The 49961-nt window shown below is 43.0% G+C and carries 48 protein-coding genes and 1 pseudogene; 16 read left to right on the forward strand and 33 right to left on the reverse strand.

From position 1 onward, the window contains the following. Nucleotides 1-153: 153 nt before the first annotated feature. Both AACT52_RS34430 and AACT52_RS34435 read right to left on the reverse strand, forming a co-directional pair. The gene (locus AACT52_RS34430) at nt 154-1254 is read right to left on the reverse strand and encodes a hypothetical protein (RefSeq protein ID WP_233154139.1); all 1101 of its coding nucleotides are present in this window, start codon (nt 1252-1254) and stop codon (nt 154-156) included. 486 nt (nt 1255-1740) lie between these two features. Next, a complete protein-coding gene (locus AACT52_RS34435) occupies nt 1741-2835 on the reverse strand; it encodes a hypothetical protein (protein WP_073634936.1) in 1095 nt (364 codons plus the stop codon). Nucleotides 2836-3581: 746 nt separating this feature from the next. On the opposite strand from AACT52_RS34435, the gene AACT52_RS34440 reads away from it, so the two are divergent. The 3 genes from AACT52_RS34440 to AACT52_RS34450 all read left to right on the forward strand — a co-directional run bounded on the left by AACT52_RS34440 (nt 3582) and on the right by AACT52_RS34450 (nt 6833). Then, nucleotides 3582-5279, forward strand: coding sequence for an ABC1 kinase family protein (locus AACT52_RS34440; protein WP_073634937.1), 1698 nt, complete (start codon nt 3582-3584; stop codon nt 5277-5279). 88 nt (nt 5280-5367) lie between these two features. Beyond that, nucleotides 5368-5736, forward strand: coding sequence for a hypothetical protein (locus AACT52_RS34445; RefSeq protein ID WP_073634938.1), 369 nt, complete (start codon nt 5368-5370; stop codon nt 5734-5736). A gap of 212 nt (nt 5737-5948) precedes the next feature. Beyond that, nucleotides 5949-6833, forward strand: coding sequence for a hypothetical protein (locus AACT52_RS34450; protein ID WP_073634939.1), 885 nt, complete (start codon nt 5949-5951; stop codon nt 6831-6833). Nucleotides 6834-6868: 35 nt separating this feature from the next. Here the strand turns inward: AACT52_RS34450 and AACT52_RS34455 are convergent, their stop codons facing one another. Then, complete coding sequence (locus AACT52_RS34455; RefSeq protein ID WP_073634940.1) at nt 6869-7642, reverse strand: hypothetical protein; 774 nt, start codon at nt 7640-7642, stop codon at nt 6869-6871. Nucleotides 7643-7946: 304 nt separating this feature from the next. On the opposite strand from AACT52_RS34455, the gene AACT52_RS34460 reads away from it, so the two are divergent. After that, entirely contained in the window at nt 7947-8363 is a 417-nt protein-coding gene (locus tag AACT52_RS34460) for an NUDIX hydrolase (RefSeq protein WP_073634941.1), read from the forward strand. 388 nt (nt 8364-8751) lie between these two features. On the opposite strand, the gene AACT52_RS34465 is transcribed toward AACT52_RS34460, so the two are convergent. The 8 genes from AACT52_RS34465 to AACT52_RS34500 form a co-directional block, all read right to left on the reverse strand. After that, entirely contained in the window at nt 8752-9684 is a 933-nt protein-coding gene (locus AACT52_RS34465) for an Npun_R2821/Npun_R2822 family protein (RefSeq protein WP_073634942.1), read from the reverse strand. A 10-nt stretch (nt 9685-9694) separates the two neighbouring features. Next, the gene (locus AACT52_RS34470) at nt 9695-10690 is read right to left on the reverse strand and encodes an Npun_R2821/Npun_R2822 family protein (RefSeq protein WP_073634943.1); all 996 of its coding nucleotides are present in this window, start codon (nt 10688-10690) and stop codon (nt 9695-9697) included. 147 nt (nt 10691-10837) lie between these two features. Then, a complete protein-coding gene (locus AACT52_RS34475) occupies nt 10838-11797 on the reverse strand; it encodes a glycosyltransferase family 10 domain-containing protein (protein WP_073634944.1) in 960 nt (319 codons plus the stop codon). Nucleotides 11798-11872: 75 nt separating this feature from the next. Continuing rightward, nucleotides 11873-13081 (reverse strand): glycosyltransferase family 4 protein, encoded by a 1209-nt coding sequence (locus AACT52_RS34480; protein ID WP_073634945.1) that lies wholly within the window; start codon nt 13079-13081, stop codon nt 11873-11875. Next, nucleotides 13078-15330, reverse strand: coding sequence for an ABC transporter ATP-binding protein (locus tag AACT52_RS34485; protein WP_073634946.1), 2253 nt, complete (start codon nt 15328-15330; stop codon nt 13078-13080). The genes AACT52_RS34480 and AACT52_RS34485 overlap by 4 nt, the downstream gene beginning before the upstream one ends. A 196-nt stretch (nt 15331-15526) precedes the next feature. Beyond that, complete coding sequence (locus AACT52_RS34490; protein WP_073634947.1) at nt 15527-16678, reverse strand: glycosyltransferase family 4 protein; 1152 nt, start codon at nt 16676-16678, stop codon at nt 15527-15529. 93 nt (nt 16679-16771) lie between these two features. Then, a complete protein-coding gene (locus AACT52_RS34495) occupies nt 16772-17824 on the reverse strand; it encodes a glycosyltransferase (protein WP_073634948.1) in 1053 nt (350 codons plus the stop codon). A gap of 44 nt (nt 17825-17868) precedes the next feature. Then, complete coding sequence (locus AACT52_RS34500; RefSeq protein ID WP_073634949.1) at nt 17869-18915, reverse strand: glycosyltransferase family 2 protein; 1047 nt, start codon at nt 18913-18915, stop codon at nt 17869-17871. 355 nt (nt 18916-19270) lie between these two features. Here AACT52_RS34500 and gloB point away from each other — a divergent pair, with 355 nt between their 5' ends. Next, a complete protein-coding gene (gloB, locus tag AACT52_RS34505) occupies nt 19271-20044 on the forward strand; it encodes a hydroxyacylglutathione hydrolase (RefSeq protein ID WP_073634950.1) in 774 nt (257 codons plus the stop codon). A gap of 388 nt (nt 20045-20432) precedes the next feature. Beyond that, nucleotides 20433-20891, forward strand: coding sequence for a 50S ribosomal protein L9 (rplI, locus tag AACT52_RS34510; RefSeq protein WP_073634951.1), 459 nt, complete (start codon nt 20433-20435; stop codon nt 20889-20891). Nucleotides 20892-21230: 339 nt separating this feature from the next. Here rplI and AACT52_RS34515 read toward each other — a convergent pair whose 3' ends face one another. Beyond that, nucleotides 21231-22199, reverse strand: a complete 969-nt coding sequence (locus tag AACT52_RS34515; protein WP_073634952.1) for an RsmB/NOP family class I SAM-dependent RNA methyltransferase — start codon at nt 22197-22199, stop codon at nt 21231-21233. A gap of 315 nt (nt 22200-22514) precedes the next feature. Between AACT52_RS34515 and AACT52_RS34520 the strand changes: the two genes are divergently transcribed. Beyond that, entirely contained in the window at nt 22515-22847 is a 333-nt protein-coding gene (locus AACT52_RS34520) for a hypothetical protein (RefSeq protein WP_143172942.1), read from the forward strand. Between the two features lie 339 nt (nt 22848-23186). Here AACT52_RS34520 and AACT52_RS34525 read toward each other — a convergent pair whose 3' ends face one another. The 5 genes from AACT52_RS34525 to AACT52_RS34545 all read right to left on the reverse strand — a co-directional run bounded on the left by AACT52_RS34525 (nt 23187) and on the right by AACT52_RS34545 (nt 29254). Continuing rightward, nucleotides 23187-23438 carry a hypothetical protein gene (locus tag AACT52_RS34525; RefSeq protein ID WP_073634954.1) on the reverse strand — a complete coding sequence of 84 codons (252 nt, stop codon included), beginning with the start codon at nt 23436-23438 and terminating at the stop codon, nt 23187-23189. A gap of 189 nt (nt 23439-23627) precedes the next feature. After that, nucleotides 23628-25463, reverse strand: a complete 1836-nt coding sequence (gene sppA, locus AACT52_RS34530; RefSeq protein WP_073634955.1) for a signal peptide peptidase SppA — start codon at nt 25461-25463, stop codon at nt 23628-23630. A 221-nt stretch (nt 25464-25684) separates the two neighbouring features. Continuing rightward, nucleotides 25685-27040 (reverse strand): RNA-guided endonuclease IscB, encoded by a 1356-nt coding sequence (gene iscB, locus AACT52_RS34535; protein ID WP_073634956.1) that lies wholly within the window; start codon nt 27038-27040, stop codon nt 25685-25687. Between the two features lie 258 nt (nt 27041-27298). Next, a complete protein-coding gene (fni, locus tag AACT52_RS34540) occupies nt 27299-28342 on the reverse strand; it encodes a type 2 isopentenyl-diphosphate Delta-isomerase (RefSeq protein ID WP_073634957.1) in 1044 nt (347 codons plus the stop codon). A gap of 402 nt (nt 28343-28744) precedes the next feature. Then, a complete protein-coding gene (locus tag AACT52_RS34545; protein ID WP_083630715.1) occupies nt 28745-29254 on the reverse strand; it encodes an MgtC/SapB family protein in 510 nt (169 codons plus the stop codon). Between the two features lie 435 nt (nt 29255-29689). Here AACT52_RS34545 and AACT52_RS34550 point away from each other — a divergent pair, with 435 nt between their 5' ends. Beyond that, nucleotides 29690-29962, forward strand: a complete 273-nt coding sequence (locus tag AACT52_RS34550) for a DUF7219 family protein (RefSeq protein ID WP_073634959.1) — start codon at nt 29690-29692, stop codon at nt 29960-29962. Here the strand turns inward: AACT52_RS34550 and AACT52_RS34555 are convergent. From AACT52_RS34555 to AACT52_RS34570, 4 genes are all read right to left on the reverse strand, one after another. Continuing rightward, nucleotides 29959-30138, reverse strand: coding sequence for a hypothetical protein (locus tag AACT52_RS34555; RefSeq protein WP_339375019.1), 180 nt, complete (start codon nt 30136-30138; stop codon nt 29959-29961). The genes AACT52_RS34550 and AACT52_RS34555 overlap by 4 nt on opposite strands. 266 nt (nt 30139-30404) lie before the next feature. Then, nucleotides 30405-31049, reverse strand: coding sequence for a response regulator transcription factor (locus tag AACT52_RS34560; RefSeq protein WP_073634978.1), 645 nt, complete (start codon nt 31047-31049; stop codon nt 30405-30407). Then, a complete protein-coding gene (locus AACT52_RS34565) occupies nt 31049-31933 on the reverse strand; it encodes a S1C family serine protease (protein WP_233154140.1) in 885 nt (294 codons plus the stop codon). Before AACT52_RS34565 ends, AACT52_RS34560 begins: the two co-directional genes overlap by 1 nt. A gap of 65 nt (nt 31934-31998) precedes the next feature. Next, entirely contained in the window at nt 31999-32928 is a 930-nt protein-coding gene (locus AACT52_RS34570; RefSeq protein ID WP_073634962.1) for a S1C family serine protease, read from the reverse strand. A 286-nt stretch (nt 32929-33214) separates the two neighbouring features. Between AACT52_RS34570 and AACT52_RS34575 the strand changes: the two genes are divergently transcribed. Then, complete coding sequence (locus AACT52_RS34575) at nt 33215-33814, forward strand: HdeD family acid-resistance protein (protein WP_073634963.1); 600 nt, start codon at nt 33215-33217, stop codon at nt 33812-33814. Between the two features lie 192 nt (nt 33815-34006). Here the strand turns inward: AACT52_RS34575 and AACT52_RS34580 are convergent, their stop codons facing one another. Together AACT52_RS34580 and AACT52_RS34585 are read right to left on the reverse strand one after the other, a co-directional pair. Further along, nucleotides 34007-34447, reverse strand: coding sequence for a response regulator (locus AACT52_RS34580; protein WP_073634964.1), 441 nt, complete (start codon nt 34445-34447; stop codon nt 34007-34009). A 216-nt stretch (nt 34448-34663) separates the two neighbouring features. Beyond that, nucleotides 34664-34912 (reverse strand): hypothetical protein, encoded by a 249-nt coding sequence (locus AACT52_RS34585; RefSeq protein WP_073634965.1) that lies wholly within the window; start codon nt 34910-34912, stop codon nt 34664-34666. A 264-nt stretch (nt 34913-35176) separates the two neighbouring features. Between AACT52_RS34585 and AACT52_RS34590 the strand changes: the two genes are divergently transcribed. From AACT52_RS34590 to AACT52_RS34600, 3 genes are all read left to right on the forward strand, one after another. Beyond that, nucleotides 35177-35779 carry an NIL domain-containing protein gene (locus AACT52_RS34590; RefSeq protein WP_073634966.1) on the forward strand — a complete coding sequence of 201 codons (603 nt, stop codon included), beginning with the start codon at nt 35177-35179 and terminating at the stop codon, nt 35777-35779. 158 nt (nt 35780-35937) lie between these two features. Further along, nucleotides 35938-37290: a selenium-binding family protein gene (locus AACT52_RS34595; protein WP_073634967.1), complete on the forward strand. Its 1353-nt coding sequence runs from the start codon at nt 35938-35940 to the stop codon at nt 37288-37290. 42 nt (nt 37291-37332) lie between these two features. Then, nucleotides 37333-37653, forward strand: a complete 321-nt coding sequence (locus AACT52_RS34600) for a 2Fe-2S iron-sulfur cluster-binding protein (protein WP_073634968.1) — start codon at nt 37333-37335, stop codon at nt 37651-37653. Between the two features lie 33 nt (nt 37654-37686). Here AACT52_RS34600 and AACT52_RS34605 read toward each other — a convergent pair whose 3' ends face one another. The 4 genes from AACT52_RS34605 to AACT52_RS34620 all read right to left on the reverse strand — a co-directional run bounded on the left by AACT52_RS34605 (nt 37687) and on the right by AACT52_RS34620 (nt 40807). Continuing rightward, a complete protein-coding gene (locus tag AACT52_RS34605; RefSeq protein ID WP_158054890.1) occupies nt 37687-37983 on the reverse strand; it encodes a hypothetical protein in 297 nt (98 codons plus the stop codon). 259 nt (nt 37984-38242) lie between these two features. Continuing rightward, nucleotides 38243-38953 (reverse strand): Crp/Fnr family transcriptional regulator, encoded by a 711-nt coding sequence (locus AACT52_RS34610; RefSeq protein ID WP_073634979.1) that lies wholly within the window; start codon nt 38951-38953, stop codon nt 38243-38245. A 239-nt stretch (nt 38954-39192) separates the two neighbouring features. Next, entirely contained in the window at nt 39193-40359 is a 1167-nt protein-coding gene (locus tag AACT52_RS34615) for a PAS domain-containing protein (protein WP_233154141.1), read from the reverse strand. A 34-nt stretch (nt 40360-40393) separates the two neighbouring features. After that, nucleotides 40394-40807, reverse strand: a complete 414-nt coding sequence (locus AACT52_RS34620; RefSeq protein WP_073634970.1) for a response regulator — start codon at nt 40805-40807, stop codon at nt 40394-40396. A 169-nt stretch (nt 40808-40976) separates the two neighbouring features. Here AACT52_RS34620 and AACT52_RS34625 point away from each other — a divergent pair, with 169 nt between their 5' ends. Further along, nucleotides 40977-41123, forward strand: coding sequence for a hypothetical protein (locus tag AACT52_RS34625; RefSeq protein ID WP_158054892.1), 147 nt, complete (start codon nt 40977-40979; stop codon nt 41121-41123). Nucleotides 41124-41205: 82 nt separating this feature from the next. Beyond that, nucleotides 41206-41940: a glutathione peroxidase gene (locus tag AACT52_RS34630; RefSeq protein ID WP_073634981.1), complete on the forward strand. Its 735-nt coding sequence runs from the start codon at nt 41206-41208 to the stop codon at nt 41938-41940. A 227-nt stretch (nt 41941-42167) separates the two neighbouring features. Here the strand turns inward: AACT52_RS34630 and AACT52_RS34635 are convergent, their stop codons facing one another. The 5 genes from AACT52_RS34635 to AACT52_RS34655 form a co-directional block, all read right to left on the reverse strand. Then, nucleotides 42168-43934, reverse strand: a complete 1767-nt coding sequence (locus AACT52_RS34635; RefSeq protein WP_073634971.1) for a PhnE/PtxC family ABC transporter permease — start codon at nt 43932-43934, stop codon at nt 42168-42170. An 86-nt stretch (nt 43935-44020) separates the two neighbouring features. Continuing rightward, the gene (locus AACT52_RS34640) at nt 44021-44770 is read right to left on the reverse strand and encodes a phosphonate ABC transporter ATP-binding protein (protein ID WP_073634972.1); all 750 of its coding nucleotides are present in this window, start codon (nt 44768-44770) and stop codon (nt 44021-44023) included. A gap of 76 nt (nt 44771-44846) precedes the next feature. After that, on the reverse strand, nt 44847-45299 hold the full coding sequence (locus tag AACT52_RS34645) for a GNAT family N-acetyltransferase (protein WP_073634973.1): 453 nt from the start codon (nt 45297-45299) through the stop codon (nt 44847-44849). A gap of 21 nt (nt 45300-45320) precedes the next feature. Next, on the reverse strand, nt 45321-46235 hold the full coding sequence (locus AACT52_RS34650) for a putative selenate ABC transporter substrate-binding protein (protein ID WP_073634974.1): 915 nt from the start codon (nt 46233-46235) through the stop codon (nt 45321-45323). 270 nt (nt 46236-46505) lie between these two features. Next, complete coding sequence (locus AACT52_RS34655) at nt 46506-46898, reverse strand: endonuclease domain-containing protein (RefSeq protein ID WP_073634975.1); 393 nt, start codon at nt 46896-46898, stop codon at nt 46506-46508. Between the two features lie 158 nt (nt 46899-47056). Here AACT52_RS34655 and AACT52_RS34660 point away from each other — a divergent pair. Together AACT52_RS34660 and AACT52_RS34665 are read left to right on the forward strand one after the other, a co-directional pair. Then, nucleotides 47057-47572 (forward strand): annotated as a pseudogene (locus AACT52_RS34660) (RNA-guided endonuclease TnpB family protein); the annotation flags it as partial. A gap of 232 nt (nt 47573-47804) precedes the next feature. After that, nucleotides 47805-49565: a Rieske (2Fe-2S) protein gene (locus tag AACT52_RS34665; RefSeq protein WP_073634976.1), complete on the forward strand. Its 1761-nt coding sequence runs from the start codon at nt 47805-47807 to the stop codon at nt 49563-49565. Between the two features lie 150 nt (nt 49566-49715). Here the strand turns inward: AACT52_RS34665 and AACT52_RS34670 are convergent, their stop codons facing one another. Further along, a complete protein-coding gene (locus tag AACT52_RS34670) occupies nt 49716-49850 on the reverse strand; it encodes a hypothetical protein (protein WP_272937130.1) in 135 nt (44 codons plus the stop codon). Nucleotides 49851-49961 lie beyond the last annotated feature (111 nt).

Below are 49961 nucleotides of genomic sequence, written 5' to 3' on the forward strand. Positions count from 1 at the left end.
CCATAGTTATCGATTCAGATAGAAATGTTTGATTTGTTTAGCTTAAATGTTGCACTTGATTGGTTAACTCAAATGATCATCCGGATGCGTGTTAGTTGTAGCATTTTTAGGGTGGGCATGACCCACTCCTGATTGATTTGTCTTTCTCGCTAATTAGTTTCCAATAGGCGGAGCAAGAGCGACACGGGGAGTTCCACCACCACCGACGCTTTTTGGTCCGTTGTTATCAACAATGGAAAATGCTTGAAACAGCTTCATAAAATCTTCATAAAACGGACCACTTGAACCCTCAAAATCGTAGCCGAAGGAGTTGCGAAACTCTTCTGTCACTCCTTTCTCGACTGCAAAGTAGTGAGCATCCCAGCCTGCGTCGTCAACGACGTAAGCACCATAATCTTGCAAGGCATGAAACAACTTTTTCGCAGCAGGTGTTTGTAAGTTGAGGCTTTCTTCGGTTAGGTACGGGGGAATTGCCAATAGTGTCCCCTGTACAAGAGATGGGTTTTGACCGTGGTATTGGTTGGCAGCATTTCCATCTGCCCGGTCTGCGGGCCAGCGATACCCAGGATTAGGACTAGAGTGAGAATAGTGGAGGTATTTTTCCCCCCAAATCACAACTTTTAAGGCGTGACGAATTGGTTGGTCGCTGGTGAGTTCACCTTTGCGAATAGAACCACCAATCGAAGAAAGACCAGAACCAAAATGTGCTCCGCCTATCCCATCGCCGTAAATATCAACATTTGGATAACGCCAACCATAGATTGAACCTGCATGTTGACAGCGAGCAAGAGGTTCAAGCTGTATTAGGGTTTTCCCATCAGGCATCAGAAAGGCTGATGGGTTGTTAGGGGTGTGATATGGATAGTTCGTAGCGTCTGGAATGATCATGTCGTCTGGAACTGGCAGCCAGATGTCCATAGGTTTCGTGCCTGTACAGCGTCCTTCACCCCAAGCACCAGGACCATAAACTGGACGCCACGGATCTCCATCCTTAAGTTTAAAGAAGTATTCGTTATCTGCCCCAGCATAGTGTGCTTTTCCAATGTTTGCGCTTATGTAAAGCGCATCCGAGCCAATTGGCATATTCCAAGGCGATGTCGATGCAAATGGCCAAAGAAATTTGTCGCGTGGAGAGGTTTCGCTTAGGCTAGGGGTTGCAAAACAACCAATAAGTAGAGCGGCAATGACACCAGCTACAAATGCAACTGTATAAGACAGGCGCTTACGGCTTGTCAAAGGTTGAATAATGCTCATGAAAAAGCCACTCCTCAACTATTTACCGTGGTAGTGCTTATTTTTGGCATGGCTCATTATAGATAATGTGCCTGCCAATCAATCCGTAACATCGTACACAAGCTAGTGCGAATTTGTAAATATTTGTAGTTGAGTGGGTTATGAACTTTCACTACAGCACCAGGGATGAAAATGCTTATTTTTTCTGCCTTCTGGCTTATTTTCAGAGTCGTTTAGTAAAGAGAAATTTATAGAATTATAAAGTTTTGACCTGGTTAAACTAGCTAAATCTTTGGAAGTCTTTAGGTAAAACATTATACTATAAACAATTCTGTTTTAGATCGTTTTCAAAATCTTGATAGTACTCAAGGTCGTTATATTTTCGGTGGACTCAAAGACAAATTTGATTTTTCAGGAAAATGATTGGATAACAATCCAGATTTGTGTTGGTTGTAGCATTTTTAGGGTGGCCATGACCCACCCCTTATGGATTTGTCCACTCGCTGATTAGTTCCCAATAGGCGGAGCAAGAGCGACACGGAGAGTTCCACCACCACCAATGCTCTTTGGTCTATTATTATCAACAATGGAAAGTGCTTGAAATAGCTTCATAAAGTCTTCATAAAACGGACCACTTGAGCCCTCAAAATCGTAGCCGAAGGTGTTGCGAAACTCTTGTGTCGCTCCTTTTTCGACTGCAAAGTAGTGAGCATCCCAGCCTGCGTCATCAACAACATAAGCACCATAATCTTGCAAGGCACGAAACAATTTTTTCGCAGCAGGTGTTTGCAAGTTGAGATTTTTTTCGGTAACGTTCGGAGGAATTGCGAGTAGTGTCCCCTGTACTAAAGAGGGGTTTTTACCGTGGTATTGCTTGGCGGCATTTCCATCTGCCCGGTCTGCGGGCCAGCGGTATCCAGGATTAGACGCAGAGTAGTAGAGGTATTTTTTCCCCCAAATGACAACTTTTAAGGCGTGACGAATTGGTTGGTTGCTGGTCAGTTCACCTTTGCGAATAGAACCACCAATCGAAGAAAGACCAGAACCAAAATGTGCTCCGCCTATGCCATCGCCGTAAATATCAACATCTGGAAAACGCCAACCGTAGATAGAACCTCCTTTTTGACAGCGTGCGAGAGGTTCAAGCTGCACTAGGGTTCTTCCATTAGGCATCAGAAAAGCTGATGCGTTGTTAGGGGTGCTATATGGCTTGCTCGTGGCGTCTGGAACGATGAGGTCGTCTGGAATTGGTAGCTTGGTATCCAAATATTTCTTACCTGTACAGCGTCCTTCACCCCAAGTACCAGGAGCATAAACTGGACGCAACGGGTCTCCATCTTTGAGTTTGAAGAAATATTCCCTATCTGCCCCAGCGTAGCCCGCTTTTCCAATGTTTGCGGGAATGTAACGTGCCTTCGAGCCAATTGGCATATTCCAAGGTGATGTGGATGCAAATGGCCAAAGAAATTTGTCGCGTGTAGGGGTTTGGCTAGGACTAGGGGTTGCAAACAAGCTAATAAGTAGAGTGGCAATGACACTAATGACAAATGCAACTCCGTAAAGCTGCCGCTTACGGCTTGTCAGATGTTGAATAATGCTCATGAAAAAGCCATTCCTCAATGATTTACTGCAATAGTGCTAGCTCTTGGCATGGCTCATCAAATAATATGTCTGTCAATTAGTCCGTAACATCGTACACAACGTAATGCAAATTTTTCAAATTTATATTCCTATAAAGAAAAATTTACACAAAAAAGAAAACTTTTAGTTTGAGGTGGTTTACAACAAAGAGTGCAACTACACAAACCAATTCCACCTCCACAAGTTTCATGGATGTGTACTTATTTTCTCTATTTGCAACGGACACATTGCCTGTTTAAAAGATGAATAGAGATGCCAAGATTTTAGTGATTGGGTACTTTTGCTTTATTTTTTCTGTTGTTACGTACCCTTGGGGCAACCTCACTCCAGGTAAAGATTATCTGAGTGTAAAAGTATACTACCTTTCAACGTTATTATTGTTCTAACAGAGACGGTAATTTCTGTCAATAGAATTCAAGTTAGGTTTTCTATAGCTTTTGATAGTCAGAATTTAAGATAAAAAGCGCACATTTATATGATTATCTTACTGAAATAAACATTTTTTTCTATCTATAAGGTAAGATAAGTATTTATACTTTTATGTACTAATATAAAATAAAAGATAAAAAGTAACGTTAAGTAAAGATTAGCCGAATGACAAGGGACAACACAGGAAATGCCTACAAAGCAATTGTTTAGCTTGAAGGATGCCCTTGTTCGGCTCAAAAAAAGCAAAACCTTTTTCAATATAAGAGGAAGATAAGGGAGTGAATGAAAAGACCCTTACACAACAAGAGAATCGACGCTACGACCCCAAGGCGATCGCCCGTTACTACGGCTACCGTCCCTGGCTCGCTTGGGCGCGGGCAATCAAGATAGTTTGGTTTTTTGCGGTATTTATTCTTAGTCTCAAGTGGGATGAATGGCGAAATCAAGAGGAGCAAAACAAGTTAAAACGAGCTATCCAATTGCGGCAGTTGCTAACCCGCCTCGGTCCGACCTTCATTAAAGTTGGTCAAGCCCTGTCAACGCGACCAGACCTGATCCGCAAAGATTACCTAGACGAACTGGTGAAGCTGCAAGACCAGTTACCACCTTTTGATAATGTACTCGCCTACAAAATTATCGAAACCGAACTAGAACGTTCAATTGACGAAATTTTTAGCGAGTTATCGCCATCTCCCGTGGCTGCGGCTAGCTTAGGTCAAGTTTATCGCGGTCGTTTGATCACCGGCGAAGAAGTGGCGGTGAAGGTACAACGCCCCAACTTACGCCCAACTCTCACACTTGACCTTTATCTCCTGCGGTGGGCGGCTGGTTGGTTAGGTCCTTGGTTGCCCTTAAACTTAGGTCATGACCTGACAATGATTGTGGACGAGTTTGGCACCAAGTTATTTGAGGAAATAGATTACATCAACGAAGCCCGCAATGCGGAAAAATTTGCCAATGACTTCCGCGACGACCTTCAGGTTAAAGTACCAGGTATATATTGGCGTTACACCAATACCCACGTTTTAACCCTAGAGTGGATTAACGGCTTCAAACTTACCCAAACAAACAGTATCCGCGAAGCAGGTTTAGATCCAGAGAGAATCATCCAAATTGGCGTGACCGCAGGTTTGCAACAGCTTTTAGAACACGGTTTCTTCCATGCTGACCCCCATCCAGGCAATTTATTTGCTATGCCCGACGGTCGTATGGCTTACATAGACTTCGGCATGATGGATCAGTTGCATGAAATCACAAAAGAAACTTTGGTAGATGCACTCGTACACGTAGTCAATAAAGAATACGACGAATTAGCCAAAGATTTTGTCAAGCTAGGTTTTCTGACTCCAGATACGGATATTCGCCCGATTATACCAGCATTAGAAACAGTTCTGGATAATGCTATTGGCAAAAACGTAGGGGATTTTAACCTCAAAACCATCACCGATCATTTCTCGGAACTGATGTATGAATATCCTTTCCGAATCCCAGCACAGTTTGCTTTGATTATTCGTTCTGTGGTGACGCAGGAAGGAATTGCTCTTAGCCTCAATCCAAAATTCAAGCTTGTTGAAGTGGCGTATCCTTATGTGGCAAGGCGCTTGCTAACAGGAGAATCTCCAGAACTGCGACGACGGTTGCTCAATGTGCTGTTCAAAGATGGGAAATTCCAGTGGCATCGGTTAGAGAATTTGATTGCGATCGCCCGTACTGATAGTAACTTTGACGTATTACCCACGGCTCAATTGGGATTGCAATATCTACTGTCTGATGAAGGCAAGTTTCTCCAGAAACAGTTGGTGCTTGCGCTGACTGAAGACGATCGCCTTCATACAGAAGAAGTCCAACGCTTGTGGAATCTGGTTAAAGATGACTTAAAACCGACTCGCTTGTTAAACGTAGCGATTGGAGTTTTAACAGGGTTCTCCAGAGAGGGAGTCGCTGCTATTTTACCGAAAACCTTGAAAAATTTATGAATTATCAGTCATGAATTATGAAAAAATTTCTTTATCATTCATAATTCAGAATTCATAATTCTTTACCCAATACCTATCAGGAGTTTTCATGTACTATTACCCTGAACAACCGCCTTATGTTCTGTTAGTTGTTGGATTGTTTGCAGCATTAGCCTCGGGTGCAGCGTTAGCCGGAACACTTAAATCAATTGTGCAGAAATGGCAAAACGATGGTGCACAAAGTTCTGGCTCTCGTATAGCAAGTAGAAATTTATCTGTGCCATTTTTAGGAATTACTGCTGGTGTTGGTCTATTTCTCTGTTCAGGTTTTGAAATATTTGGCTTTCCGCCCTTACTTGCCTATGCAGTTGGTGTACCAGTCGCTCTTCTCACTTGCTTGCTCGTTTGGTTACAGTTGGGAAGTATGCTGGCTTTCGTAGAACGCCAAGGAATACAAGCTCTAGATTTAGATTCTTAGTAGAATGACTATCTACATATAGGGTGGGCGCTGCTAACCAGTTGATTTCTGGGTGGACAGTGCCTACCCTGTTTATATTTAAAAATATTTTTATATCATGATTATTTTATTACTAAAAATGAAAAATACCTAATTAGATAGGTGTTTTCTATATAAATAAAGAATATAGTTAGATAATTTTTTCAAAATTTTACTTTTTTTAAATAAAAATTATGACTCAAGCAGAACCAAAATTTTGCTTTTGTACCTTAGCATTAGGTACAAAATATCGTGGTCTTGCATTGTTATTAGCAAAAGATATAGAGAAATACTCACCTCATACTTCTTTTGTCGTTTTAACTGATCATCCCCATGACTTTAGCGAGCAATCTAATGTTCTTGCCTTCAAACATAGACAACAAGGTGTTAAATGTTATCACGATAAAAGATTTGTCATAGAAAAATCTTTGTCTATGTTTAATTCCTGCATATTTCTAGATGCAGATATGAGAATTTTAGCACCAGTTGTTCCACAAGAAATGAAATGGCTTCAATTACCAGGAATAACGGCAAGAGGGTGTGACAGTATGCCCAAAAAGTATGCCACAGTTCTTGCTGGAACTGCTAATGCCAAACTTGGTAAAGAATTTCAAGTGACTCAGAAAGCTGCAAACAAGTTAAATTTACAACTAGAAAGTGAAGAAGTTAAATTTGTTTACGAGTATTTATTTGCCGTTACAAAGGATTCTGGAAGGGAGATAGAGTTTCTTAGGGAATGGGAAAAAATTGCACCATATTACGAATTCAATGGAGTTTATGATGGAGAAGGAAATGCAATAGGTTTGGCTGCTGCTAAGGCAGGTTTGCCAGTAAGATGGAGTGCGATGGAGGGCATTACCTTTTTTAAGGATAGAACCGAATTAACGAAAATTCAAAAGGGACAGTCGAAGATGGAACAAATGTCGATCTATTTTGAGCAGCAGCAAATGCTGGAACACCCAAATCGCTCTTTTTTTAAACGAATTGTAGAGAAAATCGTTAAAAGTATGAAATTTTCTTATAACATTTTGAATTTAAGAATTCAAACATTAAAGAATTTTGATTTCTACTACCGATAGCTAGTCATAAAGAAAGATGGTGATTAATTTTGTATCTATTTATAGAAAAAGTCGTAATCCTTCAATGCCGCTAGCCTAGCTAAATTGAGTCGGTAGTGATAACCAAGCCTCATTTTCCATTTATCCCAATATGTTTCCTGCGTGTAGGCCATAGAAGCCCCTATATGGTTAACAGCTTGTTTGATGACTTGCCAACCTTCTTGTTTAACAGTCCATCCTACCTGAGCAGCAGCTAATCCCATAGCATTGCCTTCACCAGAGTGAACACCTTTCAATTCCAAATACCTGCCAATCATCCCCCATTGCTCAAAAAATTTGCTTTCTCTTCCCTCATCTCGAGCAATAACAAATAAAGATTCTCCGATATATTTAGTATTTTCTAAAGGGAAATTTAACTTTGATGCTACCTTCTTTAAAGGTTCTAATCTCTCAGGGCTATATTTGCTGATATGTTCAATTAAATTCTCCCAATGACCTGCCGTGATTCCAGGTTGCCAGTCTACATTATCCGAAACTCTAGATAATATTCTAGTATCTGCATCAATATAAATAGCTGCATGAAAAATTGATAAAGCTTTGGCTAGAACAAAACGTTTATCATGATAACAAAGAAGAATGCCTTGTTGTTGATGTTTATACGCTAAAGTATTACCGTAACTTTTAAAATCTTCGGGTTCGTCTGTGTAAATTACGATGGAAGTGCCTGGTGAATTTTCTTCTAAATCCTTAGCTAACTGTTGAGCAAGCAGGCGATACTTTTTGCCCAAGGCTAATGTACAGAAGCAAAAATCTTTTTGCTCTTGACTCATAAGATAGCGCCTCTATTATTCTTGTTGGCGTTAGGTTCTATAAAATGTAGCTAAAAGAATTGGGTAAAAAAAACTACCCTCTGGTAGATATTTGCTGAGTGAAGTTGGTAGTTTTAGCAGTTATCTTAAGCATATATGAAAAATTAGTTGAGTGACATCAGGTAAGTATAAAATATTCAGGCTTGTATTTCTGTTTACAAAAAAACTTAACATTAAATTCTTCTTTTGATAGAAAGTCAAGGACATTCACAAAAAGGTACTTTCTCAATAAAAATAATATTGATATCAAAGGAATCAGAATTACATGAGCCAGAAAGATAGCAAAATACTTAAGCAATCAGGGGTAATTCCATATCGAGTCAGAAACGGAAAAATCGAAGTTTTGCTGATTACAACCCGTAACCGTCAAGACTGGGTCGTGCCGAAAGGGGGTATCTCCAATGGAATGAGTCCACCCGAATCCGCAGCAAAAGAGGCGTGGGAAGAAGCCGGAGTTATCGGTCAGGTGGAAACTCAGGAAATTGGCATCTATAAGTATCGTAAACGGGGCAATATTTACCAAGTTAGAATGTTTTTGTTGCCAGTCGAAAATGTTTTGGAAGATTATCCAGAAGCAAATCAAAGAAAACGCCAGTGGCTAGATGTCCCTCAAGCAATCAGGTGCGTTAGGAAAAGCTCACTTAAAAGAATGCTTAAGACTTTGAAAAACCAAGCTATGTAGGGATTTTAGCAATCTATCATAAGATTTTTGCATTCTTTCCGTATTTAGAATTTAGAACCACAGATGGACACAGATGGACACAGATGAATAACTAGTGTTAATTTGTGGTTTCATTTTCATAGAATTGGCTTTTGCACTCTTGTTTAATCTCCTGGACTTTAAACTAAGCAGGCGTAAATAATGCGACACATGGAGTAGGGGCACGGCAGTGCCGTGCCCCTACCAAGGTATTCATTTGTAGCAATCATTTTTAGAATTGGTATTAGTAGGGTGCGTTATGGACATTAGTCCTAACGCACCGAAAATCTGGAATGGTGTGTTGCGCTACGCGACAACACACCCTACAAAACTTGATAACAGTTTTGGTCTTATCACCAAGCGTATTGAGCTATAACTTAGCTTTGATTTGCCTTAATTGATTCTTCAGATTATCCAATGTTTGCTGCCACTGACTTTTCTTAGCTTTTGGTGGGAAAACTGCAGGTGGCAATGCAGGATTAAGATTGCGGTAATATTCCCAAATTTCCCAGTAGGGACAACCAGGTTCAATCCGAATACCAGCCCAGTGGAGATATTGTAGGGGTTGATTAACTGAAGGGTCAATCAGTATATTTCCCTGAGTCTGAAAATGAGGGCTTCCTCCCCAATTTCCTGGTGCTTTACCCTCTCTGCGGACAATGTTGAAGCGGCGCGCAATCCGCTTGAGGAGCATATAATTAATAATCGGTTGGTCGGAAGTTTTCTGGGAAAAATCAAAGTATTGTGGATGGGCGGCGCACTCAGCAAAGGTTTCATACAAATCCTGTTCTGAGATGATGTTTTTCTTTGAACCCCAAAAACCACCGTTGAAAATATCTTTAACTTCAGTTTCAGTAAATACTTTTTCTTCTAAAACTTGCTGTGTGAAGACATTCTTAATGCCTCCTACATGTTGATAATCACAACAAATAAAATCGTATTTAGCCAGATAGTTAAGATTGTCAATAATTTTTTCAAAGACAACTATATCTGTATCTATGTACAAAAACTCATCAAACGGTCCAAACCAACAAGCTTGCTTGCGAAATTGATTGGGACGGGCAAAAAACTTACTTCCAAAAACATCATGTAATTTTTTTGATAATCTATCGATGAAATCTAAATCTTCGTATATTTTTACTCCATAATGCTGGTTAAGTGTATCTGCAATGCCGTGATAATTGTCATCGTAAGGAATCATGACAATTGGTGTTTCTTTATCATGCAACCGGATACTATTGAGTAGTGCGATCGCATGGTCAGTCACCTTATCGTTAGCAATAATATAAATTCCCCTAGTCATTGAATAATCCTCAACCTGCTAATCCTATCTTTCGTAAAATACGCGTAGCTAAACTTGGAGGTGCATTGTAAGCTTTTGGCTTACTCTTGAACTTTGGTTGCTTGTCTGGTTCGTGCAGATAGCGATAGTGCAAGAAAATTTGCCGGTAAGGAAAATCAATATTTTCCCCAGCACAAACGCGGCTAAACAACTTAGACGACAAACCAATATAGTGAATATAAGTTAACCTATTGCCTTTGTCATACAAGATATTGTCTCTTGCTTGAAAATGAGGAGAGGTAACGCAACAGCCAGTTCTTTCATTTTCAGGAAGATAATGAGCAAAATTATAGCTAGAAATGCCTGACCGCATGACCATGTAGTTAAGAATGGTTTGGTCGGGAGCCATATCATAGAGAACTTCTGCTTCTCCTTGCCGCAATTTCTCCAGCAGCCATGAACGCTTTTGAGCATCAAATATGTCTTTTTTGCAAGCATAAAAGCCCGAACAAAATATTTCTGTTTGCAGTCTTTCTGGTGTAAATAATTCTTTTAATTTAGTCGATGAGGTATTATAGACATGAGATAAATCTTTAAACTGGAAGTCATACACCACCCAGTCATATTGATTGACTTGAGCAAAAATTGGCTCTAAGGAACTCATTAATAAAGTATCAGCATCCATGTATACAAAGCGGTCAAAAGGAGCATCAAAGGCACAGTAACGCCTATGGGTGCCGACTCGATGATATTTGTCACTACCAATTTGCCGCCAATGTTCCTGCGCCGTAGGATGAGTATCCCAAATATTGCGGACAAACTCATCCCATTGCTGAATTGAATCTTGATGATCGTAAAGTTGTACATTAGGGCGGCGAGCAATTTCCGCAGCAATTTGGGCTGTGTTGTCGTCGTAGGGATAGACGCAAACGGGCATTTCTTGGCCATAAATTGCCTCGATGCTATTGAGTAGGGCAACGAGTTGGTCGTAAACTCGGTCATTAGCGAGGGTACAAATACCATCCATATCTTTCTGGACTAGGGGACAAAGGGAGATTGCCAAATAACTACTCTTATCCCACCCAAAGAATACCAAATTAAATAAACCGCTCCTGAGCCAAGGACGCCAAGAAAAAGATAGGTAATCTTGTAGCGGGAAGGAAGTAAGAATAAGTTACGAGAATTTGGCAACAAATTCTGAAAGCCAGTTGAGCAGATTTAGTTTGTGGAGGATAATTTGTCTGGCTTCGCTTATCGCTTCTTTTGCTGCATACCAAGCATCAGGGGTAGCAGTCACCTCTTGTATGTAGGCAATGCCTTTTTCATCCAAGCTGGGTAACCGCAGAAAACTTCCTGGTGGCAATAGTTTATCAGCAGCTGGTCCACCATAGTAAATTGGCAGACACCATGCAAGAATTGCATCCCAAAGTTTTTCACTGACATACCAATCATTGTCAGCATAGTTTTCAATTGCCAGATTGTAATAATAGGGTGCCATGCCGTACCATTTGTTGCCCAACTCTCGTGGTGTTGTCGCCCATGCAGGTAAGCCGCGCCCGTACAAATCAAACTTAATTCCACTGGCTTGTAAGGATTGCAAAAACTGTAATCGTTGGCGATGGTTAGCTGTGCGGCTGATTCCGGAGGTAATCCAACTGCAAGATGCAACCTTTTCTGGAGGTGGCATTTCATTTAATTCCCGAAATGAGTTGCTGTGATACCAAATTGCAGGCATATAATCAGGCGTGGGAGCAAAATCATCGGGTCCGGAAACGTAGCCACAATATTTCTGCGCTTGCTGATAATTCTGTTTGTTTCTTTCAACAACTTCATCTAATGGTGGTTCTCGCAGCAGATAAATCCCTTGTTCTTTGCTGACGCCGCGTAGTAAAGAATCGATGTTTAATTGAGATTTTTGCTGTTGTTTGCGAAACGAATTTAACCAAGATTTTTTCTGTGTAGGTTGGGGAAAATCAAATTGATACATCAGCAAAAAATCTGGCTTGGGTGCAAGCGCCTGGATTTGTATATTGCCCCAAACACCAAATTGATGAGGCGTTTGTTGCCACAGCCAATCGCATCTTTTATCAAGATTTTGATAGCTGCTAATCATACCAACAGTTTGTATAGCCATTTTTTTAGTTTTTAGTGGTTAGTTGTAGAGACGCGTCATGGCGCGTCTGTACATTTGTTAGTTTTTACGAATTTCTCATGCAAGAATAGGTGGGCGAAAAGATTCATTAACGTAACTCAAAATTTTTGCTGCTCGATTTTCCCAAGAAAACTGCTTAACAAAATTGATACTATCTTGATATCCTTCAATTTTCCTAGGATGAGTTTCTAAAACCTGCGCCACTGCTTGAGCAAATTTGCTGGGATTATCTGGTTCGCACCAAGCAGCGATCGCCTTCGTATTTTTAAACTCCATTAACGAGGGAATTTCCGTCGCTACAATGGGATTCCCAGAGGTTAAGTAGTCAAATAGCTTCATGGGAGATGTGAAAGTTGCGGCATAGCCTGAACAATGGGGATGAGCCAAAATATCGGCTGCTTGCAGCAAAGATGGTAAATCCTTGTGCAAGATGTAGCCCAAAAATGTAATGTTGTTAACCTGCTTTTCTTGAGCTAATTGCTGATAATGTGCAACCTCTTTTGTATTACCGCCTGCACAGACAAATTGAATATTTGGCATTTGCCCAGCAACATCAATTAGGACATCAATGCCTTTAAAATTCTGTAGCGCTCCCGAATAAACTACCAAATGCAAGCGTCCTTGCAGCAGTTTTTTGCGCCATTCTGCCGCTTTTTCCGGCTGTCTCACCATGAACGAGTGATTGTAACCATTGTGCAGCTTAATTAGTTTTTCCGGTGGCATTCCGTGTTGGATCATGCTTTCTCGGACTGTATCGGCAACTGTTACAGCAACTTGAAACAGCGGATGATTGACAATTTCCGGTTCAAATTGCTTATCTTCGTGGTGGTGGTGTTCGTAAATGACTGGCACGCCATTTTTAATTGCTGCTTTCACGAAATTCCAGTTCCAAGCGTGGACAAGTTTAGTTCTAGAAAGGATATGGAACGGGAAATAATATTTTGTGGCAACGGTGTTAGAGTCAGTAAATTTACTTTTGATATGGTCAATAGGCCAAGGCATTGGTAGGGGAGCAACTTTTAGCTTGTCCTGAAAGTTGTAATATGTGACAAATTCTGCTGGCGGTTTTTTTGGTCGAAAAGGATAAGCTAAATTAACTGGGTTGAAACTTGCTAGTCCTTTGTAAGGATACGCCAAAACTGTTGATATACCCAAGTTTGCTGCTGCGTTTGCCGCATTAACAGACTGAACTACGTGAGCCTCTGGTTTGGGTAACTCGTCTATAATGAAAAAATTATAGTGTTTTTTTAAAGTTGCATTTTTCATGATTTTACTTTAACACTATCCTCAAAATACTCTAATTTATCGAGCAGAGCTATGGCAGATTGATAAGCTTCTGCAATTAATTTATTTTGTTTTTGGGGCGTGTCTATCAAATCATCGGCTAGGGAATTAAGAGAGCTTAGTACGGGATTAAGAGTTATCCGAAACTGATTGCAACTGACCTTCAAGATTTGATTTAGGGTACCTACGCTCTGATTTTGCTCTGCTACTCCCAAAGATTGGCAGTTGACTTGCAAGTTAACAACATCTTCAAAAACATCAATGGTGTTGAGAATTTTCAAGGCTGATTTGTAGGATTCTTCAATTAATTCCTGCCGCTCTTGAGGATTGTCTGCCATATCATCAATTAATAAGCGTAAAAAGCCAAGCATTGAGTTAAGCCGCGTGCGAAGTTCGTAAGAGATGCGGATTAAGCTTTGCTGGTGTTTGGTGCTAGCTTGCGGCTTATCGGCAAATTGCATTGAGTAGAGGCGCGAGTAGTAACCACCCTTTTCTAAAAGTTCTTTATGGGTTCCCACCTCTACCACACGTCCTTGATCTAATACCGCTATTTGATCAGCTTTTTGGACTGTGGAAAGGCGGTGAGCAATGACTAAGGTGGTGCGATCGCGACTGAGGTCATCAATTGCAGCTTGCACGAGGCGTTCGGAAACGGTATCTAAAGCGCTGGTTGCTTCATCGAGAATGAGAATTTCCGGATCTTGTAGCAAAGCACGCGCTATTGCTAGGCGTTGTCTTTGTCCCCCAGACAACATCACGCCGCGATCGCCAATCTGGGTGTCAAATCCCTGGGGCAATTTGATAATAAACTCATAAGCATTCGCCCGCGTGGCTGCAATCATGATTTCTTCGTCTGTCGCCTCCGGTCGTCCATAAGCAATGTTCTTCCGCACGGAGTCATTGAACAGGAAGGTATCTTGACTGACAACTCCCATTGCTTTTCGCACCGACTTCAGGTCGAACTCGCGCAAATCGATACCGTCGATGGTAATACAGCCAGATATGGGGTCATAAAATCTGGGTAAAAGGTCTGCCATCGTTGATTTACCCGCACCAGAACTACCTACCAAAGCCAGAGTTGTGCCCTTAGGTAAGTATAAATTTACATCCTTAAGTACCAGCTTGTCATGACCGGGGTAGGAAAAGGATATGTGGCTGAAATCGATTCCCTTCTCTAATTTTGTGTAGGCAATGTTACCAGTACTCATTAACGGCTTATTCTCCCAGCTTAAAAAGTCAATCACCATCTCCACACTGGAAGCAGTACTGGCAAAGCTACTGCGAATGGTATTTAACTGAGAAATAAGCGGTAACAGTCGCAGCAGCACCAATAAATATGTGAGTAGTAATGCTGAAAGAGAGCTAATCTGGTCTGCAAAGAAGGCGCGACTCAGAAAGACAATCAGTAGTAAGGCTGTAATGCCCATGACCTCGCTGACTGGTGCGATCGCCTCAGAATTCACCTGAGATTCAAATTCTGCTTTTTCGCGATCGCGAATTAATTTCTTAATGCGTTGATATTCTCTTTCTTCATTACCCGTTGCCTTTACCAAACGAATTCCGTTCAAGGTTTCTAAAACAGCGATTGAATATGCTTTAGACATATCGCTTAGTTCCTTGCCGAACTTTTTAGAACGGGCAATGGCAAACTGATTAATTAACGTCACCAAAGATAGCAAAATCGTAGCAGCAATCGTCAACTCCCAGGAAATTGATAGCAGCAACCCGACGAAAACTAAAATTGTAATTCCCAGGACAATTAATTTTACCGTATTACCTATAGCACTTGTAGCACGACCTAGTTCTCCACCAAGGCGATTGATTAAATCACCTACTTTCATCTTGGTGTAATAATCTATATCAACTTCTAGTAATAACAGCAAGCCTGCTTCCCGCATATCAGAAGTCAGCCTGCGCGTTAAACTACTAGATGACAAAGTACTGGCGTAACTTGCTAAATTTTTTAAAGCAATTGCGCATATAATTGCTCCTCCCATCACCCAGAGGCGGTAATTTTCTGGAACATTATCAAAGGGTAACAACATTTTTTTGATAATGCCAGGAGCACTGCTTAAATCCACTTGTTGTCCCACAATTCTTAAAATCACTGGCACAATCAGAGCAGTGCTTAAACCATTAAATAAAGCTCCAGAAAATCCCAACATTATCGTTATGAGAATCAGACCTGGATATGGTTTAGCAAATCTTAGTAGTAGCTTGCTGCTAGACATTAGAAATTTATATTACAATTTACTTAGTGTTAACATTCTTCATCAATTTATTTTTGAATTTGCCAATTCTCCGAGAAATTAAACTTAATAATCTTCATATCTCTGTTTTGTCAAAACACAATTGCAACCATAATCCTAACTTTCCAGACAGTTCAATATAGTTAATACCCCATTTAAAATCACCCACTATAAATGCTCACAAGCGAGCAATTACCGACTTTAGGATAGATGCCATAGCATAGAGGCTATATTTTTCTACACATCTTTCTCTCGCCTTTGAACCTCGCTCGTTTGCTGAATCTAAATTCTGAAATATCAAATCTATTTGCTCTGCAATTTGTTCGGGAGAATCAGGGTCAACTAAATAACCAGTTTCACCTAAAATTTCTGGAATATCTCCTACTCTGGTCGATAATACAGGTTTAGCCATTGCCATTCCATCTGTTAACTTTAGGGGAAATTGGGCGCGAGCGATTATCGTATCTCGCTGGGGAACAACCACAACGTGAGCTGCTGCTACAACAAGAGGCATAACTTCAACAGGACACTTGGGTAACTTGATAATCCAACGTCCCCATTTTTGAATGAGTTTATCATCATAGTCATCGTAAGGACTGCCACCCACAATCACCAGTCTTAAATCTAACTGATTCAACCGATCCAACGCCATCAAAACATCTTCAACGCCCTTGTGCGGTCGTGGTGCTCCCGGAAACATTAAAATTCGATAGTTAGAGAGACCATAACGCTCTCTGCTTACCTTTGGATCGTACTTACTCGGGTCAAACATGGCAGTATCTTTACCATTAGGCACATAAACACCGCCAAAGCGTTCTTTAAGAAACTCAGTATCTATTGTTACCGCATCTGCCTTTGGCACTAAGCTTTCCATCCATTGTATATAAAGTGGATGATCGGGAAATCTCAATGCACCATCTTTCTTTAAGATATCCCTGGCAAATTGCTTAAGACTCGGACTATACTTCCAATCAAAACCCCCATGCCAACTCAGTTCCCAGTCATCCATATCTAAAAGTAAAGGACGACGGCTCCTAAATTTCTTAAGTAAAGACACACCAAAACTCGTAGACTTGGGTTTTACTGCATAAATAATATCTCCATCTATTTTTTGCAGAAGTTGCTTACTAGCGCTAAAAAATTGAGGATAGTTTTCGCCAGGGATAGAAATAATATTGATGCCATCGGGAGGAATTGCATACAATTCTTTCCCAAAAATAAAGCCGACAATTTCTACTTTATAGTTAAGCTTTCTCAGGACTTGTGCAAGCAAAAAGGCACGAACGCTGCCACCACCGCTTAAATCACTGACAACTAATGAAACCTTCATATTTATTAAATAAACCGTTCTCTAAATGGCAAATAAGGCACAGCAAGAGCAAGAGGCTTTTTTGCTTTCATGTTACTTACTGTTTACAAAACCTTATTTTAGAAGTTTCTGGAATTCGAGAGAAAAGTTTTTCCAACTTAAATGCTCAACAGTCTTTCTGACATCTGTTTGAATTTCAAATGCTTTGTCAATCAGTTCGCATATTTTTTCAATAGAACTATCAACGTCAAACAGAAGTCCGTTCTCGCCATGAACAATGAGATCCGGAGAAAACCCTGTTTTGCTGGCGACGGGAACAACATTGCACATCATCGCCTCAACCAAAGGAATTGGACCTCCTTCTAGCTTGGCAGGCGAAACAAAAACGTCCATTAAAGCATAATATTTGGGATAATCCGAGTAGGGAGCTTCAATATAAGAAAAGTTTGGCAAAGCTTTCATTTCCGGAAATTTCTGGTATTTCTCCCATCCTTTACCAAGCAGAATGAATTTTCTGTGGGGCATCATTTTGATGATGTTAAAAATGCGGTCAGGTTCTTTCCGGTAATAAAAGGCTGTGCAGAAGCCAATAGCATTATTATGACGTTGATGCGGTTGGAAAATTTCGGGATCAGCCGCTCCCAATATATAAGTGACCTTTTGAGAATTCACTCCTTGTGAGATAAGAAGTCTAGCAAATTGCGAGCACATACATATAACCTTACTAGCTTTATTGAGCGCATAGATCAGTTCATCGTTACCGATATTAAGGTCTGAGCGGGGATGAGTGTGCCAAACGAATATCTTACTTCCCCAAATAGATGGATTTTGTTTTAGACAGACTGGCACAAAAGAGTAATGAGCGAAAAAGTAAGCTTTAGATGGAGGTAGAGAAGATTCTGAATAATGAAAACAATATTTACCGGGAAAGTAAGTTGCAATCTCTCTACATATAGCTTCAAGTATCCAACCCTTCGCCAAATCCAAGACGACAAAAACTAAGTCATACTGTTCTAAACCCTCGGTTGGAGATGGCTTAGGTTGCGATTTACTCATTAAATATTTTATGTAAGAACGAGCGTAAGGTATTGTATATGCTGGTCTAGCAAGTATTCTTTTTACCTGATTACGCAAATTTTTGAGCTTACTTTTGATGCCAGTAATCATTTACTTTACTCAAGGATAATATTTGATGATTGAACATATTCAAATCACACGAACGGTCGCTGAGATAAATTTAATGCTGCTTTGACAAAGTTGAGTTGCTTAGACACAATAGATATCACTTTCTTTGAGCGGGGACCGCGATACTGTTCGTATAGTAAGAAACTGGGTATGATTTCCCTGAAGGCTTTGAAAATTTTGAGTTGAGCTTTATTGTTGAACTTGATTTTTTTATCGAGAAGATAAACAGGCATAGGAACTATTTGTAGTAATCTCTCAAAATTTTCTTCTTCTTTATCCTTAATGGCTTCTTCTAAGAAAAGTTCCAAACCTATCTTACATAGTTTGTTCAATTGCGGGTAATTTTTTACTACGGTTTCGTAAAAAATAATATAGTAGTTTGTCATGTACTTCCAATTATTGGTTCGGTTTGATTGATGCTTTGTGTAGTAAGCACCAATCATGGGAGTGTAAATGAAATTGGCACCCGCCATTAAAATATCTATAGCAAAATATCTATCCCCTAGTGCTTTCAGGTATTCCGGAAACTTTGTCTTAGTTAAGATGCTTTTTTTCATCAGCATAGCTTGCTGGAGAGCGGGATGAGGTGAATCCGCTAGGAAATCTGGAATGAGTAAACGTTGAATGAGTTCGTCTTTCGTCAGGAAACCAATAACATTTTCCTGAGTGTTCGCAATGTTTTGGTAGGCATCTATAAACACTCGTTCATAATCGGAGTAAAAGACTATATCGTCATTGACATTAACTTGTTCTAAATAGCTTAATTGAAATCTAATTTTGTCTTCATGAATCCAATCATCAGCATCTAGGCATTGTATCCATTCACCCTGTGCTTTTTGAACACCAAAATTACGAGATGAGGGTAGTCCGCCATTTTCCTTATAGTAGTATTTAACTCGCGGATCTAGATTCATCAACTCCTCAGCCACCTGACGAGTATTATCAGTAGAACCATCATCCACAATCACACATTCAATATCAGCAAAAGTTTGTGATAAGACACTTTTTACTGAACGCTCAAGGTAGCAACCTTGGTTAAAGCAATTAACAATAATTGATACTAATGGTGTCATTTATAAATTATTCCTTTTGTCTCTGATGGTCTCTAATTGTCTCGGAAAAATTACAACTTTAAGTCAACGCACAACAACATACTTTTGTTACTGGATGATATAAGATATTACTAATTGGAATTCATTGATTTTTTTCCTCCAAAAAGAATTAGCACTTAACAAAGAATTTCATGGATAAGACGTAGAAGGGGGCGGAAAGAATTATAACATGAATTGCGTAAAATTACGCTTGTGAATCATCATTTTTAATGCAAGGGTAAAGCTATAATATAGTTGATCTAACTTGTGCAGGTAGCCCTGACGCTTCTTTTGCATAGCATTGTTGATAAATACTAAAGTGAGGGAGTAACAGCAAATGCAGGTAATCCGTCTGGCTGCACTTTCAGATAATTACATCTTTGTGCTGCACGAGCCAAAGCAAAACATCGCCGCCGTCGTCGATCCGGCTGAGGCTGAACCAGTATTAAAGCAACTTGCAGAACTAAAAGCTGAGTTGGTGGCGATTTTTAACACGCACCATCATAATGACCATGTAGGAGGGAACCGCCAGCTCATTCAAAAATTCCCCCAAGTGACAGTTTATGGTGGGGCTGAGGATAAAGGGAGAATACCAGGACAGCAGGTGTTTTTACAAGAAGGCTCGCGCGTCGAATTTGCACAAAGAACAGCTGAGGTGATCTTCGTTCCGGGACATACTCGCGCTCATATTGCCTATTATTTTCCTCCAGAAAACCCAGGTGAGACGGGTGAGTTATTCTGCGGCGATACTCTGTTTGCTGGTGGTTGTGGTCGCTTGTTTGAAGGGACACCAACGCAAATGGTAGACTCCTTAAGCAAACTCCGCTCATTACCTGATGATACCCGCGTCTGGTGTGCCCACGAATACACTCTGAAAAATCTGCAATTCGCCCTCACCGTAGATGCACAAAACGCCGACTTACAAAGGCGTTACGACGAGGTGAAGGCGTCCCGGAGTCGGAAAGAAGCGACTGTTCCCTCGCTTTTGGGGGTGGAAAAACGCACAAATCCCTTTTTACGCTGGGAGCAACCAGCATTACAATCAGCTGCTAACAGTCGCGACTCCGTGCAAACCTTTGCCTGGATACGAGGAATGAAAGATAAATTTTAGTCATTGTAGAGACGCGCTGTTTGAAGCGTCTCTACATATTTGTCATTAGTCATTAGTCTTTGCTAAAGGATACAATACAAGGACGCTTAGAAAGTAGTATGGGACGACAGAAATAACTATACAGTTAGAAATAGGTTCAAACCTTGGTGATGTAAGTTTTTTCTCCTGAGTTCTGAGTTCTGAGTTCTGAGTTCTGACTTCTGACTTCTGACACTAAATTGATTTTTCGTGTAGGGAACAGTTGCGATCGCGCCCTACATTTCGCTATGATTTGTAAGTTTCGGGCTATACGCAAAGCTCCTTGGAAGACAGCTACACTCCTAGCGAACTATCCGGCTGTTGCCCAAGCAATTAAGATTTTAGAGAAAGCACAGAAAAAAGAACAACGATGGCGAAACGTGTACAGTTAGTTTTAACTCAAGATATCATCAAGCTAGGCAAATCTGGCGACTTAGTAGAAGTTGCTCCTGGCTATGCTCGTAATTATCTCATTCCCAGAAGTTTGGCAACTCGTGCCACTCCTGGTATTCTCAAGCAAGTCGAACGTCGCCGCGAGTTAGAACGCCAGCGGCAATTAGAATTGAAGCAACAAGCCCAAGAGCAAAAAGCAGCTTTGGAAAAAGTTGAAAGCTTCAAAATTGCGAAGCAGGCTGGTGAAGGCGAAGCTATTTTCGGTACTGTCACCAGCCAAGACGTGGCAGATGTCATTCAACAAACCACAGGACTGGAAGTAGATCGGCGTGGTATTACCATACCCGATATTGGTCAGTTAGGTACTTATGAGGCTGAAATTAAGCTGTATTCTGACGTGACAGCAACAGTCAACATTCAAGTTGTAGCTAGCTAAAAATTTTATTTAGCAGAAGCCCCGTGCAAAGTGCTTCTGACAGATAGACACAGATAAATCTTACATATCTGTGTTTTTTTGTATTTATCTGTGGTTGATTTTTGTAGTAAGGACTTTAGTCCTTGCTTTAACGTGAGTTCGATATATCCTGATTTGACCCCTCTCCAAACCTCTCCCCGAAGCGGGGAGAGGCTTAAAAAGCCTATTATGCTCGTACGTGCGTTGCGGATTTTTTGCCCCTTCCCTTGTAGGGAAGGGGTTGGGGTTAGGTTTCGTCGAACTCACGTTGCTTTAGTGGAGAGGACGCGCATTCCTCACTACGAACTTCCAGACATGATATTACTCGTTAATGTCCTCGCGGTTTGTGTTCATCCAAATCGTAGATAAAACCTCTACATCTATCTCCTTTCTCTCACCCTCTTGAGTATTTTTAAACAGCACTGTAAACGCACCTGCGCCCAACCTATCCTGAGGAAACATCCGATAACAAGGCACAGAAGTTAAATGCGATTGATAACTTTGTAAATGACTAATCTCCACCGCTTGAAACTGAGGAAACCTTTCCAAAAACCATTCACAAACTTCCTCATTTTCCTCAGGAGAATAGGTGCAAGTCATATAAGCAAGATACCCTTGCGGTGCCACAATTTGAGCAGAATTGGCTATAATCCTCTTTTGCCGATTTGCACTCTTATTAATAGCTGTTGGATGAAAACATCCTGGTGCTTTCTCCCCTTTAGCAAGTAAAGATTGCCCAGTACAAGGCGCATCTACTATTACTAAATCACTAGATAAAGGTGTCCTTTCAGCCAAAATACTAGAATCTTTATTAACCACAGCAGAGGGGTTAATATGACAACGCTTTAAATTAGAAATTAACATTCCCAACCGTTTGCCAATAACTTCATTACTTATGATCCATTCAGGCTGCAAGCCTTTCCAAGCAAAGACACTCTTTCCTCCAGGTGCAGCACACATATCAAAAACTAACTTGACAGGACTAGGAATTGTTAACAAAATAGAAGCCGCAAACACAGAAGAAAAATCTAGACAATAAAAATATCCCTGTGCGTGCAGGGGATGTTGACCGGGTTTTTCTCCAAAGGATAAACGGTCTATGAATTCTGGTTGCCAAGTGGTTGGTGTTTCCACATAAAAGGGAGATTTTTCAGGCTTTTCCTGACACCAAAGAATGCAGGGATGGAAAGGTTGAGGATGAATTAAAGCATCAACAAATTTCTCTTGGTCATCTAGATTTTTAAATAAACGGCGCGAAACTTTAAGTAATAAATTAGAAGCTTTCTCCATAAATTGTTGTCAATAAGTAAGTAGGCGAAAACAAATTGAAGATAGTGTAGGGTGAGTTAGGCGAAGCCGTAACGCACCAAACCCGCCAATTTGATGCGTTACGCTAACGCTAACGCATCCTACAGTGGTTTTATATTTAATTCAGCCCACGTACTTATAGCCCTAATAGTCTTTTAGTTAATAAAGGTGTCCCCAAAGCGATTACGGCTACCACGCACTCAAAGTGCTTTCCTAAGTTACAGTAGGTGATGAAAATAAGTTTTCTCATTGCACTGAGATATGAAAACCGTCATTGTGATATTTGCAACTTTACTTATGACCTGCACATCAGCTTTTGTAGCCGAAAAATCCTATGCAGAAGTAAGTACTGTAGCTCCTCGCATCACTATTAGTGAAAGGTGTCAGCAGTTACAGTTAAACTGTACTCAGTCTAAGCTGTTAGACGTCGGGCGCAAGTTAGAGCAATTGTACGTAAGCCGATATCACGAGAAACCACCTCAACAGCGCGGCGTCAACGTCTACACCACCGCTAACATCGACCTGATTGACCAAGTATTCATTAATCAGCTAGCAAAAGAAAACGAGAAGCTACGCAAAGACTTGGAATTAAAAGATGCCAATATTCAGCCCCAGGGTAAACGCATTTAAGAAGAACGCAGAACACAGAACACAGTAATCAGAATATCCCCACAAGGAGAATCCGGCGGGAAATAAGTGCGGAAAAACGCGCGTTAGTCTCCACGGATAAATCCAGGGGCTTTAAACCAACACTCACGACCAGAACTCTTAATTCATGCTCGTCCTCGCGTTTAATATTCTGGCTTCTGAGTTCCTACTGTGCGGTCTTTCTTGGTAATTTGCTTCAAGTGGATGAACCAAGAATCCCACGGCTTCAAGCCGTGGGAGTGTCAATCAATTGAGTCATTAGTAATGAGTTTGTAGTTGTGCTTGGGCACAGCTACAAGTTAATAACTATAATAAGCGCTTTCAATCTTCATGCCGATGTTGCCATGCTGCACCAAAAGCCGCCCCAGCCCCAACTATCAAGCCGGTACTCATTCCCTCTATAGTTCTAGTTGTTGGGTCATTGGTTAGACATTCACTAGTAACTGTACTAGCTTGCAAACACGAATTGCTCTCTGCCCAACTTGTGGTGCCTCCTACAATCACACCAGCTAAACTACAGGAAACAACGAGAAGCAAAAGGCGTTTAGTTTTTATGTCCTTGGGCAGTTGCATAAATTGTTGTGCATGGTAAGTAGTCCACAACTACTTTACACATCCACGCGGCTCTTGTCAGCTGGGTGTTAATTTTTTATGGAGATGAGGGAGGGAGGGAGTGAGGGAGTGAGGGAGTGAGGGAGTGAGGGAGTGAGGGAGAAAATTCCTCCTTTTCCCTTTGTTGTGTTGCCCTCCAATCTTTAGATATCACTCAATCCGTAAGTTAAAGGGTAAGCGAACATACATACCCTGTGGGTCGTTCATTTTTTGCAATATTGCTAATTCCTGTTGCAGTTTTTGGAATTCAGCCATCAACGGATCTGGTGCTTTGAGTTGCGCTTCATCCACTCCTAAAGCAGTTCGCGCTTCTTCAGTGACTTGTCCAAACAGGCGTTCTTTAAGGGTGCCTCCTCTGGGATGTTCCTGCAATTCCCAATTTTCTCCCAGATTCGCCGCACTAGAAGCGTATTTAATAGCAGCATCCAAACCGCCAATCTCATCCACCAAACCTATTTGCTTCGCCGCTGCACCAGACCAAACTCGTCCTTGAGCAATTTCAGCCACTTTTTGCTGTGGGAGTTTACGACCTTGTGCTACTTTATTGAGAAACAAACTGTAGATGTGGTTAACATTGCGCTGGTATAGTGCTAATTCTTCTGGTGATTTGGGACGAGCAACTGTTTGATTGTCAGCATAGCGGGCTGTTTTCACTGAATCCCAGGTGATACCGTTGTTATTGGCTAGCTTTTGGGCATTCATGAGTAGTCCAAACACACCTATCGAACCTGTAATTGTGTTTGGTTCAGCAAAAATGCGTTTGGAGTCTGTTGCAATCCAGTAGCCACCAGAGGCTGCGACATTACCCATCGATACCACAACTGGTTTTTCCTGATTCGTCAGCCGCACTTCCCGTTGCATTTGTTCAGAACCGGTTACGCTACCACCTGGGCTGTTGATCCGCAAAACGACAGCCTTAACATCTTTGTCCTGTCGCAGTCGCCGGAAGATTTTGGCAAAGCGATCGCCTCCTACATCTCCACCATCTCCTAGACCCTCGACAATCTCACCTTCTGCATAAACTACTGCAATTTTATTTTTCGAGTCGCGTTCTACACCAAAGGACTTGCCAGGAACTCCTGCATACTCTCTGAGGCTGATTTGACGAAATGTTTTATCTTCCTTGTCGCTGTTGGTCAACTGCTTGAGTTCAGCAACCACCTGATCGAAATACGCAACCTTATCCACCAAGCGATTGGTTTTGGCTTGATCTGCCAACAACAAAGCCTGTTTATCGGCGATCGCCTGCAATTGCTGCGGGTTCATTTTGCGACTTGCTCCTACCGTAGCACGCCACTCACCCCAAACATCATTCAACAATTGCTGAGTTTGTGCACGGTTTTCTGGACTCAGCTTTGTGAGTAAATACGGTTCAACTGCTCCTTTAAACTTGCCGACTCGTACAACCTGAACCCCAATACCGTACTTCTGTAATGCTCCTGCAAAAAATAACGGTTGCGTGCTAAAACCGTTAATTTCTATTGCTCCTAACGGATTAACAACAATATTATCAGCTACCGAACTTAAGTAATATTCTCTTTCCCCCCAATCCATGCCATATGCCACAATTTTTTTCCCAGCAGCGCGGCACTTCTCCAACGCTTGACGAACTTCCTTAAGAGTCGCAAAGCCAGTGCTTCTACCTTCTGTAGCGCGGCTGGCATCTAAATATATTCCCACAATTCGTTTGTCACGTTGTGCTTTTTCTAACGTGTTCAAAACGGTGCGCAGTGACATCGTTTTGTTATCCTCTGCTGATAATACGTTCTCAAGAAATTCGCTAGAACTTGGCTCCCCATCAGTGATGTTTGTTGACAAGTCAAAAACCAGCACTGACTTATCTTTGACAAGAGGACCCGTATCTTTCGATGAAGCTGCTGCAAATATTAGCAACAACAGTCCAGTCGTTCCCAGACCGCAGAAAATGAACAGCCCCAGTAGGCTTCCGATTAAGCTGGCAAAAGTTTGTTTGAGAAAATTACGCATATTCGATATTTAGTCATTAATTATTGGTCATTAGTCGTCAGTCGTTAGTGTTTAGACTTAGGAATTGAGAACTAATGACTTCACCCTGTATCTTCTTGATATTTCCACTCTATTAGACTCAATTTCTCACACCAATCACCCAACAACCTAAACACTAAGGGTTAGAAACTGTAAGTTGTTTTCTGTACACATCTGTACATTTCTAGTCATTTTGTAGAGGTCTAGGCATAGTCGTATCCATCCTTTCGATGAACAGGTGTTAAGTAGTCCAACTTAATTGACCTCCGTTTTTTGTCAATAACAAACTCACCATAGCCGTGAGACATAGGACAGACTCGTGCGGTGAAAGTCCCAGCATATTTGCCTTTCAAGACATCAGCGCGAACAATATCACCTGTGCAGAATCCGAGTATTGGGCGCAATGGGCGATGTTTTTGTGGATAACCAAACTTATCCGTTTGGCATCGCTGTCTACCACCAAAACCAGTTGCTTTAACTCGAAGAATTTTGGTAGTAGCGAGTTTGATGGTTTCGACTACGCCCTTACGGGTATCTCCTCCGGAGAGGCTGCGCCAACGGCAGTTGCCTGCACTGGCTTTTCCGTCTACAGCACTGCACTGACCAACACAAGCCGCATCAATCCAATGCGCTTTTGGCAAATCAAACTGAATCCGGTTAAACTTGGTTTGACCTCCGGTTCCTGTTCTAACTGGCAAACCAAAAGACTTCAAAATGTTGAATAGTACCCACCTAGTACTATTAACGGATGCTGCATCTTTCAACGGTGCTTTTGCTTGCTTAAGGATGCGATTTAGCACTTCTGGTTTACCTTTGAGAAAATCCTTTATATCCTTATTACCTTTGCGTTGATTGCATTTATGGCAAGCCAAGCAAAGATTGGATATGCGGTCACTTCCTCCTTTTGACTTTGGTTGAATATGCTCAATTTCTAGTGGAACATCTTTGACACCACAATAGGCACACTGGCGATTCCACTTCTCTAACAGGTATTCACGGCATTCATAACCGTGCAAAGTTCCTTGCTGGTATTCAGTTCCAGAGATTTCTGGATTCTGTATTACTTGCGTGTCAAACTTAACCAGTTCTTGAACGATAGAACCAATTGGCGCGAACTTTTGAAGACGTTTTACCCAGGTTTCGGTTGTTAAGACACGATGTCTGAGAGACGGAGCGTTGAGCCTACCATGATTGAGCTTGCGGTTGAGGAACCGAGCTTTACGGTAACGGGTATTACGGTTTCTACGTCCTCTTCTAACTGCTCTACGATGCTCCAGAGCATCTTTGATTTGTTGACCACGGTGCTGCAACTCCATTCCCCAAATAACATTACCCTGATTGGTAACTAAAACAATCCCTGTAAACTTAGAACCTGGGTCAATTTTGAGTGTGAGAGGATATACATTTGGATTCTCAATAATTCGCTTTAAGATTAAGGTGAACGGATAGCGCCTAAAAACTGCTGCTTTCCCAGAATCCAGTAACTTTCTTGCTTGTGCCGGATGCACTGGATTGAGAGGTGTTTTATTTTGGTCAATAAGAAAAACGTAGTTTGACATATTCTGTCATCCTTATTTCTAAGTAATGTTTGCCTCGACAATGATTTAAGAGCTTGTTGGGAAGGCAGCACTACAGCTATAAACCTGTTTGCTGATTACTTAACTACCTTCGACAGAGCTTGATGCTGGCGTTCACATCAAGGTGTCATGACCCAAAAATCGTAGACCTCTAAAGTCTTAGTCTGCACGCTCCGACTTTGTACAGCTTTGTCTACAATTGACTAGTTTTGTATAGGTTTTTCGGAGCGGTTCTTATTATTATTTTATTTCTTGTAAACTTTTTGAACACTTAAGTTGTTCTAGTGTAGCGTTACCAGTGCAAAATAAGACAGTCGTGATTTCGGCAATTAACACCTCAGCTAAGTCGTAAACAGCCGCTTCTGAAACAGCAGCAGCTTGCAGAAAAGGCATTGCCAACCCAGCAATGTCTGCTCCCAGTGCCAGCGCTTTTGCTATGTCCAATCCATGACGTAATCCGCCCGAGGCAATCAAAGGCACATCAGGAGCGATCGCACGAATACTAGTAATACACTCCGCCGTTGGCAAACCCCAGTCTGCAAATGTGCTTCCCAGACGGCGTTGCAAAGAATTTTCTGCCCGTTCGCTTTCCACCTTTGCCCAAGATGTGCCACCAGCACCAGCCACGTCAATCGCCTTGACTCCAGCAGCGATGAGTTTCTCTGCCATTGCCGAGGAGATGCCATTGCCCACTTCTTTAGCAATTACGGGTACTTGTAATTTACTACATAAAATACTTATTTTGTCAAGTAAACCTTGAAAATTTTTATCACCCTTAGGTTGAATACACTCTTGTAGCGGGTTAAGGTGCAAAATCAAGGCATCAGCCTCTAGGATATCAATAATTCGCAAACACTGATCTAAACCATAACTGTAATTGAGTTGGACTGCACCCAAATTGGCAAACAACAGAACATCAGGGGCGTACTTGCGAACGGCAAAGGTATCAGCAACTTGGGGTTTTTCCACCGCCACACGCTGGGAACCAACACCCATCGCTATTTTATAATGCTGAGCAACTTCCGCTAAACGATGGTTAATGATTCCCGCCTGTTCGGTTCCTCCTGTCATAGAAGAAATCAGCATTGGTGCAAGAAGCTGTTTCCCCAAGAACGTAGTACTGATGTCAATCTCATCAAGGTTGAGTTCGGGTAAGCAACAATGGGTGAAACGGTAGCGTTCCAGTCCATTTGTGGTTTGGTGGAATTGTACATCTTCTTCTAAACAGATGCGGATATGGTCGGCTTTGCGCGATTGGGTTGCTGCTGGAGTTGTAGGATTCACGGTTGGCTATAACTGAAAGCGATTGCGATTACCATTTTCTCAGTCTCAGGCATTAAACAAGAGTGCAAAACTCAAGTTTAGGAAAAAAAACCACAGATGGACACAGATGGACACTAGTTATTTATCTGCACGGCAGTTGCGGGGCTCGGGGGAACCCCCCTCCGGGTATGTCCTGAGCCCTATGCCTGCGGCACGCCAAGGGCGAACGGGCACGGCTTGAGGCCGTTAGCGCAAGCTCCTCCGGAGGAGGCACGGACACGCTACGCACATGAAGGAGCCTGCGCTTTGCGCTTACACCAGTCGCCTGGGCGTGGGGAACGCGCCTGCAGCGCGCTTATTCACCGCAACGCACTGCCTCGTTTATCTGCGTGCATCTGCGGTTCTAAATATTCTAAATATCATTCAATTGTTATCATCAAAGCTTTTCGAGCTAGACCTCTTGAGTCGCTTTAGTCCGCTAAGAACCACCAGCGCCAAAACAGTTCCAATCAAACTCATTCGCCATAACCCACAACCTGCTGCGGCTCCTAATCCACCAGCCAGCCAAATAGCTGCAGCGCTCGTCAGTCCCTTGACTTCTTCCCTACCGAGTTCTGGACGAGATTGTCGCAGAATAATCCCGGCTCCTAAAAATCCCACCCCTGTAGCCACTCCTTGAGCAATTCGCGCCATTGCGTTGAGAGCAGTAGAACGAGCCATAACATTATCAGCAAAACTACCATCAGGTAGTATCTGCAAGGGAATCATTACGAACAGAGCAGAACCCAGGCTCACTACTGTAAAAGTTCTCATCCCAGCAGGTCTACCAGTTCGCTCGCGGTTCCCACCAATGACAACACCAACAAGTAGAGCTGTAGTTAGACGGAAAACTACACTCTGCCAATCGTTCGGACTGAAAAACATCTCACTCATTGCGCACCCACTAGGAAAACTAGAACAGATATCCCAAGCATCGACCAGCGTCTTGGGTGGAAACAAGCTAAAGGTAGCTAGATTGTGTTTGACCCTGCCATGTTATAGTCTTAAGAACTTTATTAAAATACGGTAAATCTGCCGACTTATTGTATTTTAATTGTTAACTTTAGGTTAAGAAACGAATCTGGGGTGAAATAATCGGAAAAGCTTATACACAAACGGTTAATTTAGAAGACAGATGAATCAAAACAAGATGTACAGAAGAAATTATTTGTCGATCTCATTTTTCATATTTTTACCTAATCAATAGGTAAAAATATATATTTTGGAAGATACAAGGTAATAATTACTGTTTTAATTTGTTATAAAATTTACATAAGTTAAATTCAAATTAAATACAATTAAAGTAAATTATAAATAGGAGGTAGATTCATGGAAAACTCTAATCAAAGAGACAAGGAAAAACTTCTCTACCCTCACGCTCGCTACTACGGTCAAATAAAGCCAGAAAATCTACTATTTAACGCCAATCTCCAAGAATTTTCTCAGAAGGTAAGCTATATCAGTTGTTTAGAAACATCAGGGAAATTAGCACCACAAGAAGCTTATGACAAGATTAAGGCACTTTGGAAACAGCTAAAACGCAGCAAAAAAGAATTGGGAATTGGCAACGGATCATCAGACATAACTAAAGACATAACCTAAAGTATCTCAAAATCATCGTTGACTACCTCAAATTCTTTTGGGCTCAAAGACACCACAATGTCTTCTGAATCTACCTGAATCAGCCAGCGTCCACTAGGGTGAGCGCCTGATAGTACTTCTTTGGCACAGATTTTCCCAACTCGTCCAGCTACATATGCTGGACGTAGAATCAGCACTTTGTCTCCAACTTTGGGCTCTATGGCACTCCTCATCCACAACTTTCAAAAATGAACTGTTCTCCATGAAAACCGAAGTATCCTTAACCTTAGGTTAATAATAGACATGATGAAAATACTCCTTAAGACATAGGTAATTAGAATTAAGATATGTCTTAAGAAGTATCTGTTAGTTTTTTATCCAAAAGTGCCAGTAGGAGAATTTCTAAACTTGCGGTTGGCAGTTGCGCAAGTGTTTTCTGGCTCAAGTTGCGGTTAAAGTAGTCTTACAGCATAATCAAACCCAGCCTTACACCAACAGCAACAGCTTCTGTGCGTGTCGAGACACCCAGCTTTTGAAAAATAGATGAGACATGAAACTTAACAGTATGATCTGAGATATTTAAACGTTTGGCGATCGCCTTATTACCCAATCCAGAACCAAGCATATTTAAAACCTCTATTTCTCGTGGTGTCAGTGCTTGCATAGGATTTGCGGTTTCTTTTTGCCGCATACTCGACTCTTTTAAAGCAAGCAGAGATTCGATAGTATCAGAATGCAGCACCACTAACCCAAGAGCGATCGCCTCAACAGCCGCGACAATTTCTGATTCTGTGCTGGTACTTGGCAATATGCCGCGTACACCAGCACGCAGTGCTGCTTGAAAGTCTATACTATCGACATCAGCAAGAACAATCATTGCAACTGGGTCTTGCTGCTGTTGTGAGGAAAGCAATTCCCAGACTAATTCCTGAAAGTTGCCACTCACATCCAGCAGCACAACATCGGGTTGTAATTGCTCAAATTCCGTTGTAAGTGCATCCAAATCTGATGCACTGCCTACGACTGTGAGTTTGGAACTGCTTGCCACTACAGCTGACAATCCAGCTCGCACCACTGGGGAAGCAGCAACTACAAACACCCGACGTATCATACCACCTCCGCCACCTGACAAACTAATTGCCTTCCGCCACGCAGGATTTGTAACGGTAGCGGTTTGGTGCTGTCGGTACGCTCAAGATACTTGCTTAAATCATCAAGTCTGGTAAAATCTTGTCCTGAGACTCCCATGAGGACATCACCAACAAGCATACCAGCAGCTTCAGCAGCACTTCCAGAATTGACAGACAACACCAATAAACCTAAGGTGCGTTTGTTGGTTGCATCTACCACCACAGGTTGCACAGTGACACCAAGCTTTTGACGATTTCCACGCAAAAAACCTTCTACAGCAAGGCTTGGTATCGCCACACCCAAACCGTTTACAATCATGGTGTTAATCCCGATGACTCGTCCAAGACAGTCAGCAAGTGGACCGCCAGAATTGCCAGGAAACAGCCGAATATCAGCGATAACCATACGTTGATGGCTAGCGTGGATAATCCCGCTTGTCACAGCACCGCTATCACCAAAAGGATTCCCGACAGCCAAGACGAATTCTCCCACTCGCAATGCATCCGAATTGCCGATGGTTGCAGTTGGTAAGTCAGTCGCATCAATTTTAAGAGCAGCTAAATCTTTTGTGGGGTCTATATTGGTACGTACAGCCTCAAATACCCGTCCATCCCACAGTTCCACAGTTGCTCGGTTGTTGGTAGCAACATGAGCATTCGTGATAATTAAACTACCCCCCTCAGTTCCCGGCAATAAAAGTTTATCCTTATCTCTCCCCTGCTGGCGGGGGAGTTGGAGGGGGTGAAGGGAAGATTGCCAGATAACGCCGGAACCACCTCCATAAGAGCTACTACGCACTTGTACAGTCACTTTGCGTACATTTTCAGCTACTGTAGCCAATTCATCAGTTATGCGTGTCATTGTTGCAATACTCATGTTCCGACGAGTGAATTTTGAATGCGTGAATTTTGAATTGGTATGACTCTTCAAAGCACCGGTCTTTCGCCAATGAAAATTGCTAACTCAACTAACGCACCAGCTCGGATCAGCTGCACTTTGATAGTTTTGCCAACGCGATCGCCACTGTTCAAAAGCGCCAACACATCACCCGTATCATTCACAAGAGTCCCATCCAAAGTTACCAAAACATCCCCAATCAGCACACCAGCATTGTCAGCAGGTCCATTTGGCTCTACATTAACGACAATCACTCCAGCAGCAGAAGTTAAATTGAGTGACGTTTTCAGGTTCTTTGGTAAGCGTACGGGTTGCATCCCTAAACCTAGGTAGCCGCGTGCAATGTGTCCTTTTGCCAACAGTTGGTCAACCACTCGATTAACTGTAGAAGCGGGTATAGTAAGAGCAGTACCGCGTCGTCCCGATGTGTTCATGCCTACCACAGAACCCGCAGCATCGATGAGTGGTCCACCTGCAAAGCCAGGATAAAGCCTGATGTCTGGACGGATAAACTGGTCTATATTACCACCGCTCATACTCCGCCAAGCACCACTAACAACACTCACTGCACCTATAGCTGCTCGGATGTCACCTTCGCTACTTCTTCCTAAGCCCAGTACCAAATTACCAACTTTTAGTGTTTTGGCGTCGCCTATGTTCGCCACCGGGATGTCTGCATTTTCTATTTTGAAGACAGCGACATCGGTGCTAGAGTCATGCCCTATGAGTGTCACAGGTACACTATTAGCATTTGATAGAGTGACTGTGATTTCGTCATAGCGCTGAAGTGACTCGTCAGAAGTAACGATGATACCATTGCGCCAGTGAATACCGCTAGGAGAAATACGCGTACCAGCGTTCACCGCAACAACAGCACCCCCAACTTGCTCTACAGTGTCAGCTAAATTGTTGGACAAAGCCACTAAGGCGTTAGACGTATCGAATTCAGGTGAAGACATTCCATTTCTCCGCTTTTTGATGGAAAAATTAGGAGTAACTTTTCCGTATGTTGCGATCGTGCCGTTTCGTCCCTATAAATGACATCAGAAGAATGGGGAGAATTCATCCTGGAAATATGGCTAGGTAGGAGAGTGGAGGGATAACATACTTCCTCTTGCCTTTTAATACATCTGTTTTTAGAGGGGTAGAGGCTCGTACAGCTTATATCTTAGGGTTCTATAAAGTTCTTGAGAAATTTTCTAGCCTAAATCATAGAGTTCAATAAACTACAAGGAAAAGATTTTTATGACAACCAACGTTTCTGGTGATATCAACAAGAGTGATATCAACAAGGGTGATATCAACAAGGCTACGAATAACTCGCTGTTGATTGGCATTCTCCTGACTGTCTTAGGGATTGCAGCATTTGCTGTGCCTAGAGTTACAACAATTTTCGCTGAAACTTGGATTGCTTTAATTCTGATTTCTTCTGCAGCAGCCAAGCTGAGTTATGCGTTTCAAACCCGCCATGAAGGAGGCTTTGTTTGGAAACTCCTACTCAGTATCCTCTACTTTGCAACAGGCGTGATGCTGTTTGTTTATCCCTTAACAGGAGTTCTCACACTGACTCTATTGTTAGGTAGTTTTCTGCTTACAGAAGGCGTATTTGAGCTTATTCTGGCATTCCGGTTACGTCCGCAACAGAACTGGACTTGGGCACTCGGTAACGGCGTTATTACCCTGCTCTTAGGCGCAATGATTTGGTTCCAGTGGCCCTTCAATGCACCCTGGGTGATTGGGACATTGGTAGGTGTCAGCATTCTCTCCACCGGTATTTCACGCATAATGCTGTCATTGAATAGTCGTTATGCCCTGAATCATTCTGATTCTGCAACACAAGCATAAAGCAACTATAGTGCAATAGGCTTGGTGATAAGACCAGAACCCTTATGAGGACGATAATGTAGAGACGCCCCACCTCTCGTCTCTACACATCACCAATCTCACCAAAATCCTTAACTGAATCGTATTAGCTTTTGGGCGTCGTCATGGAATCGACGCTAAAAGTTTAGCTTTAGAGCTATAAAAGCAGAAAGCCTACTGTATTTGATTACTATTATCATATAAGCCAAGTCCATATAAGATTTCAGCCAAACTATTAGCTTGTATTGGTTTAAGCAAATAAAAATCGATACCCAAGTCATACGCGCGGGGTAACTCACGGTTACCGTAAGCCGTCAAAGCTATAATTGCTAACTCCTCTAAATACGATTGTTGTCGTATCCATTTGAGCAAATCCAAACCTGACATTCCAGGAAGTCTTAAGTCCAGCAGAAGCAAAACGGGTAAGGGGTATTTTCCCCGATCCTGATAGGGTTCCTTACCTTCCAAATAACGAACCGCATCTTCTGCGGTTTCGACGACTTGGAGATCAAATTCTGGACTAAGGTGACTAAACGCCCTTTGAATCAGAAATTGGTCGGACGATTCGTCGTCAACGACTAAAATTGTTTTCTGTTGCAAAGCTCTCCTTGCCATCTGTTGTACACTCTTTGACTTAATTCTGTATTAGATATTACAAAAAAAACCTGTTACGGAGTGAAGGGGACTGGGGAACTCGGGGTCCCCACGACCGGAGGGAGTGGGGATTAGGGGCAATGGAGATTGGGGATTGGGGACCCTTGTTTACATAAGTCCAGAGGACACGCTATGCGCGTTGGCACAAGCCTTTGTTGTCTTATCCAAGCAAAAACTTCAAACCCCCATTGTGGAAGTTTGAGGTCTAGTAGCATTGCTGTCTGGTATAGGATAGCGATCGCACTCTAACTGCTTAATCACACCGATACGTTTAATTGCAAAAACGCGCCCAACAGTATCCAAACGGGCGATCGCCCAGAGCGATCGCTTCGCCCTTGCTATTGGAGTAAAACTGATGGGGACTTGTTGCTTGAGTTTCTCAAACTGCTGTCCCAAGCCAGACTTGTCTCGTCGGTAATTAGCCATTGCCTCTACCTCTGTGCAGCATCCCTTCTACACCAAGGTGAAATAACTGCGACTAAAACTCATCTACCTTAAGACTCTCTTCCTAAAGTCGTAATGCCTGAAATTTCCTCTACCTCCTGAGAAGCAAAATGAGTTATGATAATCTACAGTAACTCTATGAGTTTACTGGTTTTTATAACTCTGCCGTTGGGAATTTCAAAGGCTAGGGGAATTTTTGATTTGTATCAGCTCGTAAAACTGCTGATAATTTGAGGAATTAGGGTGATGGTATTATCTACAATTTTTCATTCCACATTAGGTCATATCTACATTAAGGTTCCTCAGCATTATCATCGCCAACCCATTGTCTCGCGATTGATTTCTCGTTACGATTTAACAATCAACATTGCAGCAGCTCTTTTAGAAGCTCATACAGAAGACGATGGTTGGTTTAATCTTGAAATTCACGGAATTTCTCAACAAGTAGAAGCAGGTCTTGCCTATCTTCAAGAACTGAATATAGAAATTTTGCAGTTAGATCTCAAAAGCCTTCCAAAAGAAAACAGAGATAAGTTACAGCTTTTATGCACTAGTGGCAATTCAAGTGACGAGATTGAAGACGATGAAAAAAAAGCCGATTTGACTGTGGTAGAAGGACAAACCACTCGTGCTAAATTTCAAGTTTGTATTCCTAAAAACTATATTTCTTATCCGGTCATTGCAGGGTTAGTTTCTTGCTATGGATTAACTGTTAACATTACCGCAGCCTTACTAGATAAAGATACTGAAAATGACGGTTGGTTTGATTTAGAGCTTTGGGGTAGACGTGAGCAGATTGTGTTGGGCTTAAGATATTTAAAACAATTGGGCTTACAAATTTGGCTGTAGTTTTTTATATAGCGCAACTCAATTGAATGAAGTACAAATTTGTCTGTGTCCATCTGTGGTTCATTATTTCTTTCTATACCTTACTCCGGGTTGCAAACCGCTATATAAATTAAGATTGTGTATTGTGATTTTTCAAAATTTGTTGGAGATATAAAAATATGGCTCATGCTTGCTGCGGTCCCGGCTACGCTTCCCCAGAAGCAGCGATGAAAGCGGAACGCGAAAAGGTGCTTTATACAATTGCACTCTATACGGGTACAGGTATTGAACAGCCGGATTATCTTGCAACCGTAGACGTTGATCCCAACTCCCCGACATACTCGCAAGTCATTCACCGCTTGCCAATGCCATATATCGGCGATGAACTACACCACTTTGGCTGGAATGCTTGCAGTTCTTGTCATGGGGATGCCAGTAAATCGCGGCGTTTTATGGTGATTCCCGGTCAACGTTCCAGCAGAATTCACATTGTAGATACAGCGGATGCAAAAGCCCCGAAACTTCATAAAGTCATTGAACCTGAAGAAATCAAGGAAAAAACCAATCTAACAGCCCCCCATACCGTACACTGCCTTGCTGATAGTCATGTGATGATTTCCATGCTGGGTGACAGCGAAGGGAACGGTCCTGGTGGCTTTTTGTTACTCGATGAGAATTTTGACATTGCTGGACGTTGGGAACGCCAAGCCGACGGTATGCGCTTTAACTACGACTTTTGGTACCAGCCGCGTCATAATATCATGGTGAGTAGCGAGTGGGGCGCACCCAAAACCTATTATCCCGGCTTTGACCTCAATGATGTAGCAGCGGGGAATTACGGTAGCCAACTGCATTTTTGGGATTGGTCGAAACACGAAATTATCCAAAGTTTTGACTTAGGTGACGAAGGACTCATCCCCTTAGAAGTGCGCTTTCACCATAACCCCGACAGTACTCACGGGTTCGTTGGTGCAGCACTCAGCAGTAATGTTTGGCATTGGCACAAGCCCAACGGTCACTGGCAAGTCGAGAAAGTGATTGATGTACCATCAGTCGAAGTGGAAGGCTGGCCCATTCCTGTACCATCTTTGATTACCGATATCCTACTTTCAATGGACGATCGCTATGTCTATTTCTCCAACTGGTTGCACGGAGACATTCGCCAATATGATATCAGCGATCCCTCGCATCCCAAACTGACAGGTCAAGTTTGGGTTGGTGGCTTGTTGGGCAAGAGTGAGGAAAGTAAGGGCAAAAAATTGGCTGGTGGACCGCAGATGCTGCAACTCAGTCTTGATGGCAAGCGGCTTTATGTTACCAATTCCCTGTTTAGCACTTGGGACAATCAGTTTTACCCTGACTTATCCAAAACTGGCTCATATCTACTACAAATTGACTGCGACACTGAAAACGGGGGATTGAAAATCAACGAGAATTTCTACGTTGACTTTGGCAAAGAACCAGCAGGTCCATCTCGCGCTCATGAGATGCGCTATCCTGGTGGCGATTGCACCTCTGATATTTGGATTTAAGGGAAAATATGGCAGGCAAGATGCCTGCCCTACAACATTTGTATGAAAACATACAAAATTGAACTTGTGAATCGCAACAACTTTGTTGTTGAAGTTGCAGAAAATCAATATATCTTAGATGCTGTGGAAGCAGCAGGTTTGCGGTTACCTGTAGGTTGTCGGTATGGTGCTTGTATCACTTGTGCAGCATGTTTGATTGAAGGTCAGGTGGATCAGTCTAAAGGAGTTGCCCTCAAACCTGCGCAGGAGGAGATGGGCTATGTACTGCTCTGCATAGCATATCCTCGTTCAGATTGCAAGTTTGAGGTAGGTGTCGAGTGCCAGGACAAGCTTTATACCAATCCTTTTAAAGGTGGTCGTTAATCACCGAACCCACGCAAGTTGATTAGGCTGCGTCTACACCGGGCAAAGACGGTGCAGGAGATTCATCAACTGTTCCCCATCTTCCAGGTAGGTGACGTACTCACTTTCGCCCACCTTAACGTTCTTGCCTTCCATATCCTCCCCGTAGTGCTCAGCCATAACGACAATCGGCGTGCTGCTGGAGAGTTCTGAACCTTGACAAATGCGCCGCCCCATGTTAAGAACCTCGTCCATCGGCAGATCGACTTGGTTGAGCAAAATTAAGTCAGGGCGATCGCGCGTACCACGCGCCAAGGCGATCGCGTCTTCTTCTTGTAGCGCTGAAATCACGCGGTAGCCCCAGTTATTGAGGTTTAGCTTCAGGATCGGGCGCGTTTCGTCATCTAGTTCGATCATCAGGATTGTCGGTGGCGCATCTTTTTTCTCGCTCATTTGTTCTGGGTTTGCTCCTCTTTAAAACCGTTAGTTGCAGACTGAGGAGACGAGAAATCTTGCAGCCTGAACAGACTAAATTTGTACACAATCAGACACGGAGACTCAACTTGGTGCTTCATTCTCTGCCCCACGATCAAAGGTGAGAATGATCTCATCAGCCATCTCTGTACTTTGCTCCGAGCAAGCGATCGTATTCTTCTCTGAGAACTCTGAAACACTCGCACGAAGTCGCTTCCAGCCTCCGCTGATCCAGGATCTGGACGCGACCTCGCTGGTATCGGATGAGACCGCTCTCCTGAAACTTTTGGGCAGCTTGGGTGACGCCAGCGCGGCGCACGCCTAGCATGTGGCCGAGGAACTCCTGGGTAAGCTTAAGGTCATCTGAGTCAACGCGGTCTTGCGCCTCCAGCAGCCAGCGTGCCAAGCGTTGTTCTAGAACGTGGAGGCTGTTGCAGCCGGTGGTCTGCGAGATCTGCGCGATCAGTGCTTGTGTGTAGCGTAGCAGCACGTCGCGCAGCTGCTTATTGCGATCAAACTCCTCTAGCAGAATCCCTGCATCCACCTTGATCGCGCTGCCCGCCATCTGTACGATGTACTCCGTCTGCGTAGTCTCCCTTCCGCCCATGAAGGCATTGACGCCGATCACTTCACGGTTGCCGACCATACCCGCTTCAGCCGTCGAGCCGTCACTCATCGTGACGGTGATCGAGAGGAGGCAATCGATAGGGAAATAGAGATCCTCGATAGTCTCGCCAGGATGATGAAGTATCGTGCCCAGTTCCAGCGAGACTCGTTTCAGGTTGGGGGCGAGCTTTTCATATAGCTCACGGGGCAGGGCGGCAAGCAGGCGGTTTTCAGTAGCCATATAGAGGTCAGGAATAAGTACACAACTGAATGGACCTCTTGCGCGAATCGATTTTTGCGTAGCAAAAATCGATTCGCGCAACCTCATTCGAGTATTTGTGCAAGAACTCCATTGATTCTCAATCATGTCAATTATTTATAACGTGATCAACTAGCAAAATGGATATGCCACAAAACTAATGCAAAACAGCTTTCTTAAAAAAAGAATGTGTTGAGCGATACTAATTTCTGAAATGTCTGCTACAAATTGTTTAAAATCAGGTGACGCTTGGAGTCTACGCTCAACTTCTTTTGCTGCTGTAGTTTTTTAAGCAACCGGGTGATGGTGACTCTGGTTGTGCAGCAAGCAGTAGCAAGGTCTTCATGCGTGAGACGAACCAAAAGCCGAGTGCCATCCGCTACAGGCTGCCCAATTTCCTGTTTTAACAACTGTAATAAATTATGCAAGCGGTCTGCGACTCGTGGTTGTCCGTAAACCGCTACTAGCAATTCGGTTTGTCTGAGTCGTTGGCTAATTTGAGGTAAAAGTTGCTGCTTGAGTTCAGGAGAAGTCGCGAAATCGGTGAGTGGAATGCACCATAGCTGAGTATCGGCGAGGGCAGTTGCCTGATAGAGCGGCAGGGCAGTCAAGCTAGAACCAAAGGGGGCTTTTGCACCTGCTAACCCAACCAACACCTCTTGACCGCTATCAGAAAACGTTGTTAGCTTCACCAGTCCTGAATGAACCTGCCAAATCGTCTCAGGGTTTAAAGGAATTGTTTCCCCCTTGTGATAAACCTGCAAAGGGTAGCCCAAATCGGTATTGCTGTCAGGCTGTTTTTGTGCTTCGACCTGGTTGCAATCGCTCGCGTGGCGCAACAGCCAGCGCAGGGTAAGCGGTTGGTTTGCTTGTTGGCGGTTGACCTCTACGAGGACACTGACATCAAACGCTACACCTTGAGCAGGCTGCAAACGGACCTGCCACTCCTGTTTCCCTGGTCTTTGCTGCAGCCGCTGCAACTGAGTTTGAAAGTGTTGCCGAGTTTCATGAGTGAGCAAAGCGGTTAGAGACCGACCAATTAAGAAAGATTGCTGGCGCTTAAGCAACTTGGCAGCCGCTTGATTCGCTTCCTGAATCGTTCCTGCTGCATCTGTCAGCAGACAAGCATCGGGGATAAACTCCAACAACTCCTGGTAGCGCTGGCGCTCAGCTTCCACAGTTTGGTCAGCCAATGATAACTGCTGATTCTGCTGGTACAGCATCTTTGCCGCTAGCTGAAGTCGCTCAGAGGCAATGCCGAGTTCAGAAAGAGCCGATAGCGGTAGTGAAGAGGATGTGTCGATCCCTTGATACAGGTGTACTAAGCGATCAGACATCGCTTTGACCTGTTGAGTAAAGGCAGTGGCATTCATGCTATAAGCACCCATTGAACGTATTTAGTTAGGCAAGCAACTGTTGTGATTAACTCATCGATTCAACTTGTCTAGTTAGGCAAGCAACTGTTGTGATTAACTCGTCGATGTCGAAAGGTTTAGGTAAGTGCTTCTCAAAGCCGACTGATAGGGCGTGGGCGCGATCGTCCTGGCTGTTGTATGTTGTCAGAGCCATTGCTGGAATTTCGACTTGTCGCGCGTTCTCAGAGGCTCTCAGCTTCCGCATTAGCGAGTAACCATCTTCATTGGGCAAGCTAATTTCGCTGATCAGGAGGTCTGGTTTAACTTGTTTGACGATTTCTAGAGCCTCAAGAGCCGATGTTGCGGCGATCGTCTCGACGCCATACTCTTCAAACACCATTGTCAACAAAACTCTAGAATCAAGGTCACTATCAACAACGAGCACTCGCAGACCGTTGAGCGGCAAAGAATGATTATACATAGCTAGTACCAAATACTTTGTCCTAGGGTAAACATTATGGCTAAATAGAGCAGACAATATTCGCCTGCCTTTCTGTCCAAAGACAAACGGAATTTATTTTTCATATTATTCTTTCAAGATAACTGCAACCCGCATTAAGATCAGTACGATTTCGTACTGAAGAAACTTGATGCTTGGTGCGATCGCCTACGGCGGGCACTCTGTGCGATCGCGCTCTCTTGCGTGCTACGGCTGGGCGATTGCTCCCTTGGGGCGGGTACTTTGTGCGATTGGCTTTGCCAGTACCCTTTGGGCGATCGCCCGTATATTGCTTTAGAATAACTGAGGACATTTGCTCTTGCTAACTCGTATTCGTTATGAGTATGATTAATGAGGAGATTCACCAAGGAGCCAAACTTATGTTGTCTAATCGAGAAGGACAAAGAGTTCCCAATGTTACCTTTCGCTTGCGTCAGGATAATAAGTGGGTAAATGTAACAAGCGATGATTTATTCGCAGGTAAAACCGTAATAGTTTTTTCCCTACCAGGTGCGTTTACTCCCACTTGCTCATCAACTCATGTTCCTGGCTACAACCAGTTGGCAAAAGTTTTTAAAGACAATGGGGTGGACGATATCGTCTGTATCTCCGTTAATGATACTTTTGTGATGAATGAATGGGCGAAGGACCAAGAAGCACAAAATATAACTTTTATACCCGATGGCAATGCTGAATTCACAGAAGGCATGGGAATGCTTGTGGATAAAACAGACCTAGGGTTTGGCAAACGCTCTTGGCGCTATTCCATGTTGGTGAAAGATGGCGTGATTGAAAAGATGTTCATTGAGCCTGAAGAACCAGGCGATCCCTTTAAGGTTTCTGACGCAGAGACAATGCTTGCATACATCAACCCTGAAGCAGTGAAACCTAACTTAGTTTCCTTGTTTACAAAAGTTGGTTGTCCCTTCTGTGCCCATGCTAAAGAAATGCTGACAGAACGTGGCATTGATTACGAAGAAATTGTTTTGGGTAAAGGTGTGACACCTCGCACGTTAAAAGCTGTCACTGGTGCATCAACTGTTCCCCAAGTGTTTATTGATGGCAAACTCATCGGTGGTTCCGAAGCATTAGAAGCTTACTTGACTGCTAGTTAACGTGAGTTCTCAGGACCTCTCCCACCCAACCTCCCTCTCCTACAAGGAGAGGGAGGAGCTACGTAAAAATGGGATTTTTAAGCCTCTCCCCTACAACCAGAGAGGTTTGGACAGGGGTCAAATCAGGATACATCGAACTCACGTCTAGTTAAATCAACGATGAACTAACCCCACCCCGCGTACGGAGTGGGGTAAACCGTGATAATACGTAAAAAAAAATATATATATCACCTTAAAGAGCGCCGTATTGAAGCGCTAATCATGTCTACCACAAAAGTAAGACCAAGAAAAACGATTAAGGTGCTTAGCAAACCTTTGTAATCAAAACTACTCAATTGCTCCGTGAGGAGACGCCCCAAACCACCAGCACCCACCAACCCCACAATCACCGTGGCGCGAATGCAGACTTCCCAGCGGTAGAGGATGTAAGCAAGGAAGCGCGGAAGAGTCAGAGGAAGAATACCATAGAGAAAGACTTGAGATTGAGTTGCACCCAAAACTTTCAAGGAACGCAAAGGTCGCTCATCCAAATTTTCTATCACCTCTGCCATCAAACGCCCTAAAATACCTAAATTGTGGATAGCAAGGGCGATCGCACCTGGCAAAATCCCCGGAAACAACACAAACAGAAAGATCAGCGCCCAAATTGGTTCTGGAACAGCACGGGCAAAAAGCAACACAAAACGAGTCACAGCAGATTTGAGATTTTGAATTTTGTTCGCGTAGCGTGTCCTCCGGACATATTTTGAATTTTGAATTGATTTGTCTCCCCTCGCTGCTAGGAAAGAAAGCAAAATTCCTCCTAAACCTGCGCCTGTGCTTGCCAAAATCGACATAGCTAAAGTCTGCGCCGAAAGGGTGAACATTTGATTCAACTGACTAATATCCGGAGGGAACAAGTGGTGAAACACTCCCGCCAACAATTGAGCAGTTCGGGGTGCCCAGAGTTTTGTAAAATCGGCTTTGACATACCAGAACGAAAATATAAGTAGAACAACACCGCCCAGTAAGGATAAAGTTATCACTGGGTCACGTCGGTACTGTTCAGATAAGACTTGATGATTCCCCCTAGCCCTCCTTGAAAATGGGGGATCATAGTCCCCCTTCCTAAGGGGGGTTGGCGGGATCTGGTTTTTCCGCTGCTTCAAATTGAGAACATTCAAATCCAAACGACTAGGGACACCCAAACGCTGACGCAACAACCCACTCAAAAAATCTGTTCCACCACTTAACAACAGCAAAGCGAACATCAAAGTCCACATTTGCTCATAACGCAGCGACTGAAGACTGAGGAAAATTTGATAACCCAGTCCACCAGCACCGATAATACCCAACACAGCAGCAGCACGAATTGAACACTCAAGCCGATAAAAGCCGTAAGAAAGTAGATTAGGGAAAGCCTGAGGAATGAGGCTATAGACAAAAGCATTCAGGGGAGAAACACCACTATTAAGTAGTGCAAGTAAAGAACCACGGGGAGTTTCATCCAAAATTTCAGAAAATACTTTAGCAGTGATAGCACCAAAAGGAATGGCGATCGCCAGCACCGCCACCAGTGGATCAAGTCCAAAAATATTCACAAAAAACAATCCCCAAATCAGTTCGTGAATTGCTCTCGGGACTGCTAAAATTGCCCGTACTATCAGCCAAGGTGCTTGAAAACTTCCAAATGAAATCGACTTCCACCACACCTCAGTCGATAAAACACCACCCACCAACCCAATAATCACACAGAAAAACGTGCCACAAACAGCATAAGCAAGAGTTTTCAGAGTCGCATCAAGACTCAGCAGCAAAAATTCTGGACTCAAATCCGGTGAAAGTGCAGCAACAACAAAGCGGACAACAAGATACCAACCCCCCTGATTCATCAAATCTGGCTGAAATACACCAGCCACACACAACGACCAAACCACCGACAAAACAAACAGCACTCCCCAAAAAGTCTGCCAGTTAATAAAGGAAGGTCGTTTAGGCAATATTGAATTAGTCATTAGTCATTTTCCGTGTTCCCGCGTCTTTGTGTCCCCGTGTCCTTCTTCTCCCCATCTCCTCGTCCGCGTCTCCTGTGCTTATACAGTTAAATTCTATACAAATCTTCCACCATCCCTATAGACACCTCCTCAACAGGTGCATCGAACAAAATGCGTCCCTGTCGCAAACCAATAAGGCGCTGAAAGTGACTACGGGCATATTCAATTGCGTGCAGACTGGTAATGAGCGTTTTACCCGTATTTTTATTTAAGCTGCGTAATAAATTTATCACTTCACGGCTGCGTTCTGGATCGAGGCTGGAAATAGGTTCATCAGCAAGGATAGCAGCGGGATCTTGCACGAGAACACGGGCGATCGCCACCCGTTGTTGCTGTCCACCAGAAAGGCGGTCTGTACGTTCGTAAAGCTTCTCAGGAATTCCTACCTGCGCTAATGCTTTAAACGCTGTTTCCACTTCCAAGGGATAAATGAGTGAAGCAGCAGCTTTGAAAAATGACCAGCGTCCTAAATGCCCAGCGTTGACATTGTGAATAACTTGCAGGTTGTCAACCAAATGAAATTGCTGGTAAATTGTACCAATTTGCCGCTGTATTTGTCGTAGAGACTTGGGACGTAGATGTGCAAGGTTGCGACCGAGTACCCAAACTTCCCCTTGTGTGGGTTGGAGTGTACCGTTGAGTAAGCTAATTAAGGTACTTTTTCCTGCACCACTGGAACCAACAAGGGCGACTCGTTCACCTGGATAGATTTGCAAGTTGATGTTACTGAGAGATTGGAAGGTTCCAAATTGTTTGGTGACGTTTTTGAGTTCAAATATTGGTGTAGGTGGGTTCATAGTAATCATTGAACCGCCAAGACAAGAGAGGACGCCAAGAGATTTACAAAAAGTAGTTAGGTGCGTTAAGGGGAGATCAGGTTGCTATCCATTTTGTCATCAAATACCGATTTTGGTCTGTAAAACCAACCTTTCGATAGAAGCTTTGTGCAATTGTATTTTCCCGTTCAACTTCTAAATGCAAAGCATGAATCTCTAAAGAAGGACATACACTTTCTATAAACTGTATGCTTTTCACGCCTACTCCTTGTCCTCGATGACTTTCTCGGATATAAAATTCATCGATAAAAGCATCACGTCCTCGGTACTCTAAACTGTAGCCAAATGTCAGGATAATGTATCCAATCACTTGGCTATCTTGTTGGATTAGCCACACTCGCCCTAGAGAATCGTCATTTAAAAATTTTGCCAAAGCTGTGCTAACAGTCGCTTCATCAAATGGATGACCATCATACTTGTAAAACTCTTGGATGAACTGAATAAGAAGTTTAGTATCAAAGTTATCTGCTAGTTTGAATGTTGTTTCCATTTGTTTGCAACAGCATTGCAACTATTTAATCTTACCTATTTCTCGACCAATTTTTTCGATTTGAGCGTAGTTTTCGTTCTTTGTGGGAATGAATTTTTCTGCTTGTAAGAGGTCGAGAATTTCTTTTTGTTCTGGGACTTTGGGGTCTAATTTGAACAATGCATTCTGCACTTTTTTGCCGAAATCTTCACCGTAGCGCTGTTTGACTTGAGGGTTGAGTACCCAGTGATAATCGTAGTATGCAGGGGTGCGCCAGAGAACTTCTACTTTATTTAAATCTACTTCTTTGGCGTTGACGCGCTTTTGCCAAACTTTTTCGTTTAAAGCGCCGACTTCATAGGTTCCTGCTTCTACAAGTTTGATGGTTTTGTCATGGTCGCCGGAAAAGCCTGCTTGTCCTTTAAAATCTGTTAAGTTGACGTCAGCTTGTTGAAGAAAGTATTGTGGCATTAAACGGCCAGATGTGGAAGACTCGCTACCAAAGGTGAAGGTACGCCCTTTAAGTTGTTGGAGATCGGCGGTGTCTTTGAATGGTTTGAGATTCGTTTTTTTGTTGGCGATGAAAACGCTGTGGAATTTTTCGTCTACGTCACGTTGGGCGATCGCCTCTGCACCTGGGACTTGCAACCTTGCTTGAACACCAGTTAATCCCCCAAACCAAACTAAATCTAAATCTCCCACTTTAAATGCTGTGACTGCTGCTGTATAATCTGTAACGGGTTTATATTCTACAGGAACATTCAGTTCTTTTTGTAAATAAGAGGCTAGCTTGGTGTACTGTCGCTGCAACTTCTGCGGGTCTTGATCGGGAATTGCCCCTGTGACCAAAGGTTTTACCTCTTTTGCACCTGTACCAGAATTTCCAGATGTGCTGGGGGAACAAGCTGTTAAAGGGAGCAAGAGTAGCAACGCACCTGACACCAAAAATTTTTTCATCTTCTAGATATACCGCACTGTTTTTCTATCCAGGATAAAATTTTACAACTGTTTGTCATTGGGTACGCTTAATATCCGGCAAACAAAGTGATTCCAGGGGAAAATGGCGAATTAGAGTATTTGAAACCTACCATCTATCGAGATAACAAACTAAGCGAATCTACTTAGTCATGAAGTTACTAAATAATAAGCTGCGGGATGTAGCGTGTAGAAAGACACGCAAGCGTTGACTTGATAAAGCCCCCCTTTTTAAGGGGGGTTGGGGGGATCTTAACCGAGGATTTGACGTATCAACTCCTGTATTTGCTGACACACACTTTCAAAATTGTTTAACACATCCTTATTGGTAAATCTTATCACTTCTAGTCCATAACCTTCTAATATCTGTGTTCTTTCTGCATCATAATTTTTGCCTTCAATGGTGAAATGGCTATCTCCATCAATCTCAATCACCAATTTCAACTTTGCACAGTAAAAGTCAACAATAAAATTGTCAATTGGTCTTTGCCTTAAAACGCGAAATTTGGATGTTTTCAGGTAGTCGTTCCACAGCTTATTCTCGGCAGGTGTCATGTTTTTTCTAAGTTCCTTTGCCCTTTCAACAAGTTCTGGGTTGTAGGGTAAGTGAAAATCTGTGTTGAGTAGGCGTTTTTGTTTGGGCATATGCCGATTCTTACGATGATCCCCCCTAGCCCCCCTTCTCAAGGGGGGAATAGGATGGTTGTATGTGTTGATAGTCGTGATCATCCCCCTTAACCCCCTTAAAAAGGAGGGCGTCTCTTCAAAGAAAAGCTTCCACACGCACAAGGTCTAGCCGACGTAGATGTCGTCAGGTCTTGGCACGGCTATCGGGGCGGGAGAGACGATTTCAAGCGTGGGTGAACCACAACATTTCTAAAACAATCATTCAGCAAGCCAAAAGTGAACAAGCACTTGTAGCAATTGAAGATTTAACTGGTATCCGTGAGAGGACAAACCAAAAACCACGTAACAAAACTGAACGTCGTAGAAGCAACTCGTGGGCGTTCTACCAGTTGCGGGTATTTTTGGAGTACAAGGGATTAACAGACGGAGTGGAAGTTGTTGTCGTCCCTCCTGCTTACACAAGCCAGACCTGTTATCAATGCTTGTATATCGGCTTGCGCTCTGACAAAAGATTCAAATGCGGTAATTGCGGGTTGTCGTGTGATGCTGATTTGAACGGAGCGAAAATGATTGCGTTATTGGGGCAGTCTGTAAACCTGCCTGGAGGCTCGAACGGTCTGTGCTGTAATCTCAGCACGGACTCTTCAGGGCTACTGAAAGCCCACACTGTACCGCAAGGTCAGTGTGGGTAGTTTACACTAATGGAACATTAGGCTATGCATATTGTGGGCAACCACCGTAGATTTACTGCGAGAAAAAAAAGAAAAAATAAAGCCCCCCTTCTCAAGGGGAGTTGGGGGGATCTGCTGTTGACCTACTTAACAAAATTTAGAGTCACTTTCTGCTCAAACCCTTAAAATTTCGCCAGAGTAGAAAGTAGAAGTTATCACCTGTGCTTCTCATCCCCTATCCCATCAGGCGCATATGACTCAAACTTTTGAACCCACAACAGGTACAGACAGATACATTCGTGCTGCCAAACTTGCAGATGTGCAAGCAGCAGGCAGTTTGCTCGTTAATTTAGAAAAACACACCATTGCCCTGTTCTACTCTGACAATAAGGTCTATGCAATAGATAACCGTTGTCCTCACATGGGTTTTCCCCTGCACGGGAGTACTTGCAAAGATGGTATTGTCACTTGCCCTTGGCACTATGCTCGCTTTGACCTTGCAAGTGGGGGAACGTTCGATTCTTGGGCTGATGATGTGCGTGCCTTTCCTGTAGAAATTCGCGATGGCGAGGTGTGGGTGAATTTGACTTCCCAAGTTGACTCTTATATACACCAATGCCAACGGCTTCAGGATGGGTTAGAACAAGGCATTTCCCTCGTGATTGCCAAATCTGTCATTGCCCTACTAGACATGGGGCTAGAAGCTACTGAACCCTTTGAAATGGGATTAGAGTTTGGCACCCGTTACAACAAGGAAGGTTGGAGTACAGGCTTAACCATTCATACGTGCATGATGAACTTGCTGCCGTATCTGGATGCAGAAGACCGACCGCTTGCCCTTTATCAAGGACTTTCAGCTGTCGCCCGTGACAGTGGAGATGCACCGCCTCACTTTGTGGTTCACCCATTGCCCAATTCCACTGTTGACATCAAGACTCTCAAAGGTTGGTTCCGCCAGTTTATCGAACGGCGCGATAGTGAAGCAGCAGAACGCTGCCTAATCTCTGCAATTCGGATGGGTGCAGATAGGAAACAGATTGCAGATATGTTATTTGCTGCTGCGACAGACCACCGCTATATTGATGTCGGTCACACACTCGACTTTATTAATAAGGCGTTAGAAGCACTCGATGTTGTTGATTGGCAGGGTGCTGAGAAAGTTTTAGCAAGTTTGATTCCTAGCTTGGCAAACGCCTCCCGGATGGAAGAGTCGAATTCTTGGCGCTATCCTGTGGATTTAGTCGCAATTTTAGAGTCTACATTTGAACAGTTGCCAGTTGCCTTGGAAGAAGGACGATCGCAATCGGGAACTTGGTCAGGTCGAGAAGAGTTGGTTCCTATTCTATTAGGTGAAGATGCCCAAGCTATAGCCGACGCGCTATTGACTGCATTGAGAAAAGGTTGCACTCAAGAGCAATTAGCTGGTGTAGTCACATACACAGCCGCCCTTCGTGTTGCCCGATTCAATACCAATAATGACTTTGGAGACTGGAACACAGCACACCATCCGTTCACCTTTGCCAATGCAGTTCATCAAGGATTGCGCCGGGTGCCCTCGTTAGAGTTACTTCGAGGTGTATTTGATGCGGCAATGAGTGTCTATCTCAACCGCTTTTTAAATGTGCCACCAGCCCGACTTCCAGAACCAAAACAACCAGTTGAAAATCCCGAGGAATTGCTTCAACAATTGCCGGAGTTGTTGAATCGTCAACAGCAGGTGAATGAAGCAGGGCAGTTAGTTGCTCAATATCTTTATAGTGGCGGCAACTCGCAGAAACTGCTAGCAATGCTTGGTAAATTAATGCTACGAGAAAATCGGGAATTTCATGTCATTCAAGAAGTCGAAGCGGCTTTCCGTCAGTATTCTTTTTTGGGTCAAACTCCTGCTGGTATTCATGTATTAGTTGCTGTGACTAGGTATTTAGCAGCACACTCACCGACCATGCGATCGCAAGTCCAAACATATCAAATTGCATATCGGTTGCATAAAGGCGATCGCCTGTTTGAGGATTGACTCAGATTCCGCACCCAGTACTTATAAACGAATGACACGTAAGTTTGGTTAAGGGGGAATGGGTAAAGGGTAAAGGAAATCATGAGAGCGTGTTTTCTCCCTTTTCCCTTTCACCGAATGGCACGCTTGTTTGGTTAAGGGGGAACGGTTTTATTGTTTGGGTGAGGTGAAGCGATCGCCATTGTTCTGTGCCATTTCCATAGCCAAAATTGCTGCTTGCAACCGCTGTAACCCTTCATTGCTCAGCAAAATACCCCGTCTTCGTTTGGCTTTGAATTGTCTCATCTAGCTAAGCTAGTATCTGCGTGTTTTGATCTTAATTATATTAACTGTCTTAATTGTCTTAACTGTCTTAACTGTCTTAACTGTCTTAACTGTCTTAACTGTCTTAACTGT

The organism is Scytonema sp. HK-05 (assembly GCF_963872035.1).
Lineage (GTDB): Bacteria > Cyanobacteriota > Cyanobacteriia > Cyanobacteriales > Nostocaceae > Kalymmatonema.

What these genes read in the sequence shown, in the direction of transcription:
- AACT52_RS34615 (WP_233154141.1), bottom strand. Translation starts at nt 40,359, where the DNA reads ATGGGTGCTTATAGCATGAATGCCACTGCCTTTACTCAACAGGTCAAA.
- AACT52_RS34545 (WP_083630715.1), bottom strand. Translation starts at nt 29,254, where the DNA reads ATGAGTGAGATGTTTTTCAGTCCGAACGATTGGCAGAGTGTAGTTTTC.
- AACT52_RS34445 (WP_073634938.1), top strand. Translation starts at nt 5,368, where the DNA reads ATGTACTATTACCCTGAACAACCGCCTTATGTTCTGTTAGTTGTTGGA.
- AACT52_RS34590 (WP_073634966.1), top strand. Translation starts at nt 35,177, where the DNA reads ATGGTATTATCTACAATTTTTCATTCCACATTAGGTCATATCTACATT.
- gloB (WP_073634950.1), top strand. Translation starts at nt 19,271, where the DNA reads ATGCAGGTAATCCGTCTGGCTGCACTTTCAGATAATTACATCTTTGTG.
- AACT52_RS34490 (WP_073634947.1), bottom strand. Translation starts at nt 16,678, where the DNA reads ATGAAGGTTTCATTAGTTGTCAGTGATTTAAGCGGTGGTGGCAGCGTT.
- AACT52_RS34640 (WP_073634972.1), bottom strand. Translation starts at nt 44,770, where the DNA reads ATGAACCCACCTACACCAATATTTGAACTCAAAAACGTCACCAAACAA.
- rplI (WP_073634951.1), top strand. Translation starts at nt 20,433, where the DNA reads ATGGCGAAACGTGTACAGTTAGTTTTAACTCAAGATATCATCAAGCTA.
- AACT52_RS34620 (WP_073634970.1), bottom strand. Translation starts at nt 40,807, where the DNA reads ATGTATAATCATTCTTTGCCGCTCAACGGTCTGCGAGTGCTCGTTGTT.
- AACT52_RS34635 (WP_073634971.1), bottom strand. Translation starts at nt 43,934, where the DNA reads ATGACTAATTCAATATTGCCTAAACGACCTTCCTTTATTAACTGGCAG.
- AACT52_RS34460 (WP_073634941.1), top strand. Translation starts at nt 7,947, where the DNA reads ATGAGCCAGAAAGATAGCAAAATACTTAAGCAATCAGGGGTAATTCCA.
- AACT52_RS34585 (WP_073634965.1), bottom strand. Translation starts at nt 34,912, where the DNA reads ATGGCTAATTACCGACGAGACAAGTCTGGCTTGGGACAGCAGTTTGAG.
- AACT52_RS34500 (WP_073634949.1), bottom strand. Translation starts at nt 18,915, where the DNA reads ATGACACCATTAGTATCAATTATTGTTAATTGCTTTAACCAAGGTTGC.
- sppA (WP_073634955.1), bottom strand. Translation starts at nt 25,463, where the DNA reads ATGCGTAATTTTCTCAAACAAACTTTTGCCAGCTTAATCGGAAGCCTA.
- AACT52_RS34450 (WP_073634939.1), top strand. Translation starts at nt 5,949, where the DNA reads ATGACTCAAGCAGAACCAAAATTTTGCTTTTGTACCTTAGCATTAGGT.
- AACT52_RS34570 (WP_073634962.1), bottom strand. Translation starts at nt 32,928, where the DNA reads ATGTCTTCACCTGAATTCGATACGTCTAACGCCTTAGTGGCTTTGTCC.
- AACT52_RS34525 (WP_073634954.1), bottom strand. Translation starts at nt 23,438, where the DNA reads ATGCAACTGCCCAAGGACATAAAAACTAAACGCCTTTTGCTTCTCGTT.
- AACT52_RS34430 (WP_233154139.1), bottom strand. Translation starts at nt 1,254, where the DNA reads ATGAGCATTATTCAACCTTTGACAAGCCGTAAGCGCCTGTCTTATACA.
- AACT52_RS34580 (WP_073634964.1), bottom strand. Translation starts at nt 34,447, where the DNA reads ATGGCAAGGAGAGCTTTGCAACAGAAAACAATTTTAGTCGTTGACGAC.
- AACT52_RS34630 (WP_073634981.1), top strand. Translation starts at nt 41,206, where the DNA reads ATGTTGTCTAATCGAGAAGGACAAAGAGTTCCCAATGTTACCTTTCGC.
- AACT52_RS34495 (WP_073634948.1), bottom strand. Translation starts at nt 17,824, where the DNA reads ATGATTACTGGCATCAAAAGTAAGCTCAAAAATTTGCGTAATCAGGTA.
- AACT52_RS34435 (WP_073634936.1), bottom strand. Translation starts at nt 2,835, where the DNA reads ATGAGCATTATTCAACATCTGACAAGCCGTAAGCGGCAGCTTTACGGA.
- AACT52_RS34665 (WP_073634976.1), top strand. Translation starts at nt 47,805, where the DNA reads ATGACTCAAACTTTTGAACCCACAACAGGTACAGACAGATACATTCGT.
- AACT52_RS34645 (WP_073634973.1), bottom strand. Translation starts at nt 45,299, where the DNA reads ATGGAAACAACATTCAAACTAGCAGATAACTTTGATACTAAACTTCTT.
- AACT52_RS34455 (WP_073634940.1), bottom strand. Translation starts at nt 7,642, where the DNA reads ATGAGTCAAGAGCAAAAAGATTTTTGCTTCTGTACATTAGCCTTGGGC.
- AACT52_RS34515 (WP_073634952.1), bottom strand. Translation starts at nt 22,199, where the DNA reads ATGGAGAAAGCTTCTAATTTATTACTTAAAGTTTCGCGCCGTTTATTT.
- AACT52_RS34575 (WP_073634963.1), top strand. Translation starts at nt 33,215, where the DNA reads ATGACAACCAACGTTTCTGGTGATATCAACAAGAGTGATATCAACAAG.
- AACT52_RS34650 (WP_073634974.1), bottom strand. Translation starts at nt 46,235, where the DNA reads ATGAAAAAATTTTTGGTGTCAGGTGCGTTGCTACTCTTGCTCCCTTTA.
- AACT52_RS34520 (WP_143172942.1), top strand. Translation starts at nt 22,515, where the DNA reads ATGACCTGCACATCAGCTTTTGTAGCCGAAAAATCCTATGCAGAAGTA.
- AACT52_RS34565 (WP_233154140.1), bottom strand. Translation starts at nt 31,933, where the DNA reads ATGACACGCATAACTGATGAATTGGCTACAGTAGCTGAAAATGTACGC.
- AACT52_RS34600 (WP_073634968.1), top strand. Translation starts at nt 37,333, where the DNA reads ATGAAAACATACAAAATTGAACTTGTGAATCGCAACAACTTTGTTGTT.
- AACT52_RS34670 (WP_272937130.1), bottom strand. Translation starts at nt 49,850, where the DNA reads ATGAGACAATTCAAAGCCAAACGAAGACGGGGTATTTTGCTGAGCAAT.
- iscB (WP_073634956.1), bottom strand. Translation starts at nt 27,040, where the DNA reads ATGTCAAACTACGTTTTTCTTATTGACCAAAATAAAACACCTCTCAAT.
- AACT52_RS34485 (WP_073634946.1), bottom strand. Translation starts at nt 15,330, where the DNA reads ATGTCTAGCAGCAAGCTACTACTAAGATTTGCTAAACCATATCCAGGT.
- AACT52_RS34655 (WP_073634975.1), bottom strand. Translation starts at nt 46,898, where the DNA reads ATGCCCAAACAAAAACGCCTACTCAACACAGATTTTCACTTACCCTAC.
- AACT52_RS34595 (WP_073634967.1), top strand. Translation starts at nt 35,938, where the DNA reads ATGGCTCATGCTTGCTGCGGTCCCGGCTACGCTTCCCCAGAAGCAGCG.
- AACT52_RS34465 (WP_073634942.1), bottom strand. Translation starts at nt 9,684, where the DNA reads ATGACTAGGGGAATTTATATTATTGCTAACGATAAGGTGACTGACCAT.
- AACT52_RS34480 (WP_073634945.1), bottom strand. Translation starts at nt 13,081, where the DNA reads ATGAAAAATGCAACTTTAAAAAAACACTATAATTTTTTCATTATAGAC.
- AACT52_RS34550 (WP_073634959.1), top strand. Translation starts at nt 29,690, where the DNA reads ATGGAAAACTCTAATCAAAGAGACAAGGAAAAACTTCTCTACCCTCAC.
- AACT52_RS34475 (WP_073634944.1), bottom strand. Translation starts at nt 11,797, where the DNA reads ATGGCTATACAAACTGTTGGTATGATTAGCAGCTATCAAAATCTTGAT.
- AACT52_RS34610 (WP_073634979.1), bottom strand. Translation starts at nt 38,953, where the DNA reads ATGGCTACTGAAAACCGCCTGCTTGCCGCCCTGCCCCGTGAGCTATAT.
- AACT52_RS34470 (WP_073634943.1), bottom strand. Translation starts at nt 10,690, where the DNA reads ATGGATGGTATTTGTACCCTCGCTAATGACCGAGTTTACGACCAACTC.
- AACT52_RS34625 (WP_158054892.1), top strand. Translation starts at nt 40,977, where the DNA reads ATGCTTGGTGCGATCGCCTACGGCGGGCACTCTGTGCGATCGCGCTCT.